The sequence below is a fragment of the Bradyrhizobium canariense genome (assembly GCF_019402665.1).
Classification (GTDB): domain Bacteria; phylum Pseudomonadota; class Alphaproteobacteria; order Rhizobiales; family Xanthobacteraceae; genus Bradyrhizobium; species Bradyrhizobium canariense.
In genome coordinates, this window is the sequence record NZ_VSST01000013.1 from 70001 (window position 1) to 126261 (window position 56261).

Consider the following 56261-nt stretch of genomic DNA (forward strand, 5'->3'; position numbering starts at 1 on the left):
TAACGGAGTCTCTGTTGATGTCCTTTCCTCCAGGTACTTAGATGTTTCAGTTCCCTGGGTTTGCTTGAAACCTCCTATGTATTCAGAAGTCTCATACCTTCTTTTGATAACCGGAAATCCAAAACCTCTTCGATCGAAATCTAAAGGCTTAGGCATCTCACATTTCTGTTCGAACCCCACACCACAATCTTTCGACTGAGGTCTTGGAGTTCCGGCTATCGAAGGTGGGTTTCCCCATTCGGAAATCCATGGATCAAAGCTTCTTCGCAGCTCCCCACGGCTTATCGCAGCGTAGCACGTCCTTCATCGCCTCTCAGCGCCAAGGCATCCACCGAACACCCTTAAGGCACTTGATTGCTCTCATTATCAATGTCCACACACTCGGCAGAATGTTGTCTGCAGAATTGCCAAGAAACCTAAGTCTCTAAGGCACGCGCCCTCGATGAACGCTATCTGCAGCCGGACAATGATTAGAAAGACCAGCTTGCTTCGTAAGATCGTTCCGATAGCGAGGCGGTCAAGCTTCGCTAAAAGGATCATTTACAACTCGCGTGTCCTTCAGACGCAGCCTTGTGAGCTACCCTGGAAGACGCACGAGCGCCGAAATGATCCGGAGATAATGAAGTATCGCGCAACAATTACTTGTTGCCCGATCCAACTCGGATCGATCTCCTCTTTACGATGTCAGAAATCACGCAGCTTACTGTCCATCCGGACTAGTAAGTGCGAAGTGATGTTTCGCGGACGACGGTATGAGTAGTCGGTGATCAAACCATCTGGTGGAGCCAGACGGGATCGAACCGACGACCTCATGCTTGCAAAGCACGCGCTCTCCCAGCTGAGCTATGGCCCCGTAACCAGAAGACGAATGCTCACTCGATGAGTGTGGTGGGCCTGGGAAGACTTGAACTTCCGACCTCACGCTTATCAAGCGCGCGCTCTAACCAACTGAGCTACAAGCCCCTAACGCATATCCAGTCAAGGACCAGGGATTCTGCAAGGTTGCAGCCCCAGCGCGTGTTCGTCCGCGAAGAAAGAGAAACGAAGACGGCGAAATCCCGCCAATGCAGCTCAACGATCCTGACGACCGTTGGCCACTGATGTTTCTAAAACGGTTCGATAGAAGCAAGCTTCTGAAGAACCATCCTTAGAAAGGAGGTGATCCAGCCGCAGGTTCCCCTACGGCTACCTTGTTACGACTTCACCCCAGTCGCTGACCCTACCGTGGCCGGCTGCCTCCATTGCTGGTTAGCGCACCGTCTTCAGGTAAAACCAACTCCCATGGTGTGACGGGCGGTGTGTACAAGGCCCGGGAACGTATTCACCGTGGCGTGCTGATCCACGATTACTAGCGATTCCAACTTCATGGGCTCGAGTTGCAGAGCCCAATCCGAACTGAGACGGCTTTTTGAGATTTGCGAAGGGTTGCCCCTTAGCGTCCCATTGTCACCGCCATTGTAGCACGTGTGTAGCCCAGCCCGTAAGGGCCATGAGGACTTGACGTCATCCCCACCTTCCTCGCGGCTTATCACCGGCAGTCTCCTTAGAGTGCTCAACTAAATGGTAGCAACTAAGGACGGGGGTTGCGCTCGTTGCGGGACTTAACCCAACATCTCACGACACGAGCTGACGACAGCCATGCAGCACCTGTGTTCCAGGCTCCGAAGAGAAGGTCACATCTCTGCGACCGGTCCTGGACATGTCAAGGGCTGGTAAGGTTCTGCGCGTTGCGTCGAATTAAACCACATGCTCCACCGCTTGTGCGGGCCCCCGTCAATTCCTTTGAGTTTTAATCTTGCGACCGTACTCCCCAGGCGGAATGCTTAAAGCGTTAGCTGCGCCACTAGTGAGTAAACCCACTAACGGCTGGCATTCATCGTTTACGGCGTGGACTACCAGGGTATCTAATCCTGTTTGCTCCCCACGCTTTCGTGCCTCAGCGTCAGTATCGGGCCAGTGAGCCGCCTTCGCCACTGGTGTTCTTGCGAATATCTACGAATTTCACCTCTACACTCGCAGTTCCACTCACCTCTCCCGAACTCAAGATCCTCAGTATCAAAGGCAGTTCTGGAGTTGAGCTCCAGGATTTCACCCCTGACTTAAAGACCCGCCTACGCACCCTTTACGCCCAGTGATTCCGAGCAACGCTAGCCCCCTTCGTATTACCGCGGCTGCTGGCACGAAGTTAGCCGGGGCTTATTCTTGCGGTACCGTCATTATCTTCCCGCACAAAAGAGCTTTACAACCCTAGGGCCTTCATCACTCACGCGGCATGGCTGGATCAGGCTTGCGCCCATTGTCCAATATTCCCCACTGCTGCCTCCCGTAGGAGTTTGGGCCGTGTCTCAGTCCCAATGTGGCTGATCATCCTCTCAGACCAGCTACTGATCGTCGCCTTGGTGAGCCATTACCTCACCAACTAGCTAATCAGACGCGGGCCAATCTTTCGGCGATAAATCTTTCCCCGTAAGGGCTTATCCGGTATTAGCACAAGTTTCCCTGTGTTGTTCCGAACCAAAAGGTATGTTCCCACGCGTTACTCACCCGTCTGCCGCTGACGTATTGCTACGCCCGCTCGACTTGCATGTGTTAAGCCTGCCGCCAGCGTTCGCTCTGAGCCAGGATCAAACTCTCAAGTTGGACTTGAACTTTGAACCGGCTGATCACAACGTTTTGACGAGGTCCCACCATTTTTCATCGACCGAAGTCGATGAGCTGCCCGCGATTCACATCGCTGGCAACGATGGTGTAACCTTAAAACGTGTACCGCCGAAGTCTTTCGTCCGGTCCCGATCCAAAAAGCCGAAGCTCTTTAAATGCGAGACCCGCAAGGACTCCGCCGTCCACGTTTCTCTTTCTTCATCTTCACTTGTCAAACAGCCCGGGACCAGGAGGCCCCAACCTTCCAGAGAGGAAGGGTTCCGACACCCTTACCGACGATGGATGAACTCCAATCGACTTACGTCGACTGTTGTGTCACTCAACAAGGTGAGGAGCATCAGTGGCGCGTTCGCTCGCCTTGGTCAGTGACCCGGCGGCGCCGCGCTCAGTGGTCGGGTTATAGGCCCCACCCATCGGGGTTGTCAACGCCGATTGTCAGAAAATCGTCGCACGGTGGATTATTCAAAAAATACACGTAATTACAGCTGGTTAGAAAGGCGCCGAGCGGATGGATCGGGCCGACGCTGAGAAAAAACCCAAAAAAAGATTGGGCCTGAGCGGGCTCCGGAAGCGGCTTGGACGTGACTTGGACGTGACTTGGCGCGGCTTGGCGCGGCTTGGCCGCGGCTTGGGGCGCCCGCCCCTGGAAGGCCCTCGGCCCCCCTGCCGTTCCGGAAACTTTTCCATATTAGGCGCCGTACTTGAGCCACAATCCCCCGGCGTTCTGGTACAGACGAAGCTTGAATCGCATGGATGCCAGTGGGGGCTGCCGGCGGTTTGTGTGGGGTCAGAGGAAGGCGATCATCCGATGAAGCAGCCTTCTTCAGACATTCGAGACACATCGAGAGATCTTTTTCCGCTTAGCTGTTCGTAATTTCGGCCGGTCCGTCATCTGGGCCTTCTGACCGCGGACGCCTATGCGGCTTGCCTTTTCCAGAGACGCCCCAGAGAGGGCGGCGTAAGGAGGGGCTCGAAACAGGACTGTCCGGAACGGGCTGCTCGAAATCGGGCTCTCGGGTCGTTGATTGGGGGACTTGGGTTGAACCACAGGACGTCACGCGGCGCTTACGGGCGTGAGACCGGGATCATCGATCTCGGCCACGAGCCGCCGCTGTCCGTCGATGGTTCCGAAGCCGCTGTCATCGATCGGCGCCGCGTCTCGGTGCAATGGTTCAGCGGGACTATTCTAACCGGACTTTGCGGCGCAGCCCTGATCGGCGGCGCCGTTTTCGCTTCGCTCGACGGCGAGATGACCTTCGCCAAGGTGCCGGAGCGCGTCGAAGGCGCGCTGCGCGGCGCATTCGGCGCAGCCGACCGCGCCGCCACGCTGCACAAGAGCGACCGCCTGCCGCCGCCGAACGAAGCCACGGCCTCGCGCAACATCGTGCGCGTCTCGACCGTCGCCCGCGTCGGCAACCGCGACGTGATGCGGGTGCGTCCCTTCATCCGGATTGCCGGCAATCTGTCGATGACGACGAGCGACCTGTCGGCGAAGATCCCGCCGTTCAACGCCCAGCGCCTTCTCACCGATGTCGGCTCCGATCCGAAGACGGCATCCGAGGATCCGAACAATCCGGAGGCCGTCGAACCCGACGCCGAGGTATCCTTCGTCACCAAGGACCTCTCCCAGGTGCTGCCGAAAGCCAAGATTACCGCAGTGGTGGCGCTGGACGACATCCTGATGCGGGTCCGCGATGCCGCCAACTGGCGCGGCAATGGCGGGGTGCGCTATGCCGCGCTCTCCAATGCTGCGGCCGACGTCTCCGGCGCGACCGCCCCGTCCGAGATCAGAAGCGCCTACGCCACCGAAGTGTCGCCGTCCGATCCGTACGCCGGCTTCGAGACGCGCGTGGTGCCGGAAAACGTCACGCTGCTGCCGAAGACCAAGGAACAGATCACCGGCGGCAATCCCAACGGCGAACGCGTCCACGTGGTCAAGAAGGGCGACAGCGTCGCCGGCGTGCTGCGCGATCTCGGCGCCACGGCCGAGGAGATCAAGGCGATCACCGCGACGCTTGGGCCGCGCGGCCGCGACGGCGGCCTGAAGGAAGGCGAGAAGCTGCGCATCCTGATGGCGCCCGCAAGCCCCGGCGCCCGTCTGCAGCCCTACCGCGTCGTCATCGCCAACGAGACCATGGTCGAGGCGATCGCGGCGCTGTCCGATCTCGGCAAATACGTCGCCGTCGACGTCTCCAGCATGAATACCGTCGCCGACGCGGCGGCGAACGCCAACAGCGACGACGATGACGACGATGACGGCACGGGCGTGCGGCTCTACCAGAGCATCTACGAGACCGCGATGCGCAACAAAGTGCCGATGCCCGTCATCGACGACATGATCAAGATCTACTCCTACGACGTCGATTTCCAGCGCAAGGTGGCGCCGGGCGATTCATTCGACGTGTTCTACGCCGGCGAAGACGAAGGCGTGACCGCTAGCGAAAAGAACGACGTGCTGTTCGCTTCGCTCACGCTCGGCGGCGAAACCAAGAAATACTACCGCTACCAGAGCCCCGACGACGGCGTCGTCGACTACTATGACGAGACCGGCAAGAGCGCGAAGAAGTTCCTGGTGCGCAAGCCGGTCAACAACGCCATCATGCGCTCCGGCTTCGGCGGCCGCCGTCACCCCATCCTCGGCTTTGTGAAGATGCACACCGGCGTCGACTGGGCCACCTCCTACGGCACGCCGATCTTCGCCTCCGGCAACGGCGTGATCGAGAAGGCCGGCCCCGAGGGCGGCTACGGCAAATACATCCGCATCAAGCACAACAACGGCTACGAGACCGCCTATGGCCATATGTCGGCCTTCGCCAAGGGCATGGAGCCCGGCAAGAAGGTGCGGCAGGGCCAGGTGATCGGCTTCGTCGGTTCGACCGGCGCGTCGACCGGCCCGCACGTCCACTACGAAATCCTGGTCAACGGCCGCTTCGTCGATCCGCTGCGTGTGAAATTGCCGCGCGGCCGCTCACTGGAAGGCCCGATGCTGGCCGGCTTCGAGAAGGAGCGCGACCGGCTCGACGGCATGATGAGCGGCCGCGCCGGCGCCATCGCCCGGATGTCGGACGCAACCGGCGGACCGTTGCAGGTCACCAACCGGTAAAGCCGGCGAACCGGCCGAGATCGGCCGGTCATCTTCAAACACGATCCGGATTTGACGTCGATGCGCGAGGCCCGCTTGGCGCCATCACAACGTCAAGTTTCGTTTGCCAAAGCGGCGTGGGGAGCGAATACTTTCCAAAAAACAGGAGGTCTCGCCATGAAGAACAGGCTCGCCTGCGCAGCCTTCGTCGCTGCGATTGTCTCCGCCACCAGCGTTTCGGCCGAAAACTGGGAGGTCACCCGGCTCGTCCCCGGCTCGGCGTTCCACGGCGTGCACGGGCTTGCGATCGACAAGGCCGGCCATCTGTTTGCCGGCAGCGTCGCGGGCGCGGCGCTCTACGAGGTCGACATCGCCGGCGGTATCGCCAAGGTTGCAATCCCCGCCCCGATCGGAATGGCCGACGACATCGCATTCGCCCCCGACGGCACCATGGCCTGGACCGGATTTCTGGCCGGCGATCTTTATTCGCGCAAGGGCGACGGCCCGATCACGAAGCTCGCTTCCGGCCTTCCCGGCATCAACTCGCTCGCCTTCCGCAAGGACGGCAGGCTCTACGCCACCACCGTCTTTCTCGGCGACACGCTCTATGAGATCGACGTCGAGGGCGTCAAACCGCCGCGCCAGATCATGGAGAAGATGGGCGGCCTCAACGGCTTCGAGTTCGGTCCCGACGACAAGCTCTACGGTCCGCTCTGGTTCAAGGGACAGGTCGCAAAGGTCGACGTCGACAAGGCCGAGCTGACCGTCGTCGCGGACGGCTTCAAGGTCCCGGCCGCGGTGAACTTCGATTCCAAGGGCAATCTCTGGGTGGTCGACACCGCGCTCGGCCAGCTCGTTCAGGTCGATCCCAAGTCGGGCACCAAGACCATGGTCGCGCAGTTGAAGCCGTCGCTGGACAATCTCGCGATCGACGGCAAGGACCGGATCTACGTCTCCAACATGGCCGACAACGGCATCCAGGAGGTCGATCCGGCGACCGGCCAGGCGCGGCAGGTCATCATTGGCAAGCTCGCCTTGCCCGGCGGCATCGGCGTCACGTCAGAGAACGGCAAGGACACGATCCACGTCGCCGACGTGTTCGCCTATCGCACAGTGGACGGTGCTACTGGCGAGGTCACCGAGAAGGCCCGCATGCACGCTGCCGGCGTCGCGCTCGAATATCCGATGAGCGCAACGGCGAAGGGCAACGACGTGGTCCTGTCGAGCTGGTTCACCGGCACGGTGCAGGTGATCGACGGCAAGACCGGCGCCACCCGGGACATGCTGCACGGCTTCAAGGCGCCGCACGACGCGATCGTGCTCGCGGACGGCAGCATTCTGGTGGCCGAGCTCGGCACCAAATCGCTGGTCCGCGTCAGCGGCGAGCACGGCAAGGACCGCACCACACTGATCGGCGGCCTCGAGGGCCCGGTCGGGCTCGTCGCGGGATCGCGTGGCGAGGTTTATGTCACCGAAGCCTTTTCCGGCGTCGTCTCGATGATCGAGAGCAACGGCGAAAAGACGGTGGTCGCCAAGGACCTGAAAATGCCCGAAGGGATCGCACGCGCCGGCGACGGCAAGCTGATCGTGGCGGAGGTCGGCGCCAAGCGATTGATCGAGATCGCACCTGAGAGCGGCACGGTCACCGAGATCGCGGCCAATCTCCCGATCGGCCTGGTGGGCGCGCCCGGAGGACTGCCAACGCATATTCCGACGGGCGTCGGCATCGGGGAATCCGGCACGATCTATTTCTCGTCTGACATCGAGAACGCGATCTACAAGGTCACGAAGAAATAAGTCCCCGCGCTCAAAAATGTGGATTGGATTGCATATGCCGGTAGGGCCCCACCGTAAAGATTGCACGACCTAGACAAACCACACTCCGGCTGCAGCAAAATCGTCAATAACCCACAAAGAAACCGCCCCGGAGAGATTGAACTCTCCGGGGCGGCTTGTTGCTTCAGGCTTCGAATGCCGGCGCTCAGTTCAACTTCCGCTTCGACACCGGCGCCTCGAACTGGGCGATCTCCGCGGTCTGCGGCGCCTTGCCGTTGAAGGTCAGCACGTTGCCTTCGGACGAGATCGCAACGCTGTCACCGTCCTTGACGTCGCCGGCCAGGATCATCTCGGCGAGCGGATCCTGGACGTGACGCTGGATCACGCGCTTGAGCGGCCGTGCGCCGTAGGCGGGATCCCAGCCCTTGGCGGCGAGCCAGTCGCGGCCCGCGGCGTCGAGCGTCAGCACGATCTTGCGATCTGTCAAAAGCTTTTGCAGCCGCGCGAACTGGATCTCGACGATCCGGCCCATCTCGCTTCTCTGCAAGCGATGGAACAGGATGATCTCGTCGACGCGATTGAGGAATTCGGGGCGGAAATGTCCCCGCACCATTCCCATCACCTGCTCGCGCACGGCCGAGGTGTCCTCGCCCTCCGGCTGGTTCACCAGAAACTCCGAACCAAGGTTCGAGGTCATGATGATCAGCGTGTTGCGGAAATCGACGGTGCGGCCCTGGCCGTCGGTGAGGCGGCCGTCGTCGAGCACCTGCAACAGGACGTTGAAGACGTCGGGATGCGCCTTCTCGATCTCGTCGAACAGCACGACCTGATAGGGCCGGCGCCGCACCGCTTCGGTCAGCGCACCGCCCTCGTCATAGCCGACATAGCCCGGAGGCGCGCCGATCAACCGCGAGACCGAGTGCTTCTCCATGTATTCGGACATGTCGAGGCGGACCATCGCGGTCTCGTCGTTGAACAGATATTCGGCGAGCGCTTTCGTCAGTTCGGTCTTGCCGACGCCGGTGGGCCCGAGGAACATGAACGAGCCGGTCGGCCGGTTCGGATCCTGCAGCCCCGCGCGCGAACGGCGCACCGCGGTCGCGACCGCACGCACGGCCTCGGCCTGGCCGACGACGCGCTTGCCGAGCGAGTCCTCCATCCTCAGGAGCTTGTCCTTCTCGCCTTCCAGCATCTTGTCGACGGGCACGCCGGTCCAGCGCGAGACCACCTGCGCGATGTGGTTGGCGGTGACCGCCTCCTCCATCATCTCGCCGGAGTTCTCCTTGGCCTCGATCTCTGCAAGCTGCTTTTCGAGCTCGGGGATCCGGCCATAGGCCAGCTCGCCGGCCTTCTGGAATTCACCGCGCCGCTGTGCGTTGGCAAGTTCGACCCGCAAGCCGTCGAGCTCGGCCTTCAGCTTCTGGGCGTCGGAGAGCTTGTTCTTCTCCGCGCTCCAGCGTGCGGTGAGCGCCGCGGACTTCTCCTCGAGGTCGGCCAGCTCCTTCTCCAGCGTCTGCAGGCGGCTCTTCGAACCGGCATCGCTCTCTTTCTTCAATGCTTCCTGTTCGATCTTCAGCCGGATGATCTCCCGATCCATCGAATCCAGCTCTTCCGGCTTGGAATCGACCTGCATCTTCAGCCGCGCCGCCGCCTCATCCATGAGGTCGATGGCCTTGTCCGGCAGGAAGCGGTCGGTGATGTAGCGGTTGGACAGCGTCGTGGCGGCGACCAGCGCGGAATCGGTGATCCGCACGCCATGGTGCTGCTCGTACTTGTCCTTCAGCCCGCGCAGAATCGAGATCGTATCCTCGACCGAGGGCTCGCTGACGAAGATTGGCTGGAAACGCCGCGCCAACGCCGCGTCCTTTTCGACGTGCTTCTGGTACTCGTCGAGCGTGGTCGCGCCGATGCAGTGCAGCTCGCCGCGGGCGAGCGCAGGCTTGAGCAGGTTGGACGCGTCCATCGCGCCGTCGCCCTTGCCGGCGCCTATCAGCGTGTGCATCTCGTCGATGAACAGGACGAAATTGCCCTCGCTCCCGGTCACCTCCTGGAGCACGGCCTTCAGCCGCTCCTCGAATTCGCCGCGATATTTTGCACCGGCGATCAGCGAGCCGAGGTCGAGCGACAGCAGCTTCTTGTCCTTCAGGCTCTCCGGCACGTCGCCGTTGACGATGCGCAGCGCCAGACCCTCGGCGATGGCGGTCTTGCCGACGCCGGGCTCTCCGATCAGGACGGGATTGTTCTTGGTCCGGCGCGACAGCACCTGGATCGTGCGGCGGATCTCCTCGTCGCGGCCGATGACCGGATCGAGCTTGCCGTCGCGCGCCGCCTGGGTGAGGTCGCGGGCATATTTCTTCAGCGCGTCGTAGGCGTTCTCGGCCGTCGCGGAATCCGCGGTGCGGCCCTTGCGCAGCGCTTCGATCGCCGCGTTGAGGTTTTGCGGGGTGACGCCGCCCTTGGCCAGGATCGCACCCGCCTCGCTGGTCTTCTCCAGCGCGAGGCCGAGCAGCAACCGCTCGACCGTGACAAAGCTGTCGCCGGCCTTCTCGCCGGCCTTCTCAGCCGCGTCGAAGGTGCGGGCGAGCTCGGGCGCCAGATAGATCTGGCCGGCTCCGCCGCCAGAGACCTTCGGCACCTTGTTCAGGGCGTCCTCGGTCGCCTTCAGGATTGCGCGGGAATTGCCGCCGGCGCGGTCGATCAGGCCGGCAGCGAGGCCTTCATTGTCGTCCAGCAGCACTTTCAGGACGTGCAGGGTCGAAAACTGCTGGTGCCCTTCGCGCACCGCAAGCGACTGCGCAGACTGGACGAAGCCCCTGGAGCGTTCGGTATATTTCTCGATGTTCATTCTTCTCTGTCCCTCGGCCTGCCCCTGGAGCCCTCTAAGGCACTCCAAACGGCATCTTCATTGGGTTTCCGATGACCGCATTGACGTTTCTCAACCGGCAACGGTCGTTATCAGCCGGCGCTGGCGCCGGCCTGACCCAGATGTGGGAAGCGAGGCCTCGGACCGGAAGAGGCGAGTTCACAATTTCGTGCGCGGATCCGCCCGCTTGGCGCCGTTGGGCCGAATCCCCTAAGTAGCGGCATGACACCGAGCGCAACGACAGCCAACCAGATCGCCGAGATCACCGGCCTCTACCGCTATCCGATCAAGGGCCTGACGCCGGAGCCCCTGCCCCGCGTCTCCCTGCAGACCGGCCAGACACTGCCCGCCGACCGCCGCTATGCCATCGAGAACGGCCCCAGCGGCTTCGATCCGGAAGAGCCGCAGTGGAAGCCGAAGATCCAGTTCCTGATGCTGGCGCGCAATGAGCGGCTGGCTTCGCTCGACGGCCGGTTCGAGGACGCGACCCATCGCCTGACCATCCGCAAGGACGGCCAGATCGTCGCCAGCGGCGATCTTGAGACCGCCGCCGGGCGCGCCGCCATCGAGAACTATTTCAGCGAAAACTTTCAGCCGGAGCTGAAGGGCCCGCCCAAGGTCCTGTCCGGCCGCGACCACAGCTTTTCCGACGTCGCCCGCAAGGTCGTGTCCATCATCAATCTCGACAGCGTCCGCGCACTCGAGACCATGCTCGGCAGCGCCGCCGTCCACCCGCTGCGCTTCCGCGCCAATCTCTACGTGAAGGGCTGGCCGGCCTGGTCCGAGCTCGACCTCGTCGGCCAGACGCTGGCGATCGGACAGGCCCGGCTGGAAGTGGTCAAGCGCATCAAGCGCTGCCCGGCCACCAATGTCGATCCTCAGACCGCCAGGCGCGATCTCGAAATCCCGGCCACGCTCTCGAGCAATCTCGGCCACATGGACTGCGGCATCTATGCCGAGGTGATCGCCGACGGCGACATCGGCGTGGGCGACGCGGTTGCGGTGGAACAGCCGAAGCTGGTGTGACGGGGCGCTTTCTCGGCAAACTCCGTCATTGCGAGGAGCGAAGCGACGAAGCAATCCAGACTGTCTCCGCGAGGGATTCTGGATTGCTTCGCTGCGCTCGCAATGACGCACCTCAATTCGGCATCACATAGGCGTAGATCCGGCCGCGCGAGATCGGCGCTTCGCGGACGCGGTTGCCGTTGTTGCCGGAGATCATGATCGGATTGCCCTGCGCGTCGACGCCGGTGATGATGCCGACATGACCGCCCCGGCCGCCGCGCGACATGACCGCGATGGCGCCGACCTGAGGACCGGAGACACGCGTGCCGTAATGCGCGAACGAGTTCGCCAAGTCGGAGCCGGTGCCACGGTGACCGGTTTTCTCAAGCACCATGTTCATGAACCGCGCGCACCACAGGCTACCGCGGCCGGTCGGATTGCCGCCGACATAGCGGCGTGCCTCGGACACGAGGCCCGACCCGCCGCCGAAGCCGCCGCTGCTCGTCGCGGTATTGGCCACGCCGCCAACATTCGCGTTAGTGGTCATCCCACCGCCACGCCTCATGGTTCGACGGCTGGCGCGCGTGGTCATCCCACCGCTATCGCTGGTAACCATTCCAGCGTTGCCGCTCTTGGCCATTCCACCGCCGCCGCTCATAGCCATTCCACCGCTGCCGCTCGTGGCGATGCCGCCGCTATTGGCGTTCGGGTCATAGCTGGCGAAGGTGTTGCCGAAGCCGCTCGCCTGCAATTGCGCCGCGCCGCGCTCGAAGCGCGAACTGCGTGCATGCCGGTAATGATGATGTCTGCTGGCGTGATGCGCGTAAGCGTGCCGCTCTGCGCTATGACGATGAGGTCGTGCTGACGCCGGAGAGATGAGCGCGGCGACCGCCGCGAAGGAAACAGCCAGCGCGACGACACAGCGCGACAGGCGAGACGCAAACAACTCGAACATTCTTCATCCTTCGTTGACACCCCCACTTCCCAATCGGCCCGTGCGGTGGCCGACATCCGCGGGCTGTATCAGTATCCTGATGTGGCGAGAACAAGACGCGGTCGCGGAGATTTTGGACGATGATTAAGATGATTAATAAGTGTTAGGTTCGTATGCGCTAACCGCAGGACGGCATTCCAATGTCGCAGCCACCTCTGGGAGAAAACCGGATGCCTCACGCCCTCACGAAGGACAATTGCCGCCTCTATTTCGAACAAGCAGGCACGGGCACGCCAATACTTTTTCTGCACGAATTCGCCGCCGACTACACCAATTGGGAGCCGCAGATGCGCTACTTCTCGCGCGGCCATCGCTGCATCACCTATTCCGCGCGCGGCTACACGCCATCGGACGTGCCTGATGGCGAGGTCTACGGCTACACGCATTTCTACACCGATGCGCTCGCGGTGCTCGATCATCTGAAGATCGATCGCGCGCACTTCGTCGGCCTCTCGATGGGCGCCTATTCATCGCTCCAGATCGGGCTCAACGCGCCCCAACGTGCCCTGTCGATGACGCTCGCCGGCGTCGGCTCAGGCTCGGAGATCGAGAACCTCGACGCCTGGCGCCAGCAGTGCCGCGCCAACGCGGAGCAATTCGAGATGCTCGGCTCGGCCGAAGTCGCAAAGGTCACGCGCGAGGCGCCGAGCCGGATTCCCTTCCTGGTGAAGGACCCGCGCGGCCACGCCGATTTCTACGCCGCCCTGGCGCGGCACGACGCCAAGGGATCGGCGCGGACGATGCGCGGCTTCCAGGCCGGCCGTCCCTCGATCTTTACGATGACAGACGCGATCAGAGCCGCCACGACGCCGGCACTCATCATCTGCGGCGACGAGGACGATCCGTGCGTCGGCGCAAGCCTGTTCCTGAAGAAGCACCTGCCTGCGGCAGGGCTCGCCATGTTTCCGAAGTCCGGCCACGTGCTCAATCTCGAAGAGCCCGCGCTGTTCAACGAAACGGTGGAACGGTTCGTCACGCTGGTAGAAGCGGGACGATGGCCGGCGCGCGATGCGCGGTCGTTGCCGGCGCATTAGCGCGAAGACGTCATCACAGGCTCCGTCGCGTAGCCCGGATGGAGCGAAAGCGTAATCCGGGGCCTTCGCCTCCGCGGATAGAATCCCGGATTGCGCTACGCTTCATCCGGGCTACGGGAATCCTATTTCCTGCCGCCTCGCGTCAGCAAGAACACGCCCTGCTCGCCGAACAGATTCCACACCCACCAGGGCATCCGCAGCCGCAGCGGGCGGCCGTAGAGGTCGAGCGCCTCGGCACGTTCCATCTTGACGTCGATCGCGTCGCAGAGCTCGACGAAATCCTTGATGGTGCAGAAATGGATGTTGGCGGTGTCATACCAGCTTGCCGGCAGATTCTCCGTGCGCGGCATGTGGCCGCCGATCAGGAGCTGGAGCCGCATCTTCCAGAAGCCGAAATTCGGGAACGACACGATGGCGCGGCGGCCGATGCGCAGCAAATTCTCCAGCACCACTTTCGGCTGCCGGGTCGCCTGCAACGTCTGCGACAGGATCACGTAGTCGAAGGCGTCATCGGGATAATTCACGAGATCGGTGTCGGCATCGCCCTGCACCACCGCAAGACCCTTGGCGACGCAGCGGTTGACGCCCTCGCGTGACAGCTCGATGCCGCGGCCGTCGATGCCGCGGGTCTCCAGCAGCTGGAGCAGGTCGCCCTCGCCACAGCCGACGTCGAGCACCTTCGAGCCCGGCTTGACCATCTCGGCCACCAGCACATGGTCGGCGCGAAAATCGCCGGGCTGCCCGGTCGCAAGGCCGCCCAGCGGCAGCGCTTCCTGTACAGACATGACTAGCCGTCCTTGTTAAGCAGTCTTGGCAGTGAGCCCGCGCGCCTTGCCTGCCGACTGCAGGAAGGCACGGGCAATGTCGAAGAACTCGGGCACGTCGAGCAGGAACGCGTCGTGACCGCGATCGGTCTCGATCTCGGCGAAGGACACCCGCGCGCTCGACGCATTCAGGGCGTGCACCAGCGCGCGCGATTCCGAGGTCGGGAACAGCCAGTCGCTGGTGAAAGAAACCACGCAGAAGCGGGTCTGGATTCCCGCGAACGCCTTCGCCAGCACGCCGCCATGGTCGCCGGCGATGTCGAAATAATCCATCGCGCGGGTCAGATAGAGATAGGAGTTGGCGTCGAAGCGCTCGACAAAGGATGAGCCCTGGTAGCGCAGATAGGACTCGACCTGGAAGTCGGCGTCGAACGAGAAGGTCGGCAGCTCGCGGTCCTGCATGCGCCGGCCGAATTTTCGATGCAGCGCGGCGTCCGAAAGATAGGTGATGTGCGCCGCCATCCTAGCGACAGCGAGCCCGCGATGCGGATGGATGCCGTGATCGGCATAGCCGCCTTGGTGCCAGTCGGGATCGGCCATCACCGCCTGACGGCCAAGCTCGTGGAACGCGATGTTCTGCGCCGAATGTCGTGTCGAGCAGGCAATCGCCAGCGCGGAGAATACCCGAGTCGGATACGCCGCAGTCCATTGCAGCACTTGCATGCCGCCCATCGAGCCGCCGACGACTGCGAACAGCGTGTCGATGCCGAGCCGGTCGATCAGCATCGCCTGCGCGCGCACCATGTCGGGGATGGTGATGACGGGGAAATCGAGGCCCCAAACCTTGCCCGTCGCGGGATTGATCGAAGCCGGACCGGTCGAGCCCATGCAGCCGCCGATCACGTTGGAGCAGATGATAAAATACTCGCTGGGATCGAGCGGTCGGCCGGGGCCGACCAAGGTCTCCCACCAGCCGGGCTTGCCGGTGACAGGGTGCACATTGGCGACGTGCTGGTCGCCGGTCAGCGCATGGCAGATCAGGATCGCATTGGAGCGATCGGCATTGAGCTCGCCGTAGGTTTGGTAGGCGATCTGGAACGGGCTGAGATCGACACCGCAATCGAGCTGCAGCGGCTGCTTCGTGCCGAACTGCGCAACCTGCGAGCTCGGACGATCCACCTCGTGCGACCGCTCGTCGGCAGTGATCGCGGGACTGGGAATTGACTGGACGCCAACCATCTGACGATCGACCTCGTTTGCGATCGTAGAAGTGACCGCATTGACATCAGGCCATGAAAAACCCGGCCTGAACGATAGGTTCGGCCGGGATCGAAAGGGTCCCCGGCCTGTTTAGCGAGTTTTTTAACGTGGCTGCAAGCCGGCCGGCTCAAATGACCACGGAACGGATAAAAACTACCGTCTTGGACGGTTTTCGTCAAGTCGCGGCCCGGATCGACCAAATTCGCCTGCCGCGCCGCCGGCGGAAAGGGCCCGATTTCCCTTTGCATTTCTCTTTGCTTTCGCAGCCCCGACTGCCTAATCAGGACATCCATCGTAGCGGTGACGGCTCGACTGATCCGCATTGGAACGCCCCTCAACAGCACCTGTCAGACATGTCCCAACGTCCGCCCGCGCCACCATCGCTCCAGGAATTGCGCAAGGAGATCGACGCGATCGACGAGGGCATGCATCGCCTGCTGATGCAGCGCGGCGACATCATCGACCGCCTGATCCAGGTGAAGCAGACCCAGGAGGTCGGCTCGGCGTTCCGTCCCGCGCGCGAGGCCGCCATGATGCGTGACCTCGTCCAGCGCCATCGCGGCATCCTGCCGCTCGACACGGTCGAGAGCATCTGGCGCGTGATCATCGCGACGTTCACTTACGTCCAGGCGCCATTCTCGGTGCACGCCGACATCTCGGCAAGCGAGCCGGCCATGCGCGATTCCGCGCGATTCCATTTCGGCTTCACCGTGCCTTACGTCGCGCATTTCAGCGCGCAGGCGGCGGTCGAGGCCGTCGCGAAATCCAAGGGCGACCTTGCGCTGGTCTCGGCAACCTCGAGCCGCACGCCGTGGTGGCTGTCGCTGGAAGAAGCCGGCGCGCCAAAGATCATCGCGCGGCTACCCTTTGTCGAGCGCGCCGACCATCCGGCGGCGTTGCCGGTGTTCGCGGTCTCGCGCGTCGCCGACAGCGCCCTGGTGACGGAGGTCGAGACCTTCAGCGTACGCGTGTCAGGGTGGAACGCCGAAGTTGCGCGCGCCCTGTCGCCGCTCGCCGAGATCGTGGCGGTGCCCGACACCGCCTTCGACGGCGCCGCGCTGCTGGTCTCGGTCACCGCGACGAGCAGCCTCGACAAGATCAAGGCTGCCCTGATCGAAGCGGGGGCCTCGGTGCGCTCCACGGCCCTCGTCGGCAGCCACGCAACGCGCTATACGGTGCCCCCGACCGGGCCGAAATCGTAAGTCGCGAACCGCTTAAGCCACTCCGGAGTTGAAGATGTCCCGCCCAGTGCCGAATCCCGGCATTCTCGATATTGCGCCCTATACGCCCGGCAAGACTCCGGTGGCGGAGCCCGGTCGCAAGGTGTTCAAGCTCTCGGCCAACGAGACGCCGTTCGGGCCCTCGCCGAAGGCGATCGAGGCGTTCAAGAACGTGGCGGATCACCTGGAAGACTATCCGGAAGGGACCTCGCGCGTGCTGCGCGAAGCGATCGGGCGCACCTTCGGGCTCGACCCCAACCGCATCATCTGCGGCGCCGGCTCGGACGAGATCCTCAATCTGCTCGCCCACACCTATCTCAGCCATGGCGACGAGGCGATCTCGACCACGCACGGCTTCCTGGTCTACCCGATCGCAACCATGGCGGTCGGCGCCAGGAACGTCGTCGCGGCGGAGAAGAACCTCACCGCGGATGTAGACGCCATCCTGAAAGCCGTCACGCCGCGCACAAAACTGGTCTGGCTCGCCAACCCCAACAACCCGACCGGCACCTATCTGCCGTTCGACGAGGTCAAGCGCCTGCGCGCCGGCCTGCCCTCGCACGTGCTGCTGGTGCTGGACGCAGCCTATTGCGACTACGTCTCGCGCAACGATTACGAGATGGGGATCGAGCTGGTGGCGACCACCGAGAACACGGTCGTGACCCACACGTTCTCCAAGATCCATGGTCTTGCGGCGCTGCGGATCGGCTGGATGTTCGGCCCCGAACACATCATCGACGCGGTCAACCGCATCCGCGGTCCCTTCAACGTGTCGACGCCGGCGATGTACGCTGCCGTTGCCGCGATCGAGGACACCGCGCATCAGGCGATGTCGAAGCAGTTCACCGAGACCTGGCGCAACTGGCTGACCGAGGAGATCGGCAAGCTCGGCCTGAAGGTGACGCCGAGCGTCGCCAATTTCGTGCTGATCCATTTCCCGACGGAGGGAAAGACCTCGGACGCAGCCGACGCCTTCCTCACCAAGCGCGGGCTGGTGCTGCGCGGCTTGAAGAACTACGGCCTGCCGCATTCGTTGCGCATGACCATCGGCACCGAGGAGGCCAACCGCCTCGTCGTCGAGGGCCTGCGCGACTTCATGGCCGGAACATGAGCGCGACCTCGCACTTCGAGCGCGTCGCGCTGATCGGCTTCGGCTTGATCGGCGGCTCGATCGCGCGCGCTGCGAAGCTCCAGGGCTTGGCTGGCGAGATCGTTACCACCGCGCGCTCGGAGAAGACGCGCGCACGCGTGATGGAGCTCGGCATTGTCGATCAGGTCGTGGCGACCAATGCGGAAGCGGTGAAGGATGCCGATCTCGTCATCCTCTGCATTCCCGTCGGCGCCTGCGGGCCGGTGGCGCAGGAAATCGCCGCCTATCTCAAGCCCGGCGCGATCATCTCCGACGTCGGCTCGGTCAAGGGCGCCATCGTCAGGGATATGGCGCCGCATCTGCCGAAAGGCATCCATTTCGTGCCGGCGCATCCCGTCGCAGGCACCGAGCATTCGGGCCCCGATTCGGGCTTCGCCGAGCTCTTCATCAACCGCTGGTGCATCCTCACCCCACCGGAGGGCGTCGATGCGGCTGCCACCGATCGCCTGCGTGCGTTCTGGGCGGCGATGGGTGCCAAGGTCGAAATCATGACGCCGGATCATCATGATCTCGTGCTCGCGATCACCAGCCATCTGCCGCATCTGATCGCCTACACCATCGTCGGCACCGCCGACGAACTGGCGCAGGTGACGGAGTCCGAGGTCATCAAGTTCTCCGCCGGCGGCTTTCGCGATTTCACCCGCATCGCCGCCTCCGATCCGACGATGTGGCGCGACGTCTTCCTCGCCAACAAGGAAGCCGTGCTGGAGATGCTCGGCACCTTCACCGAGGATCTGGCAAAGCTCACCCGCGCGATCCGCCGCGGCGACGGCGAGGCGCTGTTCGACCACTTCACCCGCACCCGCGCCATCCGCCGCGGCATTGTCGAGATCGGCCAGGATTCGGCGGCGCCCGACTTCGGCCGGCCGCATGCGCAGCTCGGCAACAAGCCGTAGCACTGAAGTAGCCCGGATGGAGCGCAAGCGTAATCCGGGACCTCCGTCGCTTGAGGCAAGATTCCCGGATTGCGCTTCGCTCCATCCGGGCTACGAGCCCGCGTGGCTCCGTGACTAGAACGGATAGTAGCGGATCTGCGTCATGACCACGTTGTCGTCCGTCTTCGGGGCGCCGCCGACGCCGGCGAATGCGAACCGCTGCGTGTAGGAATATTGCAGGCCGGCTTTGAGCGTACCGAAATTGCCCTGGTAGATGGTGTCGTAGATCCCGGCCGTGATCTGCCGGACCTCCCTGGTGTTTCCGTTGCAGGTCGCGGCCGGCGAATTCTCGGTCAAGCAGCCGGTGTTGTTGTAGAGCGGATTGCCGTAGCCGAAGGGCACCGTTCCAACATTGGCGAAATTCGCCTTGGCCTTTTCGAGGCCTGCATAGGAGTAGACATCGAGGCTGGGCGTCGCGTGCCAGATCAGGCCGACGGCGGCCGCCGTGATCGTCAGCGGGAGGATGGTGCCGTCCTGCGCCACCGCCGCGTCGGGGAACGGCGTTGCCGTGAAGCGGCCCAGCACGCCGTGCGAGCCATAGAGCTGAAGATCGAGGGTTTTCGGAATCAGTTCGGCGAAGATGTGTCCCCCGAAGCTTCCGGTGTCGTAGGTGTGGTTGGCGTTGTTGAAGCGATCGAACAGCTGGCGGTAGAGCGCCCACGCCTCGACATGCAGCTTGGTGGGCCCGAGCCGTGGGTCCCAGGCTGCCTTGACGGTGACGTCGGGCACCTGATTCAGACTGACATTGTTGAGGTTGTTGAAGAAGCTGCCGCCGGGACCGGTCAGATTGACCTGAAGGTTCGGGTTCAGCACGCCCTGGGGTCCAATGGCGGGTGTGCCGACAGCCGGGACGTTGCCGCCGAAGAACGCGGTCTGGGCATTCTCGACCGACGCAGCCAGCTTGAACTCCGGTCCGATGTCCTGCCAGACGCGCAGCCCGGGCTGCCGTGCCGCAAGAAATCCCGGGACGGATTCGAAGTCGATCACGCCGGGCGCATCGACGCCGCGAGGATCGATGCCCGACTTGGTCGGCGCGTTGAGCGACCAGGATTGCCCGGCGAGGAAGTGAAGACCGAGATCGGTGCGGTCCAGTTCCAGGCTGAGCTGCCGCATGCGCGGATTGAATGAGTTGGTCGCCACCGAGTTCGCCGTCTGAGCCGCACCTTCGAAATCGATCTCGCCGTAACCAGCGAGGTGCGTGTCGGCATCGGCATTGCCTTCGGCCAACACCGAGAACCTGCTCTGGCGCGCGGAGAAGCGCGTTTCCGGGATGTTGAAATTGCGGCTCTGCTGATAGGGGATGAAGTTGTAGACCGAGCCGGTATCGGAAGCGAGATTGCGTGAGCGGTAGATGCCGGTGAGATCGACCCAGCCTCCGAATGTCAACGTCACGCCCTTGTAGCAGACCTTGCCGGCCGCACATGGATCGGCGGCGAGCGCCTTGTAACTTGCTGGTAACTGAACGGCCTTCGCCTGCGCTTCAACCTGCCGCGTCTTGCGCGCCTCGGAGTCCACGCGCTGCTGGAGCTCCTTCAGCTTCGCCTTCAGCGACTGGATTTCGGTTGTGACATTGTCGTCGGCACGCGCCTGCCCTGAACAGGCAGCGAGAATACCCAGCATCAGTCCGCAATTGATGATCCGCACTTGAAGCTTCCTCCATTTGGGAAGCGGATTGGATTCCGCGCGCCGTCTCCGGCGCCTGCATGCTTCCCTGGTGTGGAGTGATTTGAATGCGGCTGCGGTTATTCGCGGCGAGGTGCATCTTCTGCATCACGTTTTCCTGACGATCCTGTTCGGAATATTTTCGTTGGCCGCCGATCCGTACGCGCGACTGTCGCGATTGTCCAAGGCAACGTTCAAGGTAATGCGCATTGGGCCCGGCCGGGACATGACCGGGCCCAGTTCGCGACGGGCAAGTGGTGGATGGCGACTATTTGCCCCTGCTCGCGCGCATCACCGTGGGGCGCGGTGATTTCCGCGAGGGGACGAATGCCATCGTCTCCCGCGTCGTGGGATTCGAGATGTTGCGATCACCATTAGGATACATCGAGGCGTATGCGGCCGGCTCCTGCGACTGCCATTCCCACTGCGCGAACGCGGGCGTCGCGAGCGTGGTCGAGATGGCGATAGCGGCAATGAACAGCCTGGACTTCGTCATGATATCTCTCCTGCCTGGGCGACCGCCTCAACGTGCGGCCGACATGGAGAGAGAGCGGACTTTGCGGCTCCGCATTCCCGGCGGGTCATCACGATCCGGCGAAGCGGCCGTGAGTTCAGCTCGTAACCTGCATGGAGGGAGTTACGACAGCTGAGGGCGATGAATGGAGACAGGCAACTCTGAATTCATCCTACTGCTTCGCGCTGCGATCAAACTTTCCCGGCTTGAACAGATCGAGGTCGATGGCCTGTCCCATCGCCAGATATCCGGTGCGGTTGGGATGAAGCTTGTCGCCGGCGCCGCCGGTCGTGCTTTCGGGAACGAACTCCGGCTTGAGGCCACCCGAGGCCGGATCGAGCGTCGCACGATCAAAATCTATCACGCCGTCGAATGTCCCCGAGCTACGGATGAATGCGTTGAGCGCTTTGCGCTTGTCATCCTGCTCGGGGAAACCATGTGCCGCGCTGGTGCTGCCCAATGCCGAAACGACGGTGGCGCCAATGATCCGGGCTTGCGGCCATTTCGCACGTAGCCTCGCGACACCATCCTTCATCGCGGCGATGACTTGGTCGGCCGTGAAATTGCCGTTCTTGCTGAAATCGTTGATGCCTTCCAGCCAGATCAGGCTGGATATGCCGGACAGCGACAGCACGTCGCGATCGAGCCGCTGGCCCGAAGCGGGGCCGCCCGCGTACGGTTTGTCGGGACCATATTCGGCGGGGCCTGCGATTTGGTTGCCACCGATGCCGCCATTCACGACGGCGACCTTGTTGCCGTAGACCGCCTTCAGGCGACGCGACAGCACGTTGGGCCAGCGATCGTCGCCATTCATGGTCGAGGCGGTCCCGTCGGTAATCGAATCCCCAAACGCCATGATGGCGAAGGCATCGGCAGGCGCAATCATCTCGATCGCATCGAGGAAGAACCAGGACGCGGTCGCATAGGGGAAGGAAGCCTCGTCTTCGAGGGCGCCCTTTGCGCCGGCGCCGGGCGCACTGACATAGGAGGTGGTTAGCGCTTTGGCGTGCCAGGTCATCGGACCGCTCTGGCCGGCGACATGAAAACTGACCGCAAGCCGGCGGCCGACCAGGTCATCCGGTCGCTTTGCAAACGGCAGCGCGATCGCATCGCTCCAGACCGAATTGCCCGGAGACACCGTAACGGAAGTCGTGCCGGCGAACGTAACCGGGGTGTTGGAGCCGCCGATCAATGCGGCACTGCCCGATTGCAGGCCGACATAAACGCCGTCAAACGTAACGGGTTTGGTGCCGAAGGCGTTGCTGAGCCGGATGCGGGCCTGCCGGCCCCAGATATCCGGCCGCACGATCAGGCGAAAGGTCTGGTCCCGCGCACCGGCTGCAGGCTCGGGAAACGCGAATTTCTGTTCGGGCTGGGCAGACGGATTGCCCACGGGGTATGGGCCCTGAACCGCGCCCGTCCAGGACACCACCCAGTGTTCGCCGTCCTTGGCGCTTGCGGTCTGAAGCGAGGCGACGAGCAGCGATGCTGCCACGAGACAATTCAACGCGTTCATTGCTTCCCCCGAACCCCAGATAATTGGGCGCGACCCTAGAGCCGGCTAGTTGGCCTTCAATAGGGCGGCAGAACGCTTCCTGTCCAGACGCCGCTGACGCACTCCTCGGCCGACGCCGGAGAGGGCCTCGCGGTTTGCGTCACCGGCACCAACAAGAGGCCCTTCGGAAGCGATCTGTTCACAGCTTCGAGCGCGTCAGGCGGACCAAGCTGTCCGCCCGGCAGATTGATGAATTCACGAACTAGTAAAGCGGCGGGATCTGGCCGACTTTGACCGGGCCGAGCAGCACAGCGCCGTCGACGAATTTCAGCGGGAAGCTGCGAGCTTTCTTGCCTTCCAGCGTGCTCTCGGTGCCGATCGAATTGATGCCGGCGGCAACGCCGGCATTGGCGTTCTGCTTGATGACCTTGCCGAGGCCGGGAACGGCGCGGTCGAGCGCGCCGAACAGATTGTTGAGGTCCTGCGACTTCACGCCGGGCGCGACGCGATCGAGGGTTGCCTGCGGCACTCCCTCCTCCAGCATCTTCTCGATGCCGAGCGCGGGGATCACGCGCTCGAGGCCCGTCACCGTCATCTGCAATTCGCCGTCGAGACGGCCGTTGGCCGAGAGCCCGAGCGTGCCGGCCGCAACCGCGATCATCTCGCCCTGCTGGATGCGGGACTGCACGATTTCGATATGGCCGCCGGCGGCCTGGATCTCACGGAAGCGCTGCGGCCACGGCTTTGGCGTGAGGTCGGACAGTCCGGTGATCTTCGCCCGCGTGTCGGCCTCGAACGGCTCGGCAAGCAGCGGATGAACGCCCTGGATGCTGCCCTGCGCGATCTGGAGCACGGTCTCGATCACGGGATGATCGGACGGCGATCCATCCGCGAGGCGTCCGTGCAGTTCGACCTGTTTCGCGCGTGCGAGCGGCACCTGCACGCTGCCGTCGACACGATTGACGGTCGGCTCCTCGAACACGATGGAGGCGCGCTCCGGCACGGCGGGCAGACCGAACACGCTGCTGCGACCCTTGCTCCAGTTCACGATGAAGGTGCTTTGCGTGACGCCGTCAGTGAGCGTCGCGGGAGCGGTGAATTCGGCGATGACGCGCTTGGGATCGTAGACCTGGGCGACGACCAGGATGTTGTCGAGCTTCGCCGTGAACGGCGTCTTGCTGGCGTTCTGCGACACCAGTGCGACACTGGCGCCCGAACACTGGACCTCGAAGCGGAAGGGGAAGCCCGCGATCGAGCGCTTGGCGCAATCATAGATGCGGCCGGATTTGGCCTCCTGCGCGCGCCAGGCGTCGGCGGCGATTTCGGCCTGCGACGCCGCATAGAACCAGAAGCCGCTCCACGCCACCGCGAGGATCAGGAGGATGACAGGGGCGATGAAAAGGCCCCAACGGGAGCGCCGGCCTGCGGCAACGGTCATATCGGACATGCGGCGACCCTTTGATCCCTGATTTTGTCAAATGTAAGCGAGGTAAGTCTGCGACGAAAGGCGGAGAATTCGCTTCGCTTGAGGGCGCGGTTCTGGTAGCCGTGCCCGAAATGTCGGAAATCACCCTTCCCTCCGTCACCACTGCCAAAGGCGACCTCTGGGTGTTCGGCTACGGCTCGCTGATGTGGCGGCCGGGCTTCGAATTCGAGGAGCGCGTCCCGGCGCGGCTGGTCGGCGAGCATCGCGCGCTCTGTGTCTATTCCTTCGTCCACCGTGGCACGCCGGAGAAGCCGGGTCTGGTGCTCGGCCTCGACCGCGGCGGCGCCTGCCGCGGCATCGCCTTCCGCGTCGCCGAAAAGAACCGCGCCGACGTCGTCGCCTATTTGCGCGCGCGCGAGCAGGTGACGTCGGTCTATCGCGAAGTCATGCGTTCGGTCTGGCTGGAGAACGACGCGCGGCAGCGCGTCTCCGCGCTCGCCTATGTCGTCGACCGCGGCCATGTGCAATATGCCGGCCGGCTGTCGCTCACCGACCAGCATCGGCACGTGCTCCAGGGCCACGGCCAGTCGGGCGCCAACCGCGACTACGTGACCGCGACGGTGAAGGCGATCGAGGCCGAAGGTTTTCGCGATGCGCCATTGCATCAGCTTGCCATGATGCTGCATGGTGATGCGCATTCTCAGCACGCGCCGGCTCCGGTGGACGATCGGGAAAACCGCTAGCTCTCCGACGGCGCATAGCTCGGCGCCGAGCCGATCAGCTGCTCCTGCTCCTTGCGACCCGCTTCGACCAGGCGGCCGGTCGCGTCTTCGATCGCCGTTTGCACACGGGAAAGATACTCGTCCTTGGGCAAGCCCGGCGGCAGCGGATCGAGGAACTCCACCACCAGCGTGCCAGGATAGCGCATGAAGGTGCGGCGCGGCCAGAACAGGCCGGAATTGAGCGCGATCGGCAGGCACGGCGCGCCGCAGGACGAATAGATCTGCGCGAAGCCGCTCTTGTAGTCCGGTGGCGCGCCTGGGGCGCGGCGCGTGCCTTCGGGAAAGATCACAAGCTGCCCGCCGCTGCGCACCGCCTCCCGCGCACGCCGCGTCATGTCCAGCAGCGCCTTGACGCCGGCGTTGCGGTCGATCGCGATCATCCCGGTCTTGACCAGGAACTGACCGAACACCGGGATCTGCATGAGCTGACGTTTGAGGATAAAAATCGGACGGTCGAAAAAACCCGGCAGGACGAACGTCTCCCAGAACGACTGGTGCTTCGCCACGACGACCAATGGTCCCGTCGGAATCTTTTCGAGGCCGCGGAATTCCACCTTGATGTTGCAGACCGCCCGCATCAGGAACAGCGTCGCCTTCGCCCACCATTGCGCGACCCTCAGCATGGCGCGCGGCGGCAATGCGAAGGTCGGCAGCGCCACGATCGCGAGGCACACCAGCACGGTGTAGAACAGCACGTTGAACACGAGCGATCGCAGGAAAATCAAGAACATCAAGGATCCGATCAATTGCCGATCAGTTACCGATCAATTGGCCTGTGCGGTGGCGGGCCGCTTCGGCTGCAGCCCGGAAGGCTGCTCCGACATCTCGGGCGAAAGGTCAATCCCGAAATCCTCCAGCCGCACCCTGAGCTCGGCCGCGATGTACTTGACATATTCCGACAGCAGCAGCCGCAAGGTGGACGCTGAGGTCCACCACGGCTCCTCGCGCCATTTGTCGCCGACCACCACGAACGGGATCAGTGTCGTCTCCGGCATCGCATGCGAGAATTCCACCAGCGCGCGCGGCATGTGATAGTTCGAGGTGACCACGATCAGCGATTTGAAGCCGCGCCCCGCGGCCCAGCGCCGCGCTTCCGCGGCATTGCCGCGGGTCGAGACCGCGGTGCGGTCGAGATCGACGCAGCAACGCATGAAGGACTGGTTCTCCGGCAGCGTCCGGGAGATGTCGCTCGCCGTCGAGGTCGGGTGCACGCCGGAGATCAGGAGCCTCCTGCCGTAACCTGCAGCGAGCAGCTCCATCGCATCCGACACCCGCGAGGAGCCGCCGGTCAGCACCACGATGCCGTCCGCCTTGCGGTCCGGCGCGATTTCGGCGCCGCGCAATTGCGACAGAAACGCGATGAAGCCCGCCGCCGCGCCAACGAAGGCGAGCGCGATCGTCGACATCACGGCCGCGCGCAGCCAGCCGCGCGGCAGTTTCGGCGATCGATCGTCGGTCGGCGCGGTCATGCGATGTCGGTGATCCCTTCCCAGAGGTGATTTTAGGACGTTTTGAGGCGAAGTGGAGTCCGGTTTGTCGGCCTCAATCGACATCATTCAGCGTCGCGAACAGCGTCTGGCGCGAGGCGACCGCGGTGATGGCGCCGATCAGCACGGCCTGCACCGCGAGCACGATGTAGCCGGACGGCCGCAGCGAGAAGGTGCCGAGCAGCGCGGCGAACTGGTCGCCGACGGGGGTGCCGGAAAACCAGCCTGCAATCGACTCGGAGAAGCCGAACACCAGCATGGCGGCGCCGCCGCCGATCACGCCGCCCTCCAGCCCCAGCCTGAGGAAATGACGCAGGAAGCGGTTGGCGATATAGCGGTCGCCGGCGCCGACGAAATGCAGCACCTCGACGATCGGACGGTTCGCCGCCATCGCGCCCCGGGTCGCAAACGACACCGAGATGATGGTGGCGACGATGACGAGCGCGAGAATGCCGAGGCCGGCGAGCACGGTGGCGTTGGTCATCGAGCGCATGCGCTCGATCCAGGCGCGGTGATCGTCGACGCTGGCGCTTGGCGCCACCTGGGTCACGCGGGCGCGCAAGGCGCCGAGATCGAGCGCCGTACCGGGCTGCACGCGTGCGATGATCATGCGCGGCACCGGCAGATCGTCCATCGACAGCCCGGTGCCGAGCCAGGGCTCGAGCAGCTTGCCGCTCTCGTCCTTCGTGAACGGCTTGACCTCGACGATGCCGGCTTGCGCGCGCATGGCCTCGGTCACCGCCGCGGTGTCACGTTCGAGATCGCGGCCCGTCTGCGGGCGGACCTGGATGGTGATCTCGCTCGCGACGTCCGACTGCCATTCGGCGGCGGAGGCGCTCACCAGTAGCACCGTGCCGGTCGTCATCGACGCCAGGAAGGTCATGATGGCGACGACGGCGACCAGCGCGCGGCCGTGGATCGAGGCGCGCGGCACGATCGGCGACATGTTGCGCGCCCTAGCCGGAAGCGGCGGCCCCTCCTGTCCGAGATCGACCAGCACGCCGCGCTCGTCGGGCCTACTCATAGACGTGCAGCCGTCCCTGGTGCAGCACGAAGCGTCGCGCCTCGTACTGGTCCATCAGGGCGATATCGTGGGTGGCGATGATGACGGCGGTGCCTGACTTGTTGAGCTCGATGAACAGCCGCAGCAGGCGGCGACCGAGCGTCGGATCGACGCTGCCGGTCGGCTCGTCGGCCAGCAGCAGTTGCGGTCGCGAGATCACCGCGCGCGCGATCGCCGCGCGCTGCTTCTCGCCGCCGGACAGGATCGGCGGCAGCGCGTCCATGCGTTCGCCGAGCCCGACCCATTTCAGGAGGTCGATGACCTCCTTGCGGTAGCTCGATTCGCTGCGGCCCATGACGCGGAACGGCAGCGCGACGTTCTCATAGGTCGTCATGTGGTCGAGCAGGCGGAAATCCTGGAGCACGATACCGATGCGCTTGCGCAAGTTTGCGATTTCGTCCTTGCCGAGCTGCGAGATGTCGTGACCGAACAGATTGACGAGGCCCCGCGTCGGTCGATGCGAGAGGAACAACAGGCGCAGCAATGAGGTCTTGCCGGCGCCGGACGGGCCAGTGAGAAACTGGAAAGAATGCGCCGGGATCTGGAAGTTGAGGTCGCGCAGGACCTCGGACCCCAGGCCGTAACGCAATCCGACATTTTCGAACCGAACCAAGCTCAGCTCCGTTCGAGAGAGACCGCGGGCCGCACGGCTGTGCTCCGCTCCGCGCGATCAACGGGTTTTGCGGCCGTTATGGTTTCCGGTTCGTTAACGGTCGTCCTGTAGCATAATTGGTAGCATCTTTCCCTCTCGGTTCTCCGCGACCGTGTCACCGTCAAGACTTGTCCATGCATCAAGGCTCGTCCATGCATATCGTCTGCCCTCATTGTACGACATCCTACGCCATCAAGCCCGCGAGCCTTGGGGCGAACGGCCGGACCGTGCGCTGTTCCCGTTGCAAGGAAACCTGGGTCGCCCATGCCGAGGATGCCATCGAGGAGGCATCTGTCCCGGCCATGGCCGCAGCCAGCCGGGCCGACGACCAGTCCGATCTCGCCGAGCAGTGGAACTCATTTGCCCAGGACGACGGCGCAGCTGACGCGCCTGTCGTTGACAGCCCCTCGATCGCCAGCGACTGGCCGGACCAGGAGACCAGCGACACCGAAGACGAATGGTCGGCGGCTGCCCGGTCCGTCGAGGAGGAAGTCGTCGGCGAACAGCACCAGTCCTGGTTCCAAGGCCTGTTCGGCCGTCGCCGCGGCGCCCGAGTGCGCCGTCAAGTCGCCACCGCGGCCCCGCGAAAATCCCATTTCGGCCTGCCAACCGCCTGCGCCGCCATGGGCGCGCTAGTGCTGGCGCTGGTGATCTGGCGCGGCGATATGGTGCGACTGCTGCCGCAGACGGCCGCCTTCTACAGGATGGTCGGCCTCGAAGTTAACCTGCGCGCACTGGCCTTCAAGGACGTCAAGCTCTCCAGCGAGACCGTGGACGGTAAGCAGGTGCTGGTGATCGAGGGCGTGATCGTGGGCCAGGGCAAGAAGCCGCTCGACATTCCCCGGTTGCGCTTCGCGGTGCGCGACGCGCAAGGCGCGGAAATCTACGCCTGGAACACCGTTCTGGAACAGACCGTGCTACAGCCCGGCGAGCGCGCCTTCTTCCGCTCGCGCCTGGCCTCGCCGCCCCCGGAGGGCCGCAATATCGACGTTCGCTTCTTCAACCGGCGCGACATCGCCGGCGGCAGCGTATAATCGATTTCGCAGGTCAAGGTTCGTCTCATGTCCAAAATCCTGATCGCCGACGACGAGGATTCGATGCGCCAGCTGGTGGCACGCGCCATCGCCATGGACGGGCACGAGATCGTCACCGCACAAGACGGCGCCGAGGCGCTGGAGATCCTGACCCGCGCGGGCGGCCAGTTCGACCTGCTGCTCACCGACATCCAGATGCCGGTGATGGATGGCATCGCGCTGGCGCTTTCCGTCGCACGCGATTTCCCCGATTTGACCATTCTGCTGATGACCGGCTTTGCCGACCAGCGCGAGCGCGCCTCGAATCTCAATGCGCTGGTGCATGACGTCGTGACCAAGCCGTTCTCGGTCGCCGACATCCGCACGGCGGTGGCGGATGCGCTGGCGGCGAAGAAGGGGTAGCAGGCGGGGTCGTAGCTTGTAGCCCGGATGAGCGCAGCGACGTGCGGGACCGGCGGCCCCGGATATCGCTTCGCTCATCCGGGCTACGAAAGCTGCGACAGCCTCAAAAATCCTTCAGCAGCCGCTCGATATAGTCGAGTTCGATCTGCGGGCGCGAGCTATCCCCCAAGCGGCGGCGGAGCTCCTCGAGGATGCGCCGGACTCGCTGGGCGTCGATCTCGCCGGGGATCTTGACCGTGTAGTCGTCGCTCAGATCGCGGCCGTGAAGGGGGCGGCCGAGCGGATCGGTCTGATTGCCGCCGCTCTGCTGGCGGCCGGGCCGGTTGCCGGGACCATCGCCCTGCCCGTCGCCATCGCCCTGCTGCATCGCCTCGGCCATCTTCTGCGCGCCCTTGCGCAAGGCCTCGAGCGCTTTCCCCTGCGCGTCCACGGCACCATCCGAATTGCCTTCGCCGAGCTGCGAGCCGGCATCGCCCATGGCCCCGTCGGCGGCGTCCAGACTGCCGTCGTCATCGCCCTGGTCGCCGTCCTGATCGCCATCCTGGCCCGGCTGTCCCTGCTGACCCTTTTGCCCCTTCTGGCCCTGGCTCTTCTGGCCCTTTTGCCCCTTCTGCGTGAGGCCGCGCTTGGCGAGTTCGTCCTGCAGCTTCTTCAGGCGATCCCGCAGCGACTGCTGATCCTGCTGGAGGTCCGACATCGACTGGTCGCCCTGCTGCTTGCCGCGCGAGCGCTCACGCCGGGAATCCTGGCCCTGCTTGAAAGTCTTGTCGCGCAATTGCTGCTGCTTGCGGATCATGTCGCTGAGCTCGTTGAGCGCCTGCTCCATGTCGCTGTCGCCGGATTGCCCGGGCTGCGCCATCTGGAGATTTTCCATGATCTGCGCGAGCTGCTCGAGCATGCGCTGAGCCGCTTCTTTGTTGCCTTCGCGCGCCGCCTTCTCGATTTGCTTCAGCAATTCGTCGAGGTCGCGCTGCGTGATGACGGAACGATCGCGATTGGAGGATTGGCTCTTTTCCGTCGCGCGCTTGTAGTCCTCGAGCTTCTGAATCGCATCGGATTGATTGTTGAGGCTCTTGCCGGATTCCTTCTGCCTGAGGCTGTCGCCGGAATCCTGCATCGCCTTTTCAGCGCCATCGAGCAGGGCATCGACATCCTGATCCTGCTGGGCAGCCACGGGCGAGACGCCTCCCAACAGGAAGGCGAGGCAGGCGATCGAGATCGCCTTCAAGACTGGCACGCGTGCTAGCTTCCGCATTTACGGTCTCGCGTCGACTGGTTGGCACCGTCGTTGCCCGGCTTCGCCCGGTTGTTCGCCGACTTGCGATAGGCCTGAAGCTGCTCGCGCAACGCGTCCTGCTGCTTCGCCAGCTCTTCGAGCTGCTCGGGCGTGGCGTTCTGGGTCTTTTGTTTCAGCTCGACAGACTTGTCGAGGATGAGCTGAACCTCTGCCGGGAAAGGCTGCCGCGGTCCAAGCGGATTCTGCTCGGCGCGCCGGGCGAGATCGCGCACCTTGCCGGCCATCGCCTCGCGAAGCTTTTGCGTCAGCGCCTTGATCTCGTCCTCGCTGGCGCCGCGTTCCAGCGCCCGCTTGAGCGCGTCCTGGGCCGAGCGCAGCGCGGCGTTGACGCTGCCGGCGACACCGTCGTCCTCGATGGTGACCGCGAACGCCCACATGCTACCCACCACATCGCGCAGCGCGTCGTCGGTGCGGGCGGCTTCCAGCTGCAGCGCCAGGCTGCGCAGGCCGAGATAGCAGCCCGCATCCGGCGTGAACAATTCGGGCGCGATCATCAGCGCGTCGAGCGCGGCGTAGACATCCGAATTCTTGTTGGCGTCGAGCGCGAGGATGCGGCGCTGTTCGACCAGCGCGCGCGCGAGCGAGTTGGTGAACAGTCGCTCGGGCAGGCGCATGTTGAAGGGCTCGCTCCGGGCCTCGTTGCCGGCCTCGTCCTTGGCGGTGAGGGTCAGCGTGACATCGGCGCCGGCATAGGGATCCTCGCTGAGATCCTTCACCGTCTGGCCGACGCCGTTGCGGGTGCGCGCATTCGGCAGCACGAGCGGGAATTGCGGAGGCTGGAATAGCGGCCGCGCGGCAGCCTTGGTGTCGGCCTCCTTGCTGCCATCCTTGACACCATCTTTGGCGTCGGCGGGACGCAGGCCGATTTGTGCGTCGGCGCCGGTGACGCCGTAATCGTCCTCGACCTTGTAGGTGAGCTGGAGTCCGCCACGGGCCTGGCGCTCGGGATCCTTGGCCAGCGCGATCGTCGGCGCACGATCCGGCGTTGCCGCAAACGCCCATTGCGGCTGGCCAGAGGGCGCACGGACATGCGCGGTGCCGTCGCCGCTGATGGTAAAATGCTTCTCGTTGGTGCCCTTGGGCGCAGCTTCGGTAGGCGCGACCTCCTTGAGGCCGCCGGAGACGGCAACATCCAGGCTGCCGCCGGAGGAGCGAACGATCAGGGTCGAACCAGCGGGAACGGCAAGCGGGCCGCTGGCCGGCAGCGCCGCGGCCTCCTTGTTCGCGGCCGACAGGATGACCGGAGGCTTGCCGGTGTAGAGCGGCGGCGTGACCCAGGCATCGACGCGAACATTCGCCGGGGCCAGCATGCCGTTCAAGTGGAAGGCGGCTCCGAGCCGCATCGCACGCTCGTCGCCGGCGGCGAAGAACGTCGCAACCAGCATCACCATGACCAGCGCGCGCAGCGCCCAGGGATCATGCAGAGCGAGCCGGGGCCTCGGCAGACCGGCGCGGATGCGCTTGATCGAAGCCAACGTGCGCTCACGCTGCGCCCGCCACAATGCCTGCGCAACCGGGTCCTGCGAGCTCAGCGTGTCCGTCAGCGTGGTGGCCGGCCGATGACGGATGCCGGAGCCGCGATCGAGCCGGGCCAGCGCCTCCTCGCGGCTCGGCCAGCGAAAGCGACTCAACGGGAACAGGACGGCAATCGCGATGCCGGCGAAAACCACGAGCCCGATAGCGCGGGCAATGAAGGGCAGCGCCAGCCAGAGGCCGGCCCAGGACACCACAAGGAACAGGCCGACGACAGTGAGAAGCCGCGCCAAATTCGGCCAGGCACGCTCCCACGCGATGGCATAAGTGGCCCGCTGCAGGGCTTGCGCCAGCTTCAGCCGCGACAGAGCGTCGCCATCGCGGATCGGGTCTGACGGGTCGGGGGTGACGCCGTTCAATCAACTCTCCAGGTTGCCCGGTAGAGAAGCGTACCACAACGGCAGCACTGAGGCATCCGTTCCTGTACGGGAGACACCCCTTTTCCCGCATAACACGAGGACGTGACTGACCCGCCGCAACCCCGTAATTTCCGCGCCGCCAGCCAAGAAAAACGCAAGAGAAGCAAAGGAAACGCCATGGACAAGAAGATGCATGACAAGGGCCTGGAAGTCCGCAAAGCGGTGCTGGGCGAGGCCTATGTCAACAACGCCCTGAAGACCGTCGACGATTTCAACCGTCCGTTCCAGGAGATGCTCAACGAATATTGCTGGGGCACCGTGTGGGGCCGCGAGGAGCTGCCGCGCAAGACCCGCAGCATGCTCAACATCGCGATGATCGCGATCCTCAATCGTCAGCACGAATTCCGCGCGCATCTGAAGGGCGCCCTCACCAACGGCGTCAGCCGCGACGAGATCCGCGAGATCCTGATGCAGGTCGCAATCTATGGTGGCATGCCGGCCGCGGTCGACAGTTTTCGAATCGCGCGCGAGGTGTTCGCGGAGATCGACGGCAAGGCGTGAGCGGTGCCGGCGTGAGGGACGGGGACGCGACGTCCCTCTCCCACGTCGTCCTGGCGAAAGCCAGGACCCATAGCCCCCGGCAGGTGTGGTTACGGGGACTCGGAGTTGCCACTTCGCGCCACAACCTCTCCCTGGGGTAATGGGTCCTGGCTTTCGCCAGGACGACACCGAGGATGGATGCGCGCGATCAACAACAACGAACATTCAACACAAGGAAACACCATGGACATCGGATTCATCGGCCTCGGAAACATGGGTTTCCCGATGGCGCGGCGGCTGATCGAGGCCGGCAACCGGCTCGTCGTGTTCGACACGCGCCGGGAGGCCGTCGACAAGCTGGTGGCGCGCGGCGCCATCGCGGCGATGTCGCCGAAGGAGGTCGCCGACCAGGTCGAGACGGTCATGGCGAGCCTGCCTTCGCTGCAGGCGTCGCTCGCGGTTGCGACGGGACCGGACGGCGTGATCGAGGGAAGCCGCGTCAAACGCTTCATCGATCTCTCCACCGTCGGCTCGGCGATGGCAGTGAAGATTCACGGTCTGCTCGCCAAGCATGACATCGTGCAGATCGACTGCCCCGTCTCCGGCGGCGTCGGCGGCGCCGAGAAGGGCACGCTCGCGGTGATGGTCTCGGGGCCGAAGACCGAGTTCGAGCTGCTCAAGCCCGCGCTCGACATCATCGGAAAGGTGTTCTTCATCGGCGAGAAGCCCGGCGCGGCGCAGACCATGAAGCTCGCCAACAACTTCTTGTCGGCCACCGCGATCGTGGCGACCTCGGAAGCGGTGGTGATGGGCGTCAAGGCAGGGCTCGATCCTGCCGTGATGATCGACGTCATCAATGCCGGCTCCGGCATGAACACCGCAAGCCGCGACAAGTTTCCGCGCGCGGTGCTGCCGCGCAGCTTCGACTTCGGCTTCGCCACGGGACTGATGGTGAAGGACGTGCGGCTGGCGCTGGAGGAGATGAAGCAGCTCGGCCTGTCGATGGAGGTCGCAGATGCGGTCGGGCGGTTGTGGGAGACGGTCATCAGCGCGGAAGGCGCCGAGTCCGATTTCACCGCGGCGATCAAGCCGATCGAGAAGAAGGCGGGCGTCGTGGTTGGCGGCAGGCCACCCAGCTAGCGCCAACACGAGAACGCAGCGCCGACGACCGGCGCTGCGCTGTCCTCCTTGGATCGATCTGCTACGTGCGGCGTCTGCCAAGGTCCGGAAGGTCGATCGGCTGCTCCAGTTGCAGGGAGGCCGAGCCCCCGCTGCATTTGATGTACTTCTCGTCGCACCTGCGCATGCACCGTCTCTCGCTCGAGCATTTCGCAGAGGTGTTGTTGCAGCTGACCCATGTGATGTCGCACCGCGTGACCCGGGCCGACGCGACGCCGGAAAGTCCGAGCAGGAAGGCCACGCTGCAAGCTACGAAAAGCATGCGAAGCAGGCCAGCGCCGGCGAGTGAACCGTTCATTCCAATCTCCTGTGTTGGCCGGGCACGTCTGCGCCTGCGGCCGAGTGTTTGACGAAGACGCAGTTCAAGCCTTGGCGAGATAGGGGATCGTGCCGGCCAAGTCCGTATCGTCGATCAACTGGAAGCGGCTCTCGCTGCCGCCCCTGCGCGCTGCCGCGAAGCGGCCGTAGGCGGGATCAGCGACGAAGGACTCCGCTGCCTTCGCGGTTGGAAACGACATGATCGCGATCAGCGATGTGTCGAGAGGGGCACCTTCAAGGGTTTTCACATTGCCGCTGCGGGAAAGATACTTGCCGCCATGCTTGTGCACCAACTCGTGGACGGACGCTGCGTAGTCCGGCACCCACTTTCCGTCAGTCACTTTGATGTCCGCGATCAGATACGCTGTCATATCGTGTCTCCTGGCTCGAGTTCAGCTCCGCGTTGATACAGGCGGGCATCATTTGGGTGCCAGAACACGGCGCGGGCTCGCCAGTACGGGAACTGTAGCGGGGCGATACAAATACTGAATTGCGCCGCCCTGGATCAGCTCGCCAGCTTGCGTTCCTTGGCGAACGGGCTGAGGCCCAGCCAGCTTTGCATGGCCGCGGCAAGCTGCCGGTCGCCGGTGAGCAGCATCCGCCGGCTTGCGACGGCCGCGCGCACGGTATCGAGTCCCATCCAGATCGCCGTCATGGTGCGCAGATCAACCGACACGTAAAGGTCGACGTCGAAACCGGGATCAATCGAGCAGAGGTCGACGCCGTCGTCGGGATCGACGATCAGCCACCACAATCGCTGCGTCGAAGGCATTTCCGGATAGGCGAACTGCAGCACGCTGCGGCGGGTCGGCATCGGGGTCGTGTTCAGATTCCGCCGCATGTCCCACATCAACAGCTGGACATCGAGATGCTGAAGCGACAGATGCGACTCGATGCGGCGCTGGCCCCAGATCCCGAACGCCTCGACGATGGGGCCGAGTTCGCGTCCGGCGGCGGTCAGCTGATACTCGATCACGCCGCGCTCGGAAGTCGACGGCTGGCGGATCACGATGCCTGCAGCTTCGAGTTCCTTCAGGCGCTGGGAAAGCAGCGCAGGCGACATGCGGGGAACGCCGCGGCGCAACTCGTTGAACCGGGTCGAGCCGGCGACGAGTTCACGTAGCAGTACGACGGTCCAGCGCGTGCATAATATCTCGGCCGCCATCGCGACCGGACAGAACTGCCTGTAGCTGCCGATGGTCATGCGGGCCTCCGTGACAAGCGAAGGCGCAAGCTTAGGGCCGCGGCGCGCGGCTTCCTAGTTCAGTTTCTGTATCAGCAGCGATTCATTCTCTGAACTGGCCGCGGACCGTGGTGAGCGTCTATTCGACCGGCATTGGCAAGCCGGCCGCCGCAATTACGGCCCCGGACACAGGAGATTACTATGAAGAAATACGATTCAGCGGCTTCCAGATTGCTCGTTTCGGTTCGCAGCGCCGCGATTTGCACCCTCGGCCTGGGCGTCGGCGTCATGCCGGCGTCCGCAGCCAATCTGACGAGGAGCATCGAGGTCAGCAGTGCTGCGGCCGAGGTGTGGTCCGTCATCGGCCCGTTCTGCGCGATCAAGGATTGGCTGCCGCCGGTGGGGCAGTGCATTGCGGACGGCAAGTCGCCGCCAACTCGGACGCTCGTCACCAGGGACGGCAAGGCTTCGTTCGTGGAGACGCAGACTGCGCGGAACGACAAAGACTACAGCTATTCCTACGCGTTTCTGTCGAGCCCATTGCCGGTGAGCCAGTACAAGTCGACCATCAAGGTCACGGCAAAGGGTGAAGGCGCGTCGGTGGTGACATGGACCGGCATCTACACGCCCGACCCGGGGCGGGAGAAGGAAGCGGTCGATGCCCTCGGCGGCGTCTATGATTCCGGCCTCGCCGCGATCAGGGACCGGTTCAAGAAGTAGGTGTCAATGCCGAGATGGGCGCAGCGGCAGCTGCGCTCATCGTGGACGATCACACACTCACAACCACGGCGCCGGCGTATCCATCGCGATCAGTTGCTCGACCTCGATGCGCGGACGCACGACCGCGTACTGGTCGCCCTTCACCAGCACCTCGGGCACCAGCGGCCTCGTATTGTAGGTGCCGGCCTGCACTGCGCCATAGGCGCCGGCGGTCATGATGGCGATCAGGTCGCCGGGCTTTGGCGTCGGCAGCGTGCGGTCGAGCGCGAGGTAGTCGCCGGTCTCGCAGACCGGGCCGACGACGTCGGCCATGATGGTCGCGGCCCCCTTCGCAGGCTGCGTCACCGGCAGGATGTCGTGATGGGCCTCGTACAGCGTCGGACGGATCAGATCGTTCATGGCGGCGTCGATGATGACGAAATTCTTGCCGTCGCCGTGCTTCACATAGATCACCTTGGCGACCAGGATGCCGGCGTTGCCGACGATCATGCGGCCCGGTTCGAACATCAGCGTGCAGCCGAGATTGTGGCTGACGCGCTTGATCATGGCGGCATAGGCGTCGGGCGCCGGCGGCGCCTCGCGGTCCATGTAATAGGGAATGCCGAGGCCGCCGCCGAAATCCACATGCGAGATGTTGTGGCCGTCGGCGCGCAGCGTCTGCACGAATTCGGAGAGGATGCGGAACGCGATCTCCATCTTGGAGAGGTCAGTGATCTGGCTGCCGATATGCACGTCGGTGCCTGTGACCTCGATGCCCGGCAGCTTCGCGGCGCGGGCATAGACCTCGCGGGCATGCGTAATCGGGATGCCGAACTTGTTCTCGGACTTGCCGGTCGAGATCTTTGCATGCGTGCCGGCATCGACGTCAGGATTGACACGGATCGAGATCCGCGCGGTCTTGCCCGTCTCGGTCGCAAGGCGCGACAGCAGCTCGAGCTCGGGCTCGGATTCGACGTTGAGGCAGAGGATGTCGGCGGCCAGCGCGGCGCGCAGCTCGGCTTCCGTCTTGCCGACGCCGGAGAACAGGATCTTATTGGCGGGAATGCCGGCGGCCAGCGCGCGCTTCAATTCGCCGCCGGAGACCACGTCCGCGCCGGCGCCGAGCCTGGCCAGCGTGCGCAGTACCGACTGGTTGGAATTCGCCTTCATGGCGTAGCAGACCAGCACCTTCTCGCCGGCGAAAGCGTCGGTGAAAACCCGATAGTGCCGCTCGAGCGTCGCGGTCGAATAGCAATAGAACGGCGTGCCGACGGTTGCGGCCAGCTCGGACAGATTCACCGCCTCGGCGTGCAGCACGCCGTTGCGATAGTCAAAATGGTTCATGGCGTTGGCTCAGTTGCCCCAGCCTATCGGCTGGGTCTTTCGTCCAGCAGCGGGTCGAGGATGAACGGTCTCTTTTTGCCCTTGGTCGCCGCCGGTGCGGCGTCCGCGCCATAGGTGGGATTGAACACGCTCGGCGTCCTCTCGGCTTCGGTCTCGGTGTCGGTCGGTGGCGCGATGTTCGCCGTGGACGCGCTGGAGGCGGTCGGCGGCAGATCCAGCGGGCCCTTGCGGCCACAGCCGGCAAGCGCGAGCGCCGTCAGGCTCAAGACAATGATGGCCCACCCCGAGCCGGCCGGGCGAAACTTTGACGTCACGACGAAATCCCCACTACGCGCGGCGCACCATACAGAGATTGGCGCGCTCTGGCGAGACCCGGATGATCATGAAACATAAGCGAAATTTTGCCCCTCAGCCCAATTTTCGCTCTTTTTCCAGCCGCCTCAGCCAGGCCTTGGCCTGCGATGCCACGTTCTTCGGTGCGGTGCCGCCGAAGCTGGTCCGGCTCTTCACCGACGATTCGACCGAGAGCACGCCGAGCACGTCTTTCGTGATCTTCGCTTCGATTGCCTGCATCTCCTTGAGCGGGAGCTCGTGCAGCGCCACGCCGCCCTCGGCGGCTTTCGCGACGATGCGGCCGGTGACGTGGTGGGCCTCGCGGAACGGCATCTTCAGCGTCCGCACCAGCCAGTCGGCAAGATCGGTCGCGGTGGCGTAGCCCTCGCCTGCAGCAAGCTTCATCTTCGCTTCATCAGGCACGAGATCCCGGACCATGCCGGTCATGGCGCGGATCGCGAGCGACAGCGCGGCGAAGCCTTCCATGGCGCCCTGCTTGTCCTCCTGCATGTCCTTTTGATAGGCGAGCGGCAGGCCTTTCATCACGATCAGCAACCCATTGAGCGCGCCGATCACGCGGCCGGTCTTGGCGCGCACCAGCTCGGCGGCGTCAGGATTGCGCTTCTGCGGCATGATCGAGGATCCCGTGGTGAACTTGTCGCTGAGGCGGATCATGCCGACCAGCGGCGAGGTCCAGATCACGATCTCCTCGGCGAAGCGCGACATGTGCACGGCGCAGATCGAGGCCGCCGACAGCGTCTCCAGCACGAAGTCGCGATCGGAGACCGCATCGAGCGAGTTGGCCATCGGACGATCAAAACCGAGCGCCTTCGCCGTGGCGTGACGATCGATCGGGAACGAGGTACCGGCGAGCGCCGCAGCTCCGAGCGGGGATTCGTTCAGCCGCTTGCGCGCGTCCTGGAAACGGCCGCGATCGCGCGCGGCCATCTCGACATAGGCGAGCAGATGGTGGCCGAAGGTCACCGGCTGCGCGGTCTGCAGGTGCGTGAAGCCGGGCATGACCGTCCCGGCATGCTCCAGCGCGCGCTCGACCAGCGCCTGCTGGAACGCGGCGAGTGAGGCGTCGGTCTCATCGAGGACATCGCGGACATAGAGACGGAAATCGGTCGCGACCTGGTCGTTGCGCGAGCGCGCGGTGTGGAGGCGGCCGGCGGCGGGGCCGATCAGCTCGGACAGCCGGCTCTCCACATTCATGTGAATGTCCTCGAGCGCGCGCTTGAATTCGAAGCCGCCCTTGCCGATCTCTGACAAAATCGTGTCTAGACCCTTGCCGATATTTTTCGCATCAGAGGCCGTGATGATGCCCTGCGCGGCCAGCATCGCGGCGTGGGCCTTGGACGCGGCAATGTCCTGGGCAAAGAGGTGACGATCGACGTCGATGGAGACGTTGATCTCTTCCATGATCTCGTCGGGGCGTTCCGAGAACCGGCCGCCCCACATCTTGTTGCTCATGATCCCCTGCTCACGCCTTGCCTGTCGCCGCCGCACGTTTGCTGACGGCTGCCAGCCGTATTAAGAGGCCTCTGATAGCCATATCTGCGACCGGATGACAAACGATATGCTCGACCCCAATGACAGGCTCGACCAAAGATCAGCACGGTCGGCCACGCGCCGGATCCCCGTCGTCATCGCCACCGTGGTGGTCGGGGGCCTGGCTGGCTTTGCCGCGCTGTACGGGCTGGGCCTGGGCCGGGCCCCATCCGGCGATCCCGCCTGCCGGGCAGCGGTGAACACCGCACAGAAGATCGCCCCGCTCGCCCATGGCGAGGTAGCGGCGCTGACCATGGCGACCGCACCGCTGAAGCTGCCGGACCTGGCCTTCGAGGACGCCGACGGCAAGCCAAAGAAGCTGTCGGATTTCCGCGGAAAGACGCTGCTGGTCAACCTCTGGGCCACCTGGTGCGTGCCATGTCGAAAAGAGATGCCGGCGCTGGACGAGCTCCAGGGCAAGCTGTCAGGCCCGAATTTCGAGGTGGTGGCGATCAATATCGATACCCGCGACCCCGAGAAGCCCAAGGCGTTCCTGAAAGAGGCCAATCTTATCAGGCTCGGCTATTTCAACGATCAGAAAGCCAAGGTTTTTCAGGATCTTAAGGCGATAGGCCGGGCCTTGGGCATGCCCACCTCAGTGCTGGTCGATCCCCAAGGCTGCGAGATCGCGACGATCGCGGGGCCGGCGGAATGGGCGAGCGAGGATGCGCTCAAGCTGATCCGGGCTGCGACGGGCAAAGCCGCCGCGTCGTTCTAAGCGATGATGTTTAGGCGGTGACGTTGATGTTGCCGCCGACGCCGGCGCCGACATTGGCGAGCGAGGGCTGTCCGGCGCCGAGCAGCGTCAGGACGGTGGATTTCTCCGCATCCGCGTTCTGCTTCATCAGCGTCGCCGAGATATTCGACTGCAGCGCGCCTTGCTGAGAGGCCAGCATGCTGCTGACCATCGCCATCATGTCCATTACGCAAACCCTCGTACCGCGCGTAACCTAGAGGCGAGCGGTTAACGGGACATGAATTGTCACGAAGCGCTGTAGGGGGCTTTGTCCGTGTTCCGGACGCGGGCGGCACGAAGTGACGCACCGCAGAGCCGGGGCACGAGACCGGCTTATCTCGTCGGAACCGGCTTGGCGCCGCGATAGTCATAGAAACCGCGTTGGGTCTTGCGACCGAGCCAGCCCGCCTCGACGTATTTCACCAGCAACGGGCACGGGCGGTACTTGGAGTCGGCGAGGCCCTCATGCAGCACCTGCATGATCGACAGGCAGGTATCGAGACCGATGAAATCGGCGAGCTCCAGCGGGCCCATCGGATGGTGCGCCCCGAGCTTCATCGCCGCGTCGATCGCCTCCACGTTGCCCACGCCTTCGTACAGCGTGTAAATCGCCTCGTTGATCATCGGCAGCAGGATGCGGTTGACGATGAAGGCCGGGAAATCCTCGGAGACCGCGACCTGTTTGCCGAGCTTGCCGACGAATTCCTTTGACGCCTCGAAGGTCTGGTCGTCCGTGGCGATACCGCGGATCAGCTCCACCAGCTCCATCAACGGCACCGGATTCATGAAGTGAATGCCGATGAAGCGTTCGGGCCGGTCGGTGGCGGCGGCGAGCCGCGTGATCGAGATCGAGGAGGTATCGGAGGCAACGATCGCCTCCGGCTTCAACACGGCACAGAGGTCGTGGAAAATCTTGCGCTTGACCTCTTCCTTCTCGACCGCGGTCTCGATCACGAGATCGCAGTCCGCGAGATCGTCCAGCTTCTCGCCGGCCACGATACGCGCCATCGCCTTGGCTTTGTCGTCCTCGCTGACGGCCTTCTTGGAGACCTGGCGCGTCAAATTGCCGTTGATCGTGGCCATGCCTGACTTGAGGCGGTCGGTCGAAATATCGTTGAGCACCACGTCGAAGCCGGCCAGCGCAGCGACATGCGCGATGCCATTGCCCATCTGCCCCGCGCCGATCACGCCGACCTTCTTGATTACTGCCGCCATAATGTCATCCACCGGAACGGCGCGCTATCAACCGCGCCTGCCTATCCCCCGAGCCGGGAGATCCGATTTAATCAGAACCCGGCCTCGAAACCTAGATTGGATCGCTTCGAAGGCGTGTCCCACGCCAAAGAAAACGCCTCAAAAAGCAACACCGGCCGGAGTTTATAGCTCCGGCCGGTGTTTTAGCGCGTTTTACTTGCCGAGCTTGCCGAGTTCGGCGGTCAGCTCCGGAACCGCCTGATAGAGGTCGGCGACCAGGCCGTAATCGGCAACCTGGAAAATCGGCGCGTCCTCGTCCTTGTTGATCGCGACGATCACCTTGGAGTCCTTCATGCCGGCCAGATGCTGGATCGCGCCGGAAATGCCGACCGCGACATAGAGCTCGGGGGCCACGACCTTGCCGGTCTGGCCGACCTGCCAGTCGTTCGGCGCATAGCCCGCATCCACCGCGGCACGCGAAGCGCCGACACCGGCGCCGAGCTTGTCGGCGAGCGGCTCGATGTACTTTGCGAAGTTCTCGCGGCTCTGCATGGCGCGGCCACCGGAGACGATGATCTTGGCCGAGGTCAGCTCGGGACGGTCGCTCTTTGCGACTTCCTCGCCGACAAAGGACGACAGGCCCGGATCGGCCGCCGCCGCGACACTCTCGACCGACGCGCTGCCGCCTTCGCCCGCTGCGGCGAAGGTGGAGGTGCGCACAGTAATGACCTTCTTGGCGTCCTTCGACTTCACCGTCTGGATGGCGTTGCCGGCGTAGATCGGACGCTCATAGGTGTCGGGGGCGACCACCTTGGTGATTTCCGAGACCTGCATGACGTCAAGCAGGGCCGCGACGCGCGGCATCACGTTCTTGAAGCGCGAGGTCGCGGGCGCGACGATGGCGTCGTAGCCGGGAGCCAGCGAGACGATCAGCGCGGCCAGTGGCTCGGCCAGATCGTGCGCGTAAAGCGCGCCGTCGGCGAGCAGCACCTTCTTCACACCGGCAAGCTTTGCGGCCGCGTCCGCCGCGGCCTTCGCATTCTCGCCGGCCACCAGAACCTCGACATCCGCGCCGAGCGCGGCCGCTGCGGTCAGGGCCTTGTTGGTCGCATCCTTGAGCGACGCATTGTCGTGTTCGGCAATCAGAAGCGTCGTCATCAGAGCACCCCGGCTTCGTTCTTGAGTTTCGACACCAGCTCGGCGACGTCCTTGACCTTGACGCCCGCCTTGCGGCCCGCCGGCTCGGTCGTGTTGAGAACCTCTAGGCGCGCGGTGAGATCGACGCCGTAATCGGCGGCGGTCTTGTCCGCTATCGGCTTCTTTTTGGCCTTCATGATGTTGGGCAGCGAGGCGTAGCGCGGCTCGTTGAGACGGAGATCGGTGGTCACGATCGCCGGTCCCTTCAGCTTCACGGTCTGCAAGCCGCCGTCGACTTCGCGGGTGACCTTGAAGTCGCTTCCTTCAACCTCGAGCTTCGAGGCGAAGGTCGCCTGCGACCAGCCGAGCAGCGCGGCCAGCATCTGGCCGGTCTGATTGCTGTCGTCGTCAATCGCCTGCTTGCCGAGAATGATCAGGCCCGGCTGCTCTTCGTCCGCAATCTTCTTCAGGATCTTGGCGACGGCGAGCGGCTCGACCGCGCCCTCGGCCTTCACCAGGATGCCGCGATCGGCGCCCATGGCGAGACCGGTGCGGATCGTTTCCGACGCCTGCGCCGGTCCGATGGAGACCACCACGACTTCGGTCGCCTTGCCGGCTTCCTTCAGGCGCAGCGCTTCTTCGACCGCAATTTCGTCGAACGGGTTCATGGACATTTTGACGTTGGCGAGTTCAACACCCGATCCATCGCTCTTGACGCGGACCTTGACGTTGTAATCGACCACCCGCTTTACCGGCACCAAGACCTTCATCGATCCTCTTTCACTCAATCTGGGAGGGGGTTATCAACTGGCGCGGAACCTAAAGGCCTGATCCGGCCCGGTCAACGCGCGAAGGGGTCTAATTTTGGCGCCCAGAAATGCGCGGCCCAATGGGTCAGCGGTTCTGGCCCGGAACCCAGAGCACGTCACCGGCGCCGTCATCGTTGGCGGCGCGGCTCGCCACGAACAGGAAGTCCGACAGGCGGTTCATATATTGGATGCCAGCGGCACCAACGGGCTCGTCCGGCCGGGCCGCCAGTTCCACCATCACACGTTCCGCCCTGCGGCAAATCGTACGGGCGACATGGAGGTAGGCGGCGGCTGGCGTGCCGCCCGGCAGCACGAAGGAGGTCAGGGGAGCCAGCTTGTCGTTGAGCGCGTCGATGTCGCGCTCAAGCCGCTCGACCTGGCTCGCCACCACCCGCAGCCGCTCCGCCTTGCCCTCGCGTTCGGGCACTGCGAGGTCCGCGCCGAGGTCGAACAGATCGTTCTGGATGCGGCCAAGCATCGCGTCGAGCTCGGGCGCATCCCTGGTGTGAAGCCGGACCACGCCGATCGCAGCATTGGTCTCGTCGACCGTGCCATAGGCCTCGATGCGCAGATCGCATTTCGGCCGGCGTTCGCCCGAGCCGAGCGCTGTCGTGCCGTCGTCACCGGTTTTCGTATAGATGCGGTTGAGCACGACCATGTTAACGCCCCATCGCCCACACGGCGACCATCGCGATGACGATCGCCACGAACTGAAGCAGCACGCGCCAGCGCATCAGCTTCTGCGAAGTATTGGGCGAGCCGCCGCGCATCATGTTGATGAGGCCGAGCAGCAGCACCAACGCCACGGCGCCGGCCGCAATCGGCAGGATAAAAGTACTCAGGAGAGATGCCATTCGAGGGTAGATAACACCCTGCGCGCCGGTCCGCCATGGCGTTCCCGATCTGGCTTTTAAGTCAATAATATCAGAAGCTAGCTGGATGATCTCCGATTTGCGCGCGTCGTCTGTCTTCTTCGCCTCTCCCCGCTTGTGGGGAGAGGCCGCAATGCGCGCGCAGCGCGGCTTACGGGTGAGGGAGAATCTCCACGAGCTCAACGGTCACCGTCCCCGCGGAGAGCCCCCCTCACCCCAACCCTCTCCCGGCAGGCGGGGAGAGGGAGCAGGACAGAGCCAGCCGTGAAAGCCGTCCGCACCATCTACCTTGTCGTAATGGACGCGTTCTACACGTTCCTCGCCGATGACGGCTGGGCGATCGCGAGCCATATCGCGCTGTCGACGCTGATGGCGCTATTCCCGTTCCTGATCGTCCTGACATCGCTCGCCGGCTTCTTCGGCTCCAAGGAACTCGCCGATCAGGCCGCAAGCCTGATGCTTCAGGTCTGGCCCAAGCAGGTCGCGGATTCGATCTCGGGGGAAGTCCACGACGTGCTGACCACGACCCGCACCGGCCTATTCACCATCGGTGCGGTGCTGTCGGTCTACTTCGCCTCCAACGGCGTCGAGGCGCTACGGGTCGCGCTCAACCGCGCCTATGCGGTGGTGGAGATGCGGCCCTGGTACTGGCTACGGCTGGAATCGATCGCCTACACGCTGATTGCGGCCTTCACCGCGCTCGCCATGGCATTCCTGATCGTGCTCGGGCCGCTGCTCATCGAGGCCGCGCGTGCGCACATTCCGCTGTTCGTTGAATCCAACGAGAGGATCCTCACCTGGCTGCGCTACGGCATCACCGTCGCCGCGTTGGTGGTGGCGCTGATCATCCTGCATACCTGGCTGCCGGCGGGACGGCGCCGGTTCCTCCAGATCCTGCCCGGCATCGTCTTCACCATCGTGGCGTCGCTGATCTCGGGCATCGTGTTCGGCCAGTACCTCGCGCGCTTCGCCAACAATTACGTGACGATGTATGCGGGGCTCGCCTCGGTGATTATCGCGCTGGTGTTCCTGTACTTCATCGCCGCGATCTTCGTTTTCGGCGGCGAGCTCAACGCCGCGATCATCAAGTCGCGGCTTCCTCACGGCGTGTCGCTGCAAGCAGCGCAGTCGCTAGCGCCCGCGGAGACACAGGCTTGACCAGAAAGGCGTCGGCGCCGGCCTCGCGTGAGGCGACTTCGTCTTCGCCGCGACCTGACACCCCGATGATGGGGATCTGAGCCAGCGGCGTCGCCATGGTGCGGATCCGCCTGATCGCCTCGACGCCATTAATGCCCGGCAGCACCATATCCATCAGCACCGCGTCGAAGGCGCCCTGCGCGAGCCGGTTCACCGCGTCCTCGCCGCGCCCGATGAACTCGGCATGATGACCGAGCTCGGTCAGGATGGTGTTGAGCACGACGCGGCCGAACGGATTGTCCTCGACGCTGAGCAAGCGCAGCGCCGGGACCGCATCCATCTCGGCTTCGCCCTTCGACTTGCGGGACTTGCCCGATCCCGTGGCACACACCGACATCGTCAACGTGAAGGTGGCGCCGCCGCCGGGCCGAGGGGCGACCGTGATGTCGCCGCCCATCGCGCGCGCCAGTTGCTTCACCGACGACAGACCCAGGCCGGCGCCGCCAAAGCGCGAGGCAATGGTGACATTGGCTTGGGTAAACGGCCGGAACAAGCGCTTGATCTCGGCCATGGTGAGGCCGATGCCGCTGTCGGACACGGCGAAGGCGACACCGACGCTGCCTTTGCCCTTTGCTTTGCCTTTGCTCTTGGTCTTGCTCTTGACGGAACGCCAAGGCGCGACCGTGAGCGCCACGCCGCCGTGCTCGGTGAATTTCACGGCATTGTCGATCAGGTTCTCGAGCGCGGCGCGCAGGCGGACGGGATCCCCGACCACCAGCCCCGGCAGCTTCTCCGAGATATCGACCTCGGCCTGGAGACCCTTGGCCGCGGCGCGACCGGCCAGCGAATCGCCGGCGTTGCGGGCGAGGGTCCGCAGGTCGAACAAATCCTGCCGCAGCGAGCTTCCACCTCCGACGCTTTTGCCGGTCCCCTTGCCGGTTCTGGCGGCATCGACGAACAGGGTGGCAAGGTTCGCCAGATGCTCGGCACCGGCCTTGATCGTGTCGGCCCAGCGTCTTTCCCGTTCGCCGAGATCCGAAGTCGCGAGCAAGTCGCTGATCGCGAGAATGCCGGTCAGGGGGGTGCGGACCTCATGGGCGAAGGCGGCAAGCGCGGCCTGGACGACGTCCGGCTCGGCCCGCTTGATGCTGCGCTTGCGCAACCGGGCGGTCGGCCCGGAGCGCTTCCGAGCCACTCGCTTGGACGTCCCCGTAGTGCGCGCTCCGCGCGTTTTCGCCGCCATAACTCCCCTTCGAAGTATCCCCCTTCGAACCCGGACCGTGAGGTGAGCATGGCACGGCGGAACACCCGGAGTCACGGCGGCGTTTGGCTAACCCCCAGAGAAACTTAACCTAATCCCACCAGCTGGCGGATACCGGCCGGCATGGCGCCGGCAGCGCGCAATTCACGTAGGCCGGTCGAGCTGGTTGATTTCGACAGCTTCCGGCCGGCCTCGTCACGAAGTAGCCCATGGTGACGGTAGACGGGTTCGGGCAGGCGGAGCAGAACCTGAAGCAGACGGTGGACCGAAGTGGCGTGGAACAGGTCCTGGCCCCGCACGATCTCGCTGACGTCCTGGAGCGCATCGTCGACAACGACGGACAGATGGTAGCTGGTCGGCGTCTCCTTGCGGGCCAGAATGACGTCCCCCCAGGCTTCTGGCCGCGCCGGGACGACGCCACGCTCACCATCGGGCCCCACGCCCAGTTCGTTCCAGCTCAGGCCGGCGGCGCGGCGGCAGGCGGCCGCCACGTCGAGCCGAAGCGCATAAGGCGCGCCGGTGTCGATGAGGCGGTCACGCTCGTTGGCGAACAGCGATCTGGCGGCGCCGGGATAGAGCGGCGCGCCATCGGGATCGCGCGGCCACGGCCCATCCGCTTCACGCGCCGCAACCTGCCTTGCGATCTCGGCGCGGCTTTCGAAGGCGGGATAGACCAGGCCGAGCGCCGAGAGCCTGTCCAGTGCCGCGCGATACGCGTCGAGATGCTCCGACTGCCGCCGCACCGGCGTCTCCCAGGCAATGCCGAGCCAGGCGAGGTCTTCGTAGATCGCAGTCTCATATTCCGGCCGGCAACGCGTCGCGTCGATGTCCTCAATGCGGAGCAGCAACCGCCCGCCAGTCTCTCGCGCGCGGTCGGAATTCAACAGCGCTGAATAGGCGTGGCCGAGATGCAGGTAGCCGTTCGGACTGGGGGCAAATCGGAAAACGGGTGGCGACATATGCACAAATCTCGTCATGGCCGGACTTACCCGATCATCCATCTCCAACACTCTGTTACGATAGGAGATGGATGCGCGGGTCAAGCCCGCGCATGACAAGTTGAGCAAGCGATGACCATCCACCTCGAGACCCAGTCCGACCTCGAAGAAGCCGTCCACTCGCTGGTCAAGCGCGATCCGCGCCTCAAGCCCGTGCTCGCAATCGCCGGCATGCCGGCGTTGCGGCGGCGCGAGCCGGGCTTTGCGGGGCTTGCCCATATCGTCTGCGGGCAGCAGCTCTCCACAGCCAGCGCCGCGGCGATCTGGGGGCGGCTGTCGGCGGCTTTCGATCCATTCGACCATGACGCGGTCCGCCGCGCCCGCACCGACCGGCTGGGGCGGCTCGGCCTGTCCGCAGCCAAGATCAAGACGCTGAAACATCTCGCGCGCGAGATCACCGCACAGCGGCTGAACCTCGACGTGCTCGCCGAAGAAGATGCCGATGCCGCGCATCACACGCTGATCGCACTGCCCGGCATCGGACCCTGGACTGCGGACGTCTATCTGCTGTTCTGCCTCGGCCATGGCGACGCCTGGCCGGCCGGCGATCTCGCCGTCCAGGAAGGCATCCGCATCGGGCTCGGCTTGCAGGCGCGGCCGACGGAGAAGCAGATGGCGCCGCTCGCCGAACCCTGGCGTCCCCTGCGTGGTGCGGCGGCGCATCTGTGGTGGAGCTATTATCGCGCGGTGAAAAAACGCGAAGGCGTGCTCGCCGGATCAGCTTAGCCCCGCAGCCTAACGCGATCGGTCCGGGCGCAATCGGCGACGAAGTCGACCACGGCCCGCACCGCCGGCAGCTCGACGAGGTCGGGATGGGCCAGCAGCCACAGGTCCGCCACGCTGGCGAGCTTCTGCGGCGCGACGCGCACGAGATCGGGATAACTTTCGGCGACAAAGCACGACAGGGCGGAGATTCCGAGTCCGGCGCGGACCGCCGCCAGCATGTCGCCCTGCGACGAGCAGCGCATCACCACCCCGGCCTGACGCGTGACGACGTCGCTCCAGCGCGCAAGCTGGATGTTGGAGGTCTGGTCGGCGAAACCGATGACGCTGTGCCCCTTCCACTCGCCGCGCCGTTCCGGCAAGGACCGCCCGCCGGCGTAGTCCCGCGAGGCGTAGAACCCGGTGCCGAGACGGCCGATCTTGCGGCCGACCAGATTTTCCTCGCCGCTGTCGAAGGGCCGCAGCACCACGTCCGCCTCGCGCCGGCGCACGCTCGCCGGAAACGGATGGGTGATGATCTCGAGCTGGACGTGATCATGCGCGCGCAGGAAAGCAGGCAGGCACGGCATCAGCCAATGCGACGCCAGCGTCGCCCCGATCGACAGCTTGACGGTCCCGCGCGCCTTATGCCCTCCGGCCGAGACTGCCGTCTCCGCCCGCAGCGCGGCCGCCGCCATCGCCTCGGCGTGCTCGCGCAATGTCCGTCCATCCGCGGTCAGCGCCAGGCCGTCGGCGGCGCGTGCCACCAGCCTGGTGCCGAGCTGGGCTTCCAGCGCCGCGATCTTGCGACTGACGGTGGGATGGCTGCTGTGCAGCCGGCGTGCCGCGCCGGTGAAGCTGCCGGTTTCGGCTACGGCGACGAAGGTCTTGCAAAGGTCCCAGTCCATAAGCGGCCTCTGTTCAAATCTGAATAGTCGTCCGTTCAATATTGAACGATCGGAGGCCGCACTCCAACCCCTATAATGGCGTCAAATGAAACATGGGCGGCAACTCGCCCGCGACGACCAACAGGGAAACGCCTCGTCATCCGCCTGCCGGCGGGCTGCGTTTCCGGGAGGACATCATGGCGCTGCCCGCTCTCTTGAAGGATTCGCTCGAGCTGCCCGTGGTCGGCTCTCCGCTCTTCCTCGTCTCCGGTCCCGAGCTGGTGATCGCCCAGTGCAAGGCCGGTGTCGTCGGCTCGTTTCCGGCGCTCAATGCCCGTCCGGTGGAAAAGCTCGACGAGTGGCTGAACCGCATCGAGGACGAACTCGGCGAATACAAGTCGCGCAATCCCGGCAAGAAGGTCGCGCCCTACGCCGTCAACCAGATCTGCCACGCCTCCAACGACCGGCTGACGAAGGACATGGAGACCTGTGTGAAGCACAGGGCGCCCATCATCATCACCTCGCTACGGCCGCCCGCCGAACTCGTCGAGGCCGCGCATTCCTACGGCGGCCTCGTTTTCCACGACGTCGTCAACGTCAAGCACGCGCGCAAGGCCGCCGAGCAAGGCGTCGACGGCCTGATTCTGGTCTGCGCAGGCGCTGGAGGACATGCAGGAACGCTCTCGCCTTTCGCGCTGGTACGTGAGGTCAAGCAATGGTTCGACGGCGCGATCCTGCTGTCGGGCGCAATCAGCGACGGATTCGCAATCGCTTCCGCGCTGACACTGGGCGCCGACCTCGCCTATATGGGCACGCGCTTCATCGCGACGAAGGAAGCCAACGCTGACGAAGCCTACAAATCCGCCCTGACCCAGCACGCTGCGCACGACATCGTCTACACCAACCTCTTCACCGGCGTGCACGGCAACTATCTCGGCCCTTCGATCGCCGCGGCCGGGCTCGATCCGGACAATCTGCCGGCCGCCGACAAGACGAAGATGAACTTCGGCTCCGGCGGCAACATGAAGTCCAAGGCGTGGCGCGACATCTGGGGCTCCGGCCAGGGTATCGGCCAGATCGCCGACGCGCCGCCGGTCGCCGAGCTCGTCGACCGGATGAAACAGGAATTCGACCAGGCCCGACAGGATTTTCTGATGCGCGTCAGCGCCTGACGTCTCGGACCGACAATAAAACGGGAGGACACCATGAAGCTCGCAGCCGCACTGATCGGCATGTCGCTGCTGACGCTCGCTGGCGGCAGCGCCCACGCCGAAGGCAGCGACGAGATCCGCATCGGGCAGACCCTGCCCTACAGCGGTCCGGCCTCTGGCTTCGGCGCGATCGGACGGACGCAGGAAGCGTTCTTCGAGAAGGTCAATGCCGAAGGTGGCATCAACGGCCGCAAGGTCAAGTTCATCACGCTGGACGACGCATATTCGCCGCCGAAGACCGTCGAGCAGACCCGCAAGCTGGTGGAGCAAGAGGAGGTGCTGATGATGTTCGGCTCGCTCGGCACCGCCACCAATAGCGCCGTGCAGCGCTATCTCAACGCCAAGAAGGTGCCGCAGCTATTCGTGCTCTCCGGCGCCACCAAATGGGCCGATCCACAGAAGAACCCGTGGACGATGCCGGGCATGGCGGCCTACGAATCCGAGGGCGTGGTCTACGCCAAATATATTTTGCAGGCCAAGCCCGACGCCAAGATCGCGATCCTGTCGCAGAACGATGATTTCGGCCGCGATTATGTGGCGGGGTTCAAGCGAGCGCTCGGGCCCAAGGCCGCAAGCATGATCATCGCGGAGGCGAGCTACGAGACCAGCGCGCCGACGATCAGTTCGCAGCTCTCGACGCTGAAGGCGTCAGGCGCCAACGTGCTGTTCGGCGTCGTGCTCGGCAAGTTCACCTCGCAGATGGTCAAGGGCGTGGCCGAGATCGGCTGGAAGCCGGAGCTGTTCTTCGTGCCGACCTCGGCGTCGTCGATCTCGTTTCTGGAGCCGGCGGGCCTCGACAACGCCGTTGGTCTGATCTCGTCGAGCAACCAGAAGGACACGATGGATCCGCAATGGGCCGACGATCCCGGCGTGAAGGAATACTTCGCCTTCATGAAGCGCTACATGCCGACCGCGGACCTCTCCAACTCCAACTACGCCGCGGGCTATCACTATGCCACGCTGCTGATGACGGTGCTGAAGGCGTGCAAGGATGATATCAGCCGCGACAACATCATGCGCCAGGCGGCCTCGTTGAAGGACGTGACGTTGCCGCTGCTGCTGCCGGGAATGGCTGTTGCGACCGGCCCCGACGACTATCTGCCGTTCCAGCAGCTTCAGCTCCGGCGCTTCAATGGCAAGAGCTGGGTCAGCTTCGGCGACGTGCTGGATGATCGCTAGACGAGCGGAATGAGGAGACGCCATGATCATCAGCGGCGAACGCCAGATCAGCTACGACGACATTCGGGCCCGGATCAAGCGGGCGATGAGCGGCTTCCGCGCCCTGGGGCTTGCCGAGGCCGCGCCGGTCGCGATGATGCTACGCAACGATTTCGCCCTCTTCGAGGTGGTTGCGGCCTCCGCCGCGCTGGGCAGTCCGGTGGTGCCGATCAACTGGCATCTGAAAGCCGAGGAGGTCCGTTACATTCTGGCCGACAGCGGGGCGAAGATCCTGGTCTGCCATGCCGATTTGCTGCCGCAGATCCGTGAAGGCATACCTGCCGATGTCCTTCTCCTGGTCGTCGCGACCCCGCCCGAACCCGCAGCGACCTTCTCGATCCCTCGGGAGCTGACCGAGATCCCGGTGGGACTGACCGATTGGGACCGCTGGCGCGACGACCATCCGCAAGCGCAGGAGCCGCCGCGGCGCGCGGCAGCAATGATCTACACATCGGGGACAACGGGCATGCCGAAGGGCGTGCGGCGCATGCCGATACAGCCCGAACAGGCGGCCGCCTCGGAACGTGTGGGCGGGATCGCCTACGGCATCAAGCCGCGGGAAGACCAAATCGTGCTGATCAACGGGCCGATGTATCACTCGGCGCCGCATTCCTACGGCATGCTGGCGTTCCGCAGCGGTTGCACCATCATCCTCCAGGCGCGGTTCGATCCCGAGGAGCTGCTGGCGCTGATCGAGCGCCACCGCGTCACGCACATTCACATGGTACCGACCATGTTCGTCCGGCTGCTGCGGTTGCCCGAAGCGGTCAGGCAACGTTACGACCTGTCGTCCCTGCGTTTCGTCGTGCACGGCGCCGCGCCCTGCCCGCCAGACGTCAAGCGCGCTATGATCGACTGGTGGGGACCGGTCATCAACGAATATTTCGGCTCGACGGAGACCGGGATCCCGGTGTGGCACTCGGCCGAGGAAGCCCTGAAGAAGCCCGGCACGGTCGGCCGCGCCATCGAAGGCGGCATCGTCAGGATCTTCCGCGATGACGGCAGCCAGTGCGGTGCCAACGAAGTCGGCGAAATCTACATGCGCCAGACGGCAGTGCCCGATTTCGACTATCACGGCAGGTCGCAGGCACGGGCCGAGGCCGGTCGTGACGGCCTCGTCAGCGTCGGCGACGTCGGTTACCTCGACGCGGACGGCTATCTGTTCCTGTGCGACCGCAAGCGCGACATGGTGATCTCCGGCGGCGTCAACATCTATCCCGCGGAGATCGAGAACGTGCTGATCGGAATGCCCGGCGTGCGCGACTGTGCCGTGTTCGGCATCCCGGACGCGGAATTCGGCGAACGGCTGTGCGCCTTTGTCGAGCCTGAATCCGATGCCGAGCTCTCGGCCGACGCTGTCCGATCGTTCCTGCGCGAGCGGCTTGCCAATTTCAAGGTGCCAAAGGACGTCGAATTCCGCGACGCTCTGCCGCGCGAGGCAACGGGAAAGATTTTCAAGCGCAAACTGCGGGAGCCCTATTGGGCGGCGTGAAAGCAGGCGACGCGTCCGAGAGAGCGCGACGGTATAAACGGGAACGAGTGGCAATCGTTCCTGGGCCTCTTCAATATCGACCAGTTTGAAGACCCGCGCTTCCGTCGCAAATGGCAGAGCAACCAATTCGAATCTCGTCTGTTGTCGACCGGCACAATCACTGCCGGAGGATAAACTATGTCACGTCTAGTTTCGCTCGCTGCAGCTGTCCTGCTGCTCGGATCAATGCCCGTAAGCGCACAGTCGCAAAAGGCACAAAGCGGCCCGGGCAACAACGCCGTCAACAGCTCTGATCACAACAACTCCAACGCACCGGTTGCAGGCCGCAACAGCTTCACCGAGGGACAGGCGAAGTCGAAGATCGAGGGCGCGGGCTATTCCAATGTTTCCGGCCTGCAAAAGGACGACAATGGCGTCTGGCGCGGCAAGGCCGACAAGGCCGGGACCAAGGCGGACGTGAGCGTCGACTTCCAGGGCAACGTGAACCCCGCCAAGTAAGGAGGATCAAACATGACCACCACCATTTCTCGACTCTATGACACCTATCCGGATGCGGAACGTGCGGTCAGGCGTCTGGAGGCCGCGGGCGTGCCGCACTCCGACATCAGCATCGTCGCGAACAATTCCGATAATTGGTACGGCTCCTCCACCGCCAAGGTCGACCGCGATCGCGACGGCGTCGACGATCGCGCCGAAGGCGCCGGCACGGGTGCCGGCATCGGCGCTGGAATCGGCAGCGCGGCGGGCCTGCTTGCAGGACTCGGCTTGCTGGCCATTCCGGGGCTCGGACCGGTAGTTGCCGCCGGATGGCTGGCTTCGACCGCAGTTGGTGCCGCGGCCGGCGCCGCGACGGGCGGCATCGTTGGCGCGCTGACCGAAGCCGGCGTCTCCAAGGATGATGCGTCGCGCTACGCGGAAGGCGTCCGTCGTGGCGGAACGCTGGTATCGGCCCGGGTACCCGACCAGGACCGCACGCGTCTCGATGCCCTTCTGCACGAGAAGGCCGTGAACCTGCAGGAACGGAGCACCGCCTGGCAGAAGTCCGGCTGGAATGGCTTCGATGCCGCAAGCCCACCGCTGTCTCCTGACGATATCGGCCGTGAGCGCGAGCTGTACGGCACTGGGATGCGGGGTAGGTAGGGATGTTCGCTCGCCGCTACGCGAGCGGCTGTGAATCCCAAGAGCGCGAGGGAGGCTCCACCAAGGTGGAGCCTTTTTCGCGTGCCCCTCCTTGAAACCACGAGGGTGCCGCAGGTCTCTCTCAACGGGTGCATTCCGCTGAAGCAGGGGCACATGTTCTCACTGCTCGGGTAATCGGCTATTGGCCGTCTGCGAAACAGTATAGCTTTCGACCCTAGAGGAAACGCCGCGAAGACGGCACGAGGTCGCGCATGCTGGACAGGACGAAGGATATTGCCGCATCCGCGCAAGCCTGGCTCGATGAATTTGAGCGCACGCTTGGCGCACCCGATGGCGCTGGGCTGGATCGTCTGTTCCTCGCCGACTGCTATTGGCGCGACGCGCTGGCATTCAGCTGGAACCTGCAAACGATCGCCGGCGGCGGCTCGATCGAGCGGGAGCTGACAACGCTCGCCGCAAAGGTCGCGCCGGGCAGCTTCAAGATCGCGCCGAACCGCCCGCCACCGCGCTGGGTGACGCGTGCCGGGACCAACAATATCGAAGCGATCTTCAATTTCGAAACCGCACTGGGGCGCGGCAGCGGCATCGTCAGGCTTGTGCCCGACGCCAACGACGGCGACCGCCTGAAAGCGTGGACGCTCCTCACCGCGCTCGACGAGCTTAAGGGCTTCGAGGAGCAGCTCGGCACCTCGCGGCCGCGCGGCCAGGCCTATTCACGCGACTTCCGTGGACCGAACTGGCTCGACCTGCGCAGCGCCTCGCGCGACTACACCGATCGCGATCCCACCGTGCTGGTGGTCGGCGGCGGCCAGGCCGGGCTCGCAATTGCGGCGCGGCTGAAGCAGTTGAAGATCGACACACTGATCGTCGATCGCGAGGCACGGATCGGGGACAATTGGCGCAAGCGCTATCACGCGCTGACCCTGCACAACCAGGTGCAGGTCAATCATTTGCCCTACATGCCGTTTCCGCCGAGCTGGCCGACCTATATCCCCAAGGACAAGCTCGCCAACTGGTTCGAAGCTTACGTCGACGCGATGGAGCTGAACTTCTGGACCGGCACCGAATTCGAGGGCGGCGCCTACGACGATGCGAAAGGCCACTGGACGGTCACACTGCGGCACACCGCCGGCAGTGAGCGTATCATGCACCCCCGCCATGTGGTGATGGCAACCGGCGTCAGCGGCATCGCCAATGTGCCTGTTATTCCGACCCTCGAAAACTTCAAGGGCACGCTGCTGCATTCGAGCCGCTACGAGGACGGCGAGAGCTGGACGGGCAAACGCGCCATCGTCATCGGCACCGGCAATAGCGGTCACGATATCGCGCAGGATCTTCACTCCAGTGGCGCCGACGTGACGCTGGTGCAGCGTTCACCTACGCTCGTCACCAATATCGAGCCGTCGGCCCAACTCGCTTATGCGACCTACAATGAGGGCACGCTCGAGGACAATGATCTGATCGCCACCTCGATGCCGACGCCGCTGGCGAAGAAGACCCATGTGATGCTGACGGAGCAGTCGAAGGAGCTCGACAAGGAGCTGCTCGACGGATTGCGGCGCGTCGGCTTCAAACTCGATTTCGGCGAGGCCGGCACCGGTTGGCAGTTCAAATATCTCACCCGTGGCGGCGGCTATTATTTCAATGTCGGCTGCTCCAACCTCATCGTCGAGGGTGCGATCAAGCTCAGGCAGTTTTCCGACATCGAGGGCTTCGTCACCGAGGGCGTCCGGATGAAGGACGGCGCAAGCCTTTCGGCCGAATTGATCGTGCTCTCGACCGGTTACAAGACGCAGGAATATCTGGTGCGGAAACTGTTCGGCGGCCGCGTCGCCGAGCGAGTCGGCCCGATCTGGGGTTTTGGCGACGG

At 64.2% G+C, this 56261-nt stretch carries 50 protein-coding genes, 2 tRNA genes, 2 rRNA genes and 1 riboswitch (2 of these 55 running past the window's edge); of the genes, 22 read left to right on the forward strand and 32 right to left on the reverse strand.

The genetic code is table 11. The features are described from left to right. From FXB41_RS05805 to FXB41_RS05820, 4 genes are all read right to left on the reverse strand, one after another. Positions 1 to 356, reverse strand: a 23S ribosomal RNA gene (locus tag FXB41_RS05805) (it extends 2517 nt beyond the left edge of the window). 421 nt (positions 357 to 777) lie between these two features. Then, positions 778 to 853 (reverse strand) — tRNA-Ala (locus FXB41_RS05810). A 33-nt stretch (positions 854 to 886) separates the two neighbouring features. After that, positions 887 to 963, reverse strand: a tRNA-Ile gene (locus FXB41_RS05815). 188 nt (positions 964 to 1151) lie between these two features. Continuing rightward, positions 1152 to 2640 (reverse strand): 16S ribosomal RNA (locus FXB41_RS05820). Together the 16S and 23S rRNA genes with 2 tRNA genes alongside form the textbook arrangement of a ribosomal RNA operon. 1060 nt (positions 2641 to 3700) lie before the next feature. Here FXB41_RS05820 and FXB41_RS05825 point away from each other — a divergent pair. Both FXB41_RS05825 and FXB41_RS05830 read left to right on the forward strand, forming a co-directional pair. Further along, positions 3701 to 5764 (forward strand): M23 family metallopeptidase, encoded by a 2064-nt coding sequence (locus FXB41_RS05825; protein ID WP_219680432.1) that lies wholly within the window; start codon positions 3701 to 3703, stop codon positions 5762 to 5764. Positions 5765 to 5920: 156 nt separating this feature from the next. After that, positions 5921 to 7540, forward strand: coding sequence for an NHL repeat-containing protein (locus FXB41_RS05830; RefSeq protein ID WP_219680434.1), 1620 nt, complete (start codon positions 5921 to 5923; stop codon positions 7538 to 7540). Positions 7541 to 7724: 184 nt separating this feature from the next. Here the strand turns inward: FXB41_RS05830 and clpB are convergent, their stop codons facing one another. Continuing rightward, positions 7725 to 10364: an ATP-dependent chaperone ClpB gene (clpB, locus tag FXB41_RS05835; RefSeq protein WP_219680436.1), complete on the reverse strand. Its 2640-nt coding sequence runs from the start codon at positions 10362 to 10364 to the stop codon at positions 7725 to 7727. Between the two features lie 240 nt (positions 10365 to 10604). Here clpB and FXB41_RS05840 point away from each other — a divergent pair, with 240 nt between their 5' ends. Further along, entirely contained in the window at positions 10605 to 11408 is an 804-nt protein-coding gene (locus tag FXB41_RS05840; protein WP_219680438.1) for an MOSC domain-containing protein, read from the forward strand. A 112-nt stretch (positions 11409 to 11520) separates the two neighbouring features. Here FXB41_RS05840 and FXB41_RS05845 read toward each other — a convergent pair whose 3' ends face one another. Beyond that, entirely contained in the window at positions 11521 to 12342 is an 822-nt protein-coding gene (locus tag FXB41_RS05845; protein WP_219680442.1) for a TIGR02594 family protein, read from the reverse strand. 209 nt (positions 12343 to 12551) lie between these two features. Here FXB41_RS05845 and FXB41_RS05850 point away from each other — a divergent pair, with 209 nt between their 5' ends. Then, positions 12552 to 13415, forward strand: a complete 864-nt coding sequence (locus FXB41_RS05850; protein ID WP_219680445.1) for an alpha/beta fold hydrolase — start codon at positions 12552 to 12554, stop codon at positions 13413 to 13415. Positions 13416 to 13537: 122 nt separating this feature from the next. Here FXB41_RS05850 and metW read toward each other — a convergent pair whose 3' ends face one another. Together metW and metX are read right to left on the reverse strand one after the other, a co-directional pair. After that, the gene (gene metW / locus FXB41_RS05855; protein WP_007597293.1) at positions 13538 to 14200 is read right to left on the reverse strand and encodes a methionine biosynthesis protein MetW; all 663 of its coding nucleotides are present in this window, start codon (positions 14198 to 14200) and stop codon (positions 13538 to 13540) included. Positions 14201 to 14215: 15 nt separating this feature from the next. Then, positions 14216 to 15418 carry a homoserine O-acetyltransferase MetX gene (gene metX / locus FXB41_RS05860; protein WP_219680447.1) on the reverse strand — a complete coding sequence of 401 codons (1203 nt, stop codon included), beginning with the start codon at positions 15416 to 15418 and terminating at the stop codon, positions 14216 to 14218. A 90-nt stretch (positions 15419 to 15508) separates the two neighbouring features. After that, positions 15509 to 15588: riboswitch (SAM riboswitch) on the reverse strand. 204 nt (positions 15589 to 15792) lie between these two features. On the opposite strand from metX, the gene FXB41_RS05865 reads away from it, so the two are divergent. Genes FXB41_RS05865 through FXB41_RS05875 form a run of 3 tightly spaced genes read left to right on the forward strand, consistent with a single transcriptional unit; the run spans position 15793 to position 18705 of the window. After that, positions 15793 to 16641 carry a chorismate mutase gene (locus FXB41_RS05865; RefSeq protein ID WP_219680450.1) on the forward strand — a complete coding sequence of 283 codons (849 nt, stop codon included), beginning with the start codon at positions 15793 to 15795 and terminating at the stop codon, positions 16639 to 16641. A gap of 34 nt (positions 16642 to 16675) precedes the next feature. After that, on the forward strand, positions 16676 to 17770 hold the full coding sequence (hisC, locus tag FXB41_RS05870) for a histidinol-phosphate transaminase (protein ID WP_219680453.1): 1095 nt from the start codon (positions 16676 to 16678) through the stop codon (positions 17768 to 17770). Beyond that, positions 17767 to 18705 carry a prephenate/arogenate dehydrogenase family protein gene (locus FXB41_RS05875; protein ID WP_219680456.1) on the forward strand — a complete coding sequence of 313 codons (939 nt, stop codon included), beginning with the start codon at positions 17767 to 17769 and terminating at the stop codon, positions 18703 to 18705. Before hisC ends, FXB41_RS05875 begins: the two co-directional genes overlap by 4 nt. A 114-nt stretch (positions 18706 to 18819) precedes the next feature. On the opposite strand, the gene FXB41_RS05880 is transcribed toward FXB41_RS05875, so the two are convergent. The 4 genes from FXB41_RS05880 to FXB41_RS05895 form a co-directional block, all read right to left on the reverse strand. Next, positions 18820 to 20388: a hypothetical protein gene (locus tag FXB41_RS05880; RefSeq protein WP_219680459.1), complete on the reverse strand. Its 1569-nt coding sequence runs from the start codon at positions 20386 to 20388 to the stop codon at positions 18820 to 18822. A 286-nt stretch (positions 20389 to 20674) separates the two neighbouring features. Further along, entirely contained in the window at positions 20675 to 20902 is a 228-nt protein-coding gene (locus FXB41_RS05885) for a hypothetical protein (RefSeq protein WP_219680462.1), read from the reverse strand. 190 nt (positions 20903 to 21092) lie between these two features. Beyond that, positions 21093 to 22436 (reverse strand): GDSL-type esterase/lipase family protein, encoded by a 1344-nt coding sequence (locus FXB41_RS05890; RefSeq protein WP_219680464.1) that lies wholly within the window; start codon positions 22434 to 22436, stop codon positions 21093 to 21095. Positions 22437 to 22677: 241 nt separating this feature from the next. Continuing rightward, positions 22678 to 23862, reverse strand: a complete 1185-nt coding sequence (locus tag FXB41_RS05895; protein ID WP_219680466.1) for a DUF2125 domain-containing protein — start codon at positions 23860 to 23862, stop codon at positions 22678 to 22680. A 110-nt stretch (positions 23863 to 23972) separates the two neighbouring features. On the opposite strand from FXB41_RS05895, the gene FXB41_RS05900 reads away from it, so the two are divergent. Then, a complete protein-coding gene (locus tag FXB41_RS05900) occupies positions 23973 to 24584 on the forward strand; it encodes a gamma-glutamylcyclotransferase (RefSeq protein ID WP_219680469.1) in 612 nt (203 codons plus the stop codon). Here FXB41_RS05900 and FXB41_RS05905 read toward each other — a convergent pair. The 4 genes from FXB41_RS05905 to ftsE all read right to left on the reverse strand — a co-directional run bounded on the left by FXB41_RS05905 (position 24581) and on the right by ftsE (position 27786). Then, on the reverse strand, positions 24581 to 25354 hold the full coding sequence (locus FXB41_RS05905; protein ID WP_219680471.1) for a lysophospholipid acyltransferase family protein: 774 nt from the start codon (positions 25352 to 25354) through the stop codon (positions 24581 to 24583). The two genes, FXB41_RS05900 and FXB41_RS05905, sit on opposite strands and share 4 nt — an antisense overlap. Positions 25355 to 25387: 33 nt before the next feature. After that, the gene (locus FXB41_RS05910) at positions 25388 to 26092 is read right to left on the reverse strand and encodes a YdcF family protein (RefSeq protein ID WP_007597307.1); all 705 of its coding nucleotides are present in this window, start codon (positions 26090 to 26092) and stop codon (positions 25388 to 25390) included. A gap of 73 nt (positions 26093 to 26165) precedes the next feature. After that, complete coding sequence (locus FXB41_RS05915; protein WP_027514144.1) at positions 26166 to 27134, reverse strand: cell division protein FtsX; 969 nt, start codon at positions 27132 to 27134, stop codon at positions 26166 to 26168. After that, complete coding sequence (gene ftsE / locus FXB41_RS05920; protein ID WP_007597309.1) at positions 27127 to 27786, reverse strand: cell division ATP-binding protein FtsE; 660 nt, start codon at positions 27784 to 27786, stop codon at positions 27127 to 27129. The genes FXB41_RS05915 and ftsE overlap by 8 nt, the downstream gene beginning before the upstream one ends. A gap of 191 nt (positions 27787 to 27977) precedes the next feature. On the opposite strand from ftsE, the gene FXB41_RS05925 reads away from it, so the two are divergent. Both FXB41_RS05925 and FXB41_RS05930 read left to right on the forward strand, forming a co-directional pair. Then, a complete protein-coding gene (locus tag FXB41_RS05925) occupies positions 27978 to 28859 on the forward strand; it encodes an MJ0042-type zinc finger domain-containing protein (protein WP_007597311.1) in 882 nt (293 codons plus the stop codon). A 27-nt stretch (positions 28860 to 28886) separates the two neighbouring features. Next, positions 28887 to 29261 (forward strand): response regulator, encoded by a 375-nt coding sequence (locus FXB41_RS05930; RefSeq protein ID WP_007597312.1) that lies wholly within the window; start codon positions 28887 to 28889, stop codon positions 29259 to 29261. Between the two features lie 103 nt (positions 29262 to 29364). Here FXB41_RS05930 and FXB41_RS05935 read toward each other — a convergent pair whose 3' ends face one another. Beyond that, on the reverse strand, positions 29365 to 30516 hold the full coding sequence (locus FXB41_RS05935) for a DUF4175 family protein (RefSeq protein WP_219680474.1): 1152 nt from the start codon (positions 30514 to 30516) through the stop codon (positions 29365 to 29367). Beyond that, positions 30504 to 32450: a TIGR02302 family protein gene (locus FXB41_RS05940; RefSeq protein ID WP_219680475.1), complete on the reverse strand. Its 1947-nt coding sequence runs from the start codon at positions 32448 to 32450 to the stop codon at positions 30504 to 30506. The genes FXB41_RS05935 and FXB41_RS05940 overlap by 13 nt, the downstream gene beginning before the upstream one ends. Positions 32451 to 32627: 177 nt before the next feature. On the opposite strand from FXB41_RS05940, the gene FXB41_RS05945 reads away from it, so the two are divergent. Then, complete coding sequence (locus FXB41_RS05945) at positions 32628 to 33011, forward strand: carboxymuconolactone decarboxylase family protein (protein WP_007597318.1); 384 nt, start codon at positions 32628 to 32630, stop codon at positions 33009 to 33011. A gap of 222 nt (positions 33012 to 33233) precedes the next feature. Continuing rightward, on the forward strand, positions 33234 to 34130 hold the full coding sequence (locus FXB41_RS05950; RefSeq protein ID WP_219680478.1) for an NAD(P)-dependent oxidoreductase: 897 nt from the start codon (positions 33234 to 33236) through the stop codon (positions 34128 to 34130). Positions 34131 to 34531: 401 nt separating this feature from the next. Here the strand turns inward: FXB41_RS05950 and FXB41_RS05955 are convergent, their stop codons facing one another. Together FXB41_RS05955 and FXB41_RS05960 are read right to left on the reverse strand one after the other, a co-directional pair. Next, the gene (locus FXB41_RS05955) at positions 34532 to 34858 is read right to left on the reverse strand and encodes a DUF1330 domain-containing protein (RefSeq protein WP_219680482.1); all 327 of its coding nucleotides are present in this window, start codon (positions 34856 to 34858) and stop codon (positions 34532 to 34534) included. Positions 34859 to 34992: 134 nt separating this feature from the next. Continuing rightward, the gene (locus tag FXB41_RS05960; RefSeq protein WP_007597325.1) at positions 34993 to 35691 is read right to left on the reverse strand and encodes a winged helix-turn-helix transcriptional regulator; all 699 of its coding nucleotides are present in this window, start codon (positions 35689 to 35691) and stop codon (positions 34993 to 34995) included. A 180-nt stretch (positions 35692 to 35871) separates the two neighbouring features. Here FXB41_RS05960 and FXB41_RS05965 point away from each other — a divergent pair, with 180 nt between their 5' ends. Continuing rightward, a complete protein-coding gene (locus FXB41_RS05965; RefSeq protein WP_007597327.1) occupies positions 35872 to 36390 on the forward strand; it encodes an SRPBCC family protein in 519 nt (172 codons plus the stop codon). 57 nt (positions 36391 to 36447) lie between these two features. Here the strand turns inward: FXB41_RS05965 and lysA are convergent, their stop codons facing one another. From lysA to argH, 3 genes are all read right to left on the reverse strand, one after another. Continuing rightward, positions 36448 to 37713 carry a diaminopimelate decarboxylase gene (gene lysA / locus FXB41_RS05970; RefSeq protein WP_219680485.1) on the reverse strand — a complete coding sequence of 422 codons (1266 nt, stop codon included), beginning with the start codon at positions 37711 to 37713 and terminating at the stop codon, positions 36448 to 36450. Between the two features lie 23 nt (positions 37714 to 37736). Further along, positions 37737 to 38027, reverse strand: coding sequence for an LPS translocon maturation chaperone LptM (gene lptM, locus FXB41_RS05975; RefSeq protein WP_007597331.1), 291 nt, complete (start codon positions 38025 to 38027; stop codon positions 37737 to 37739). Between the two features lie 94 nt (positions 38028 to 38121). Then, the gene (argH, locus tag FXB41_RS05980; protein WP_219680488.1) at positions 38122 to 39519 is read right to left on the reverse strand and encodes an argininosuccinate lyase; all 1398 of its coding nucleotides are present in this window, start codon (positions 39517 to 39519) and stop codon (positions 38122 to 38124) included. A gap of 106 nt (positions 39520 to 39625) precedes the next feature. Here argH and tlpA point away from each other — a divergent pair, with 106 nt between their 5' ends. After that, entirely contained in the window at positions 39626 to 40315 is a 690-nt protein-coding gene (tlpA, locus tag FXB41_RS05985) for a thiol:disulfide interchange protein TlpA (RefSeq protein WP_219680491.1), read from the forward strand. Between the two features lie 10 nt (positions 40316 to 40325). On the opposite strand, the gene FXB41_RS05990 is transcribed toward tlpA, so the two are convergent. The 6 genes from FXB41_RS05990 to FXB41_RS06015 form a co-directional block, all read right to left on the reverse strand. After that, the gene (locus FXB41_RS05990; RefSeq protein ID WP_007597338.1) at positions 40326 to 40520 is read right to left on the reverse strand and encodes a putative motility protein; all 195 of its coding nucleotides are present in this window, start codon (positions 40518 to 40520) and stop codon (positions 40326 to 40328) included. 146 nt (positions 40521 to 40666) lie between these two features. Then, entirely contained in the window at positions 40667 to 41548 is an 882-nt protein-coding gene (locus FXB41_RS05995) for a 3-hydroxybutyryl-CoA dehydrogenase (protein ID WP_007597339.1), read from the reverse strand. A gap of 192 nt (positions 41549 to 41740) precedes the next feature. Then, positions 41741 to 42685, reverse strand: coding sequence for an electron transfer flavoprotein subunit alpha/FixB family protein (locus FXB41_RS06000; RefSeq protein ID WP_007597340.1), 945 nt, complete (start codon positions 42683 to 42685; stop codon positions 41741 to 41743). Further along, positions 42685 to 43434 carry an electron transfer flavoprotein subunit beta/FixA family protein gene (locus FXB41_RS06005; RefSeq protein WP_007597346.1) on the reverse strand — a complete coding sequence of 250 codons (750 nt, stop codon included), beginning with the start codon at positions 43432 to 43434 and terminating at the stop codon, positions 42685 to 42687. Before FXB41_RS06005 ends, FXB41_RS06000 begins: the two co-directional genes overlap by 1 nt. 124 nt (positions 43435 to 43558) lie before the next feature. Further along, the gene (locus tag FXB41_RS06010) at positions 43559 to 44131 is read right to left on the reverse strand and encodes a cob(I)yrinic acid a,c-diamide adenosyltransferase (protein ID WP_007597347.1); all 573 of its coding nucleotides are present in this window, start codon (positions 44129 to 44131) and stop codon (positions 43559 to 43561) included. A gap of 1 nt (position 44132) precedes the next feature. After that, positions 44133 to 44327 carry a twin transmembrane helix small protein gene (locus FXB41_RS06015; RefSeq protein WP_035974492.1) on the reverse strand — a complete coding sequence of 65 codons (195 nt, stop codon included), beginning with the start codon at positions 44325 to 44327 and terminating at the stop codon, positions 44133 to 44135. A 282-nt stretch (positions 44328 to 44609) separates the two neighbouring features. On the opposite strand from FXB41_RS06015, the gene FXB41_RS06020 reads away from it, so the two are divergent. Continuing rightward, positions 44610 to 45503, forward strand: coding sequence for a YihY/virulence factor BrkB family protein (locus tag FXB41_RS06020; RefSeq protein ID WP_219680494.1), 894 nt, complete (start codon positions 44610 to 44612; stop codon positions 45501 to 45503). Here FXB41_RS06020 and FXB41_RS06025 read toward each other — a convergent pair. Further along, positions 45430 to 46725, reverse strand: a complete 1296-nt coding sequence (locus FXB41_RS06025; protein WP_219680497.1) for an ATP-binding protein — start codon at positions 46723 to 46725, stop codon at positions 45430 to 45432. The two genes, FXB41_RS06020 and FXB41_RS06025, sit on opposite strands and share 74 nt — an antisense overlap. Before the next feature lie 104 nt (positions 46726 to 46829). Further along, positions 46830 to 47702 (reverse strand): tRNA glutamyl-Q(34) synthetase GluQRS, encoded by an 873-nt coding sequence (gluQRS, locus tag FXB41_RS06030; RefSeq protein ID WP_219680500.1) that lies wholly within the window; start codon positions 47700 to 47702, stop codon positions 46830 to 46832. Positions 47703 to 47813: 111 nt separating this feature from the next. Here gluQRS and FXB41_RS06035 point away from each other — a divergent pair, with 111 nt between their 5' ends. After that, positions 47814 to 48467: a DNA-3-methyladenine glycosylase family protein gene (locus FXB41_RS06035; RefSeq protein ID WP_219680501.1), complete on the forward strand. Its 654-nt coding sequence runs from the start codon at positions 47814 to 47816 to the stop codon at positions 48465 to 48467. Here the strand turns inward: FXB41_RS06035 and FXB41_RS06040 are convergent. Then, positions 48464 to 49351: a LysR family transcriptional regulator gene (locus tag FXB41_RS06040; protein ID WP_219680503.1), complete on the reverse strand. Its 888-nt coding sequence runs from the start codon at positions 49349 to 49351 to the stop codon at positions 48464 to 48466. The two genes, FXB41_RS06035 and FXB41_RS06040, sit on opposite strands and share 4 nt — an antisense overlap. A 176-nt stretch (positions 49352 to 49527) precedes the next feature. On the opposite strand from FXB41_RS06040, the gene FXB41_RS06045 reads away from it, so the two are divergent. The 6 genes from FXB41_RS06045 to FXB41_RS06070 all read left to right on the forward strand — a co-directional run. After that, on the forward strand, positions 49528 to 50502 hold the full coding sequence (locus FXB41_RS06045) for an NAD(P)H-dependent flavin oxidoreductase (protein ID WP_219680506.1): 975 nt from the start codon (positions 49528 to 49530) through the stop codon (positions 50500 to 50502). 33 nt (positions 50503 to 50535) lie between these two features. Next, on the forward strand, positions 50536 to 51720 hold the full coding sequence (locus FXB41_RS06050) for an ABC transporter substrate-binding protein (RefSeq protein WP_007597363.1): 1185 nt from the start codon (positions 50536 to 50538) through the stop codon (positions 51718 to 51720). A 22-nt stretch (positions 51721 to 51742) separates the two neighbouring features. Continuing rightward, positions 51743 to 53251 carry an acyl-CoA synthetase gene (locus FXB41_RS06055; protein WP_219680510.1) on the forward strand — a complete coding sequence of 503 codons (1509 nt, stop codon included), beginning with the start codon at positions 51743 to 51745 and terminating at the stop codon, positions 53249 to 53251. A gap of 177 nt (positions 53252 to 53428) precedes the next feature. Next, a complete protein-coding gene (locus FXB41_RS06060) occupies positions 53429 to 53749 on the forward strand; it encodes a hypothetical protein (protein WP_219680512.1) in 321 nt (106 codons plus the stop codon). A gap of 12 nt (positions 53750 to 53761) precedes the next feature. Then, positions 53762 to 54391: a general stress protein gene (locus FXB41_RS06065; RefSeq protein WP_007597374.1), complete on the forward strand. Its 630-nt coding sequence runs from the start codon at positions 53762 to 53764 to the stop codon at positions 54389 to 54391. A gap of 251 nt (positions 54392 to 54642) precedes the next feature. Continuing rightward, positions 54643 to 56261, forward strand: the 5' portion of a protein-coding gene (locus FXB41_RS06070; protein WP_219680515.1) for an NAD(P)/FAD-dependent oxidoreductase. The gene runs 157 nt beyond the window's last position; the window shows 1619 of its 1776 coding nt (coding positions 1-1619); it begins with the start codon at positions 54643 to 54645; the stop codon falls past the right edge of the window.

Coding starts and splice junctions, on each gene's coding strand:
- FXB41_RS05830 (WP_219680434.1), top strand. CDS start 5,921: ATGAAGAACAGGCTCGCCTGCGCAGCCTTCGTCGCTGCGATTGTCTCC.
- clpB (WP_219680436.1), bottom strand. CDS start 10,364: ATGAACATCGAGAAATATACCGAACGCTCCAGGGGCTTCGTCCAGTCT.
- FXB41_RS05840 (WP_219680438.1), top strand. CDS start 10,605: ATGACACCGAGCGCAACGACAGCCAACCAGATCGCCGAGATCACCGGC.
- FXB41_RS05845 (WP_219680442.1), bottom strand. CDS start 12,342: ATGTTCGAGTTGTTTGCGTCTCGCCTGTCGCGCTGTGTCGTCGCGCTG.
- FXB41_RS05850 (WP_219680445.1), top strand. CDS start 12,552: ATGCCTCACGCCCTCACGAAGGACAATTGCCGCCTCTATTTCGAACAA.
- metW (WP_007597293.1), bottom strand. CDS start 14,200: ATGTCTGTACAGGAAGCGCTGCCGCTGGGCGGCCTTGCGACCGGGCAG.
- metX (WP_219680447.1), bottom strand. CDS start 15,418: ATGGTTGGCGTCCAGTCAATTCCCAGTCCCGCGATCACTGCCGACGAG.
- FXB41_RS05865 (WP_219680450.1), top strand. CDS start 15,793: ATGTCCCAACGTCCGCCCGCGCCACCATCGCTCCAGGAATTGCGCAAG.
- hisC (WP_219680453.1), top strand. CDS start 16,676: ATGTCCCGCCCAGTGCCGAATCCCGGCATTCTCGATATTGCGCCCTAT.
- FXB41_RS05875 (WP_219680456.1), top strand. CDS start 17,767: ATGAGCGCGACCTCGCACTTCGAGCGCGTCGCGCTGATCGGCTTCGGC.
- FXB41_RS05885 (WP_219680462.1), bottom strand. CDS start 20,902: ATGACGAAGTCCAGGCTGTTCATTGCCGCTATCGCCATCTCGACCACG.
- FXB41_RS05890 (WP_219680464.1), bottom strand. CDS start 22,436: ATGAACGCGTTGAATTGTCTCGTGGCAGCATCGCTGCTCGTCGCCTCG.
- FXB41_RS05895 (WP_219680466.1), bottom strand. CDS start 23,862: ATGTCCGATATGACCGTTGCCGCAGGCCGGCGCTCCCGTTGGGGCCTT.
- FXB41_RS05900 (WP_219680469.1), top strand. CDS start 23,973: ATGTCGGAAATCACCCTTCCCTCCGTCACCACTGCCAAAGGCGACCTC.
- FXB41_RS05905 (WP_219680471.1), bottom strand. CDS start 25,354: ATGTTCTTGATTTTCCTGCGATCGCTCGTGTTCAACGTGCTGTTCTAC.
- FXB41_RS05910 (WP_007597307.1), bottom strand. CDS start 26,092: ATGACCGCGCCGACCGACGATCGATCGCCGAAACTGCCGCGCGGCTGG.
- FXB41_RS05915 (WP_027514144.1), bottom strand. CDS start 27,134: ATGAGTAGGCCCGACGAGCGCGGCGTGCTGGTCGATCTCGGACAGGAG.
- FXB41_RS05925 (WP_007597311.1), top strand. CDS start 27,978: ATGCATATCGTCTGCCCTCATTGTACGACATCCTACGCCATCAAGCCC.
- FXB41_RS05930 (WP_007597312.1), top strand. CDS start 28,887: ATGTCCAAAATCCTGATCGCCGACGACGAGGATTCGATGCGCCAGCTG.
- FXB41_RS05935 (WP_219680474.1), bottom strand. CDS start 30,516: ATGCGGAAGCTAGCACGCGTGCCAGTCTTGAAGGCGATCTCGATCGCC.
- FXB41_RS05945 (WP_007597318.1), top strand. CDS start 32,628: ATGGACAAGAAGATGCATGACAAGGGCCTGGAAGTCCGCAAAGCGGTG.
- FXB41_RS05950 (WP_219680478.1), top strand. CDS start 33,234: ATGGACATCGGATTCATCGGCCTCGGAAACATGGGTTTCCCGATGGCG.
- FXB41_RS05955 (WP_219680482.1), bottom strand. CDS start 34,858: ATGACAGCGTATCTGATCGCGGACATCAAAGTGACTGACGGAAAGTGG.
- FXB41_RS05960 (WP_007597325.1), bottom strand. CDS start 35,691: ATGACCATCGGCAGCTACAGGCAGTTCTGTCCGGTCGCGATGGCGGCC.
- FXB41_RS05965 (WP_007597327.1), top strand. CDS start 35,872: ATGAAGAAATACGATTCAGCGGCTTCCAGATTGCTCGTTTCGGTTCGC.
- lysA (WP_219680485.1), bottom strand. CDS start 37,713: ATGAACCATTTTGACTATCGCAACGGCGTGCTGCACGCCGAGGCGGTG.
- argH (WP_219680488.1), bottom strand. CDS start 39,519: ATGAGCAACAAGATGTGGGGCGGCCGGTTCTCGGAACGCCCCGACGAG.
- tlpA (WP_219680491.1), top strand. CDS start 39,626: ATGCTCGACCCCAATGACAGGCTCGACCAAAGATCAGCACGGTCGGCC.
- FXB41_RS05990 (WP_007597338.1), bottom strand. CDS start 40,520: ATGGACATGATGGCGATGGTCAGCAGCATGCTGGCCTCTCAGCAAGGC.
- FXB41_RS05995 (WP_007597339.1), bottom strand. CDS start 41,548: ATGGCGGCAGTAATCAAGAAGGTCGGCGTGATCGGCGCGGGGCAGATG.
- FXB41_RS06000 (WP_007597340.1), bottom strand. CDS start 42,685: ATGACGACGCTTCTGATTGCCGAACACGACAATGCGTCGCTCAAGGAT.
- FXB41_RS06005 (WP_007597346.1), bottom strand. CDS start 43,434: ATGAAGGTCTTGGTGCCGGTAAAGCGGGTGGTCGATTACAACGTCAAG.
- FXB41_RS06010 (WP_007597347.1), bottom strand. CDS start 44,131: ATGGTCGTGCTCAACCGCATCTATACGAAAACCGGTGACGACGGCACG.
- FXB41_RS06015 (WP_035974492.1), bottom strand. CDS start 44,327: ATGGCATCTCTCCTGAGTACTTTTATCCTGCCGATTGCGGCCGGCGCC.
- FXB41_RS06025 (WP_219680497.1), bottom strand. CDS start 46,725: ATGGCGGCGAAAACGCGCGGAGCGCGCACTACGGGGACGTCCAAGCGA.
- gluQRS (WP_219680500.1), bottom strand. CDS start 47,702: ATGTCGCCACCCGTTTTCCGATTTGCCCCCAGTCCGAACGGCTACCTG.
- FXB41_RS06035 (WP_219680501.1), top strand. CDS start 47,814: ATGACCATCCACCTCGAGACCCAGTCCGACCTCGAAGAAGCCGTCCAC.
- FXB41_RS06040 (WP_219680503.1), bottom strand. CDS start 49,351: ATGGACTGGGACCTTTGCAAGACCTTCGTCGCCGTAGCCGAAACCGGC.
- FXB41_RS06045 (WP_219680506.1), top strand. CDS start 49,528: ATGGCGCTGCCCGCTCTCTTGAAGGATTCGCTCGAGCTGCCCGTGGTC.
- FXB41_RS06050 (WP_007597363.1), top strand. CDS start 50,536: ATGAAGCTCGCAGCCGCACTGATCGGCATGTCGCTGCTGACGCTCGCT.
- FXB41_RS06055 (WP_219680510.1), top strand. CDS start 51,743: ATGATCATCAGCGGCGAACGCCAGATCAGCTACGACGACATTCGGGCC.
- FXB41_RS06060 (WP_219680512.1), top strand. CDS start 53,429: ATGTCACGTCTAGTTTCGCTCGCTGCAGCTGTCCTGCTGCTCGGATCA.
- FXB41_RS06065 (WP_007597374.1), top strand. CDS start 53,762: ATGACCACCACCATTTCTCGACTCTATGACACCTATCCGGATGCGGAA.